Below are 55,394 nucleotides of genomic sequence, written 5' to 3'. Positions count from 1 at the left end.
ATATGGACGTCGCCCAGCATCGCATAGCTCGCAGTAACGCCGCCCGTGGTCGGATCGGTCAGCACGACGATATATGGGAGGCCCGCTTCTTTCAGGCGGCGCGTCATCACGGTCGCCTTGGGCATCTGCATCAGGCTGAGAATGCCTTCCTGCATGCGCGCACCGCCCGCAGCGGTCACGACGATATAGGGCGCACGCAGCGTCAGCGCGCGCTCGGCACCCTGGCAGAAGGCAGTGCCGACAGCCATGCCCATGCTGCCGCCCATGAAGGTGAAGTCCTGCACGCCGACGACGGCAGGCTTGCCCTCGATCGTGCCTTCACCGACGAGGAAGGCGTCCTTGTGCGGGCTCTTGGCACGCGCCTGCTTCAAGCGGTCGGTGTACTTCTTCGAATCGCGGAACTTGAGCGGGTCTTCCTTCACCTCCGGCACCGGAAGTGTCTGGAAGCCTTCGTCGAGCAACAGCGCAAGACGCTTGTCGGCACCAATGCGGCCGTGATGGTCGCAGCGCGGGCAGACGTCCTTGTTCTCGGCGTATTCTTGCCCGAAGACCATCTGCTGGCAGCCGGGGCACTTGACCCACAGATCCTTGTCGGTGGTGCGCTTGGGCAGCCAGCTGATATTGTTACGGACGCGTGTAAACCAGTTCATGCGGCGCCCTTTGCCGCCGAATGCACCGCCTTGGCAAGACTTGCAGTCAATTCTCGCAGTTTTTCCGGAGCGTCAGATCCGTGTTCGCCGACCAGTTCGATGAGCGCCGAGCCGACGACAACGCCGTCCGCCACCTCGGCAATCGCACCCGCCTGTTCGGGCGTGCGCACGCCGAATCCGACCGCGATGGGCAGATCGGTCGCCGCCTTGAGTCGGGCAACCGCTTCCTCGATCGAGGTCTGCGCGGCCTGCTGCTTGCCGGTAATACCGGCGACCGAAACGTAGTAGAGAAACCCTTCCGAGCCTTCGAGCACCTGCGGCAGGCGCTTCGCATCGGTGGTCGGCGTTGCAAGGCGGATCGGCGCGATGCCTGCCTCGCGTAACTGCGGGCCAAGCGCATCGTCCTCCTCTGGCGGGATGTCGACACAGATCACACCGTCCGCGCCCGCTTCCTTGGCGGCATTGGCGAACCAGTCGGGGCCACGCCGGATCATCGGGTTGGCATAGCCCATCAGCACCAGAGGCACCTCGGGATGACGCTCGCGGAACTTGCGAGCGATGCGCAGCACATCGGCCGTGGTCGTTCCCGCACCGAGCGAGCGCAGGTTCGCGTTCTGGATCGCGGGACCATCGGCCATGGGATCTGTGAAGGGCATCCCCAGCTCGATCACATCCGCGCCGCCCTCGACCAGCGCGTCGAGATTGGCAGCGGTGTCGCCATCGCCTGCGGTAACGAAGCAGACAAGCGCGGGGTGGGGCTTGGAGAAGGCGTTGGAGAGGCGGGTCATTCGGTGAGGCTGTTCCGGATTACTACGGAGAGAAATATGAGCGTGAGGAATGGGAACGAGTATAATATCAAGTGCAGGATTTCGTGAGGAATGTTGGCGGGGCACCGATAGACGGGCGGATCACTAATTCCGATTTCGCGAAACGCATCGACGCACTGGTTATCCAGCACATAGGCGACGAGCGCAATCAGTCCGCACAGGCCGGCTGCAATTGCTGGCTGCCCCCAATCGCGCCTCACATCTCCACTCCCAACCTTTCAGCGACGGTGAAGATGTCCTTGTCGCCGCGTCCGCAAAGGTTCGCGAGGATCACGCTGTCCTTCGGCATTTCCGTTGCGCGTTTGGCGACTGCCGCGATGGCGTGGCTCGGCTCGAGCGCGGGGATGATGCCCTCGGTGCGGCAGAGGAGCTGGAAGGCCTCCAACGCCTCTTCGTCGGTGATGGCGGTGTATTCGACGCGGCCCGTGTCTTTCAGCCAGGCGTGTTCGGGTCCGATGCCGGGATAGTCGAGGCCGGCGCTGATCGAGTGGCCCTCGGTAATCTGGCCGTCCTCGTCCTGCAGCAAATAGGTCTTGTTGCCGTGGAGCACGCCGGGAAAGCCGCCTAGCAGGCTTGCCGCGTGCTCGTCGCCATCGAGGCCGTGGCCTGCCGCTTCGACGCCGAGCATCTTCACGTCCGGATCGTCGAGGAAGGGGTGGAACAGGCCGAGTGCGTTGGACCCGCCGCCGATGGCTGCAACCAGTAGGTCGGGCAGGCGGCCGATGCGGTCCTGCATCTGCACGCGCGCTTCCTTGCCGATCACGCTCTGGAAGTCGCGGACAAGCTCGGGATAGGGATGCGGGCCTGCGGCAGTGCCGATGATGTAGAAAGTGTCGTGGACATTCGCGACCCAGTCGCGCAGCCCTTCATTCATCGCGTCCTTCAGCGTACCGCGCCCGCTGGTGACCGGCACGACTTCTGCGCCGAGCAATTTCATGCGGAAGACATTGGGCGACTGGCGCCGCACGTCCTCTGCTCCCATGTAGATGACGCAGGGCAGGCCGAAGCGCGCGCAGACGGTGGCGGTGGCCACGCCGTGCTGGCCTGCGCCTGTTTCCGCGATGATGCGCGTCTTGCCCATGCGAATGGCGAGCAGGATCTGCCCGATGCAATTGTTGATCTTGTGCGCGCCCGTGTGGTTGAGCTCGTCGCGCTTGAACCAGACCTGTGCGCCGCCAAGCGCCTCGGTCAGGCGTTCCGCGAAATAGAGTGGGGAGGGGCGGCCCACGTAATGTTCAAGAAGATCGTCGAACTGCGCCTGAAATTCGGGATCGGCCTGCGCCGCGCGGTATTCCCGCTCGAGGTCGAGGACCAGCGGCATCAGCGTTTCGGCGACATAGCGGCCGCCGTAATCGCCGAAATGACCGCGCTCGTCAGGCTGGTTACGGTAAGTATTGGGATTGCTTGCCATGTGGCCCTATTGCCGTGCGCATGCGGACAAGTCGAGTGAGGCTTTCGTTTGTCCTCGACAAGCCAGATTCAAACCGCCATTCGGCCTCGCCATGAGTGACGATTTCAAGCTGCCCGAAGACTGCACCGACATGCGCGAGGTGCGCGTAGGCGTCGACACTACCGATCGCGAGCTGATGGAGCTGCTGGACCGCCGCTTCGGCTACATGCGCGCCGCCGCTCGTATCAAGCAGGACCGCAACGTTGTTCGTGATGAAGCGCGCAAGGCGGAAGTGATCGAAAACGCTGTCGTAGATGCAGAAAAGCGCGACCTTCCGCATGGGAAAATCGCGCAAATCTGGGACCTTCTGGTCGAAACCTCGATCGCTTACGAACTGGTCGAGTGGGACCGCATTCGTAGCTGACCGGGTGTGAGGGCGATCAGTTGCCCTGGTTGAAGTCGGTCCAGCCTTCCTTGGTCAGGCAAACCTTTTCCTTGCGGCGGCTGCTCATGTCCATGCGGATGTAGCGGCAAATTTTTTCGTCCTTCGCTTCGGCAGGCTTCTGCGCTTCGGTCTTCTTCTCGTCCTTCTTTTCTTCCGGCTCGTTTGCGAGTGCGGGCATCGAAAGGGTGGCAAGGGCAAGTGCGGGCAAAGCGAAACGCATCGTAAATCCTCGTTTTGTCTGGGAAAATCGTTCGCCCGCCTGCTAACGGGCGTTCGATGAACGGTCGATGATTAATCGACTAACTGCGTTTGGGACCACGCTGAAGCGAAGAAAGCACCCCGCGCAGGGTGCGCACCTCGAGGTGATTCCAGCCCGGCTTGGTCAAGACGCCTCGCAGCGTGCGGCGTGTCGCATCGGCGCGAGCCTCGGGAAGGAAATAGCCCTTGGGTTCGAGCATCCCTTCCAGATGCGCGATCAGGCCCTCCAGCTCGTCCTGTGGGGCAGGGGGGAGGAGGTCTTCCTGCGTCGGCTGGACCAGTTCCTCGTGCTTGGACCATTCATAGGCGCACAGGATCACGGCCTGGGCGAGATTGAGCGATCCGAACTCGGGATTGATCGGCACGGTCAGGATTGCGCGGGCAAGCGCGACATCCTCGGTCTCCAGACCCGAGCGCTCGGGACCGAACAGGATCGCGCTGCGACCTTCCGCGCCTGCCATCTCGCGGCTTGCTTCTTCGGGTGTGTATACCGGCTTGGTCACGCCGCGCTTACGCACCGTGGTTGCGTAGACATGCGCGCAATCGGCGACTGCCTCTGCCGTGGTTTCGAAAACCTGCGCCTTTTCGAGCACGATATCGGCACCGGCTGCGGCGGGCCCTGCATCGGGATTGGGCCATCCATCACGCGGCGAGACCATGCGCAGCTCGGTCAGGCCGAAATTGAGCATGGCCCGCGCGGCCTTGCCGATGTTCTCGCCCAGCTGCGGGCGAACCAGCACGACGACGGGTTTGCGGCTGTCAGCCTTGCTCATTGGCGGCTTCCTGCACGGTGCTCGCGAATTCCTCGAAGTCGCGGGCTTCGCTGAAGTCGCGATAGACGCTGGCGAAACGGATATAGGCGACGCTGTCGAGCTGGCGCAGGCCGTCCATCACCAGTTCGCCGATGCGCTTGGAGGGGATTTCTGCCTCTCCGGCAGTTTCGACCTGACGCTGGATGCCGCTGACGAGCTGGTCGATCTGTTCCTGTGCAACATCGCGCTTGCGGCAGGCGAGCGAGATCGACTGTTCGAGCTTGGAGCGATCGAACGCCTCGCGCCGCGCCTCCTTGCCGTTCGCACCAGATTTCACGACGGTGACTTCGCGCAACTGCACACGCTCGAAAGTGGTGAAACGTGCGCCGCATTTCGAACACTGGCGGCGGCGGCGGATCGAGGTGGAATCCTCGGTCGGACGAGAGTCTTTTACCTGACTGTCGTCATGGGCACAGAATGGGCAACGCATCGGTTATCCGTAAATCAGGGGCGCAGGCGCTTGTAGAGCATGAAGCCCGCACCGGCGATAAGGCCGATGGGCCAGGTCACGACGGGCAGGACGCCGCCCGCGATCGCGCCAACGGCTGCACCGGTGAGCACCGGCTTGGTCGAGGGATGATTGAGCCCTTCCTTCGCCATCGCCTTGATCTCGGCAGTCGCGTCCGGGACGAGGTCGTGATCGCCATATGCAGGCTTCGACGGTTCATCATCGCGGCTGCGGTTGAAATCGTCGTCGCGACCGGTCGGGCGGTCGTCGTCGGACGGACGATAGCCGGTCGGTTCGCGGTCGTCTGGAATGTTACCCATGATTGCTCTCCTCAGCGTCCGGGATAGACCGGGAAAGCCTTGCACAGTTCGGCGACGCGGTCACGCACGCTCTGCTCGACCTGTCCATCGCCCTCGGGGCCGTTGCGCGACATGCCGTCGACCACTTCGCAGATAAGCTTGCCGATGGTTTCGAACTCGGCCTCGCCGAAGCCGCGAGTCGTGCCTGCAGGCGAACCAAGGCGGATGCCGCTGGTCACGAAGGGGCTGCGCGTATCGTAGGGAATGCCGTTCTTGTTGCAGGTCAGCCATGCACGGTCGAGACCGGCTTCGGCTGCCTTGCCAGTCACGTCCTTGGGCGTGAGGTCGACCAGCATGGAGTGGTTGTCCGTCCCGCCCGAAACGACGCGCAGGCCGTTCGCCTCGATACCGCGGGCAAGCGCGCGCGCATTGGCGACGACATTTGCCGCATAGTCCTTGAAATCGGGGCGCAGCGCTTCGCGGAAGGCAACTGCCTTGGCGGCGATGACGTGCATCAGGGGGCCGCCCTGCATGCCCGGGAAGACCGCCATGTTGATCGGCTTGGTGAATTCCTCGTCGTTCCACAGGATGATGCCCGATCGCGGACCGCGCAGGCTCTTGTGGGTGGTCGAGGTGACGACATGGGCGTGCGGGAAGGGCGAGGGGTGCGCACCGCCGGCGACAAGGCCGGAGATGTGACTCATGTCGACCATGAGGTAGGCACCGACTTCATCGGCGATCTTGCGGAAGGCTTCCCAGTCCCAGACGCGCGAATAGGCCGTGCCGCCGGCGATGATCAGCTTGGGCTTGTGTTCGAGCGCGGTGGCGCGAACTTCGTCCATGTCGATAAGTTCGTCATCCTTGCGAACGCCGTAGCTGACAGGGTTGAACCACTTGCCGCTCATGTTGACCGGCGAGCCATGGGTGAGGTGACCGCCCGAATTGAGGTCGAGGCCCATGAAAGTGTCGCCCGGCTGCAGCAGCGCGAGGAAGACAGCCTGGTTCATCTGCGAACCTGAGTTAGGCTGGACGTTGGCGAAATTGCAGCCGAACAGTTCCTTGGCGCGCTCGATGGCGAGGGTTTCCACCACGTCGGCATAGTCGCACCCGCCGTAGTAGCGCTTGCCCGGATAGCCTTCGGCGTACTTGTTGGTGAACACGCTGCCGGTGGCTTCGAGCACTGCGGTCGATGCGATGTTCTCGCTCGCGATCAGCTCGATCTTGTCCTGCTGACGACCCAGTTCCTTGCGGACGGCTTCGTAGATCTCGGGATCGGCTTCGGCGAGGCTATCGTGCCAGAAGCGGTCCATCGGGGTGCGAGCGGTGTCTTTTGCCTGGGTAGCCATGATCAGAATTCCGGGTTGGAGAGCTTGTCGACGCGGCGCTGGTGGCGACCGCCGGCGAATTCGGTTTCGAGGAAGGCGGTGACGCAGGCCTTGGCCATGTCCACGCCGATCAGGCGCGCGCCCATCGCGATGCAGTTCGCATCATTGTGTTCGCGGCACAGGCTTGCCGAAAGCGGTTCGGAAACCAGGGCGCAGCGCACCGCGGGATTGCGGTTCACGCTCATCGAAATGCCGATGCCGCTGCCACACAGCGCGATACCGCGTTCGGCCGTGCCATCTGCGACGACGCCGGCCAGCTTGTAGCCGAAGTCGGGATAATCGACGCTGTCGGTGGTCTCCGGCCCGAGGTCGGCGACCTCGTGACCCTGTTCGATAAGCCAGTCGCGCAGAACTGCTTTCAGCTCGATGGCGGCATGGTCGGAAGCAAGGGCAATACGCATGCCGCGCACATAGGGCGTCGGGGCGATTCTCTCCACCCCGTTTGCCCCCTCGTGCACACGAATTCCGGCCAGTGCTGCCTATGGTGTCCAATTTTTAAACGTTTCGAGGTTAACGCGGGGCTATGGATATGTCTGCGCAACCATCGCTTGCCCCTGCGATTGCCCCGGGAGTCGCCCGTGAACCCATGCGTGGAGGCTCGATCGACCGCATCCTGCATGCGGTGCGTACCCATCTGGGTACCGAAATCGCCTTTGCTTCACGCTATGTCGAGGACGGCGAGAAGGAACTCACCCATATCGATGCAGATATCGAACTGCCGATGGGGCCAGGTTTCCGCGACCCGCGCGAAAACAGCTATTGCTGGCATATTGCCGAGGGGCGCCTGCCAGAACTGATTCAGGATCCGGCCGATTTTCCCTTCACGCAGGACATTGCAATTACCCATTTCCTGCCAGTCGGCTGTCATCTGAACACGCCGCTCCGCCTGTCGGACGGCACGCTGTACGGCAGTTTCTGCTGCCTCAGCCGCACGGCCGATCGCACAATGACGGAGCGTGATCTCGGCGTGCTCAAGGCCTTTGCCGCGCTGGCGGTCGAGCAGATCGAATCAAATCTCGACAGCGATTATCGCCATTCCCGGATCGATGCCCGCATCACGAAGCTGGTTGAAGACAAGGCCATGCAAATCGTCCAGCAGCCGATTCACGAGATCAAGACGGGCAAGCCGGTTGGTGCGGAGTGCCTCGCTCGCTTCCCCGATGCGATGATGCGCGGGCCGGACAAGTGGTTTGACGAAGCCGCCGAGATCGGCCGCGGAGTGGAGCTGGAATTGCTGGCCGTCGAATGCGCGCTCGAGAGCATGCGGAAGGTGCCCCAGGATTCCTATCTGTCGGTCAACGTGTCGCCGGAGGCCGTGATGTCGGGCGCTTTGGGAGCGATCCTCGACAAGGCGGGCGAGACTAATCTCGTCATCGAACTCACCGAGCATCAACAGGTCGAGGACTTTGCGGCCCTCAAGGCCGCTCTCGAACCGATCCGCAAACGAGCAAAGATTGCCATCGACGACGTCGGCTCGGGCTATGCGGGCATGCGCCATCTTGTGGATCTCGCACCCGACCTTCTGAAGCTCGACATGACGCTGACGCGCGACATCCACAAGGACGTGGCGCGCTGCGCTCTCGTGGGTGCGATGGTGAAGTTCGCCGAGGCAATCGGCTCGAAACTGATCGCCGAGGGCATCGAATACGAGGAAGAGGCCGAGGTCCTGCGCCGGTTGGGTGTCGAATACGGTCAGGGCTTCTTCTACGCGAAGCCCATGCCGGTCGAGGAAGCAGCCAAATATCTGAAAAAGGGCTGAGAAGTCGCCTTGTTATCGGAGATGTGAAGGTGAAACGGTTCCAATCCGCCGCCGCCCTTCTTGGAGCGATTGCCATGCTTTCTGCCTGCGGGAGTGATCCGCATTCCTTCCAGCCGGGAGATTGGGAACTCCAGGCGTGGCTCGAAGGAGATACTCCGGGTGTTCGGGCAGGGGAAATGACCGATACCGTCACGATCCCGCAGGATCTCGCATCGGCATCTCCAAAAGCCGTCTTTTTCTCCGAGTTCTATCACGGAGCAAAGGCAGCGAACGTCACTTTCGAGGACGGCGAAATTTCGGGCCATCTCGATCAGGGGGCAGTGGCACCGTTTCCGGCACACTCGCAGACCGTTTCAGGTTGGTACCGCAGCGATAGTTTCGAAATGAAGATCGCCATGCCGCCCATTGGCGGAGTGCAAGGCTATCAGGTCGTGACAGGAAAGCTGGCGGACCCAGCGATCTGAGTCGAGGAAAGGAGGCCGGCCAGGAAGTGTCCCAACCGGCCCCAATTCATCGTTACTGGTCGAGGAACGAGCGCATCTTGCGGCTGCGGCTCGGGTGCTTGAGCTTGCGCAGCGCCTTGGCCTCGATCTGACGGATACGTTCGCGAGTCACCGAGAACTGCTGGCCGACTTCCTCCAGCGTGTGATCAGTGTTCATGCCGATGCCGAAGCGCATGCGCAGTACGCGTTCTTCGCGCGGGGTGAGCGAGGCAAGGACGCGGGTGACCGTTTCCTTGAGGTTCGCCTGGATCGCTGCGTCGACCGGAATGATCGCGTTCTTGTCCTCGATGAAATCGCCAAGGTGCGAATCTTCCTCGTCGCCGATGGGCGTTTCGAGGCTGATCGGTTCCTTGGCGATCTTCATCACCTTGCGCACCTTCTCGAGCGGCATGGAGAGCTTCTCCGCCATCTCTTCGGGTGTCGGTTCGCGGCCCTGGTCGTGCAGGAACTGGCGCGAACAGCGGACCAGCTTGTTGATCGTCTCGATCATGTGGACCGGGATTCGGATCGTGCGCGCCTGATCGGCGATCGAGCGAGTGATCGCCTGGCGAATCCACCAGGTCGCGTAGGTCGAGAACTTGTAGCCGCGGCGGTATTCGAACTTGTCGACCGCCTTCATCAGGCCGATGTTGCCTTCCTGGATCAGGTCGAGGAACTGCAGGCCGCGGTTGGTGTATTTCTTCGCGATCGAGATCACGAGGCGAAGGTTCGCCTCGACCATTTCCTTCTTGGCGATACGCGCTTCACGCTCGCCCTTCTGGACCATGTTCACGATGCGGCGGAACTCTTCGAGCGCCATGCCGGTGGCGCTGGCGATGTCGCTGATTTCCGTACGGATACGGTCGATCGCGTCGGCTTCCTTCTCCGCGAAGGCGGCCCATTTCTTGTCCTTCTTGACGCGGTCATCCATCCACGCATCGTCGAGCTCGTTGCCGATATAGGCTTCGAGGAAGTCGACGCGCTTGACCTTGTGCCGCTCCGCGAGGCGCAGCATCTGGCCGCCGAGCGCGGTCAGGCGGCGATTGAAGGCGTAGAGGTTGTCGACCAGGAATTCGATCTTGGTCGCGTGGAACTGGACGCTTTCGACTTCGGCAGTGAGCTGGTCGGAAAGAGCCTCGTACTTCTTTTCCTTGGCTGCCGGGAAGGCTTCGCCGCGGCCGAGGACCTCGACGCGCTCCTTCTGGAGCTTCTCGAACTTGCCGAACAGGTCCTTGATGCGGGCGAAGCGTTCGATGGCGTCAGGCTTTAGCGCAGCTTCCATCTGCGCCAGCGACATGGTGTTGTCTTCTTCTTCCTCGTCGTCCTTGGAAGAACCTTCTTCGCCTTCTTCGCCGTCCGAATCCTCGTCGTCATCGTCGTCGTCATCGTCGCGGATCGACGGGCCGGCGGTTTCTTCGGAGATCTCGCCGTCGTCATCGTCGTCTTCGGCGTCGTCGGCCATCTTGTCCGCCGGCGGCTCTTTGGAGAGCATGGCATCGAGATCGAGGATCTCGCGCAGCTGCATCTCTTCGTTGTTGAGCGCTTCGGACCACTGGATGATCGCGTGGAAGGTGATCGGGCTCTGGCACAGGCCCATGATCATCATGTCGCGGCCGGCCTCGATACGCTTGGCGATGGCAATTTCGCCTTCGCGGCTGAGCAGTTCCACCGCGCCCATTTCGCGCAGGTACATGCGAACCGGGTCGTCGGTGCGTTCGCCGGTGCCGGTCTTCTTGGCGGCAGGCTTCTTGACCGCGTCTTTTTCCTTGGCGGAAGGAGCGGGCGCGATTTCCTCGACTTCGTCCTCTGCTTCGGCTTCCTCGTCGTTCTCGACGATCTGGACGCCCATTTCCGAAAGAGCCGACTGGATATCCTCGATCTGGTCGCTGCTCATCTCGCCTTGAGGCAAAGCGTCGTTGAGCTCGTCATAGGTGACGTAGCCCTTTTTCTTCGCCTTGGTGATGAGCTTCTTGATCGAAGCTTCGTTGAGATCGATCAGGGGAGCGTCGTCTTTGTCGCCCGACTTGGATTTGGTGGCCATAAACTGGGGTCAGTCCATATTCTCTGCGCTGTCGGAGACTTCGCTCCGCGCGGTATCTGATTCTCTATTGGCCGGCGAAGCGGCCTTTCGGCTTGCCATCTGGCCGAGTCGCGCCTCGAATTCCAGCTTCCGCTTCAACAAACGCTGTTGATCGGCGAAAGCTCCTTCGGGGTCGGTTTCGAAACGCGCGGTCGCTTCTGCAAGCGCGGCTTCAAGCGCCGGCCTTTCGACCAGCAACGACACGGCTTCAGCCAGATCCTCGCGCGCATCAACCGGGTCTGTGCCTTTATCGAGAAAGGCGAAATAGGTGGTTGCCGGTGGGGCGGGTAGGCCTTCTGGGAGGGATATGGGCGATTCGGCGCGCGAATCAAGCGTTTCCGCAGCGGCAATCAACGAATCTATCGCAGGGCCGACTTTCGGGTCACGCGCCGCGAAGCGGGACAGGGCTTCCTCGTGGCGCACGATCTCGTGCGGAAACCGTAGCAATCCATGGATGACGGCCACGGCAAGAGCATCGCGAGAACCGCCGGACATGGCGTGCTTCAAGCGGGCAGCGGTTTCGGGCGAGAGGCGAGGGGGCGCGGCGTTGAAGCCGCCCTTCTTCCATTCGCCCCGCGGTTTGAACTCGCGAGGCGGAAATGCGTAGGCGGAGAACCGTTCGAGCAGTTCCTTCTTGTAGAGCGCCCGAATGTCGGGGTGCTGGATCGTATCGACATGGGCCAGCAAGCGCTCCTTGAGGCCCGCTTTCTCTTCGGGCGAATTGAGGGGAAGGGCGTCGCGCTCGAATGCCCAGAGCGTGTCGAGCAGGCTGGCAGGGTTTGAAAGCAATTCCTCCATCGCCCCGACACCCTTGTCGCGGATCAGGTCATCGGGATCCATTCCGGCGGGCATCCGAACAATCGACAGGGAGTGCCCGGGGCGCAGCATCGGCAGGACACGGCCGATCGCGCGCATGGCTGCACGCTGGCCGGCATTGTCCCCGTCGAAGCACAGGATGGGACGCTCGACCTGTCGCCAGAGCAGCTCGATCTGGTTTTCGGTAAGGGCGGTTCCAAGGGGAGCGACCGCTTCCGCGATGCCTGCATTGGCAAGTGCGATGGCATCCATATAGCCTTCGACGACGATGATCCGCCCGCTCTGGCGCGCAGCTGGTGCGGCGCGGTGCAGGTTGTAGAGCGTGCGGCCCTTGTCGAAGAGCGGCGTATCGGGGCTGTTGAGATATTTCGGCCCGTAGGCGTCATCATCAAGGATACGACCGCCAAAGGCGATGACCCGCCCGCGCGTATCCTGGATGGGCAGCATCAGGCGCCCGCGGAACCTGTCGTAAGGATCCTTGTCCTCGACATCGATCCGCATCCCGGCCTCGATGAGCATGGATTCGTCGAATTTCGACAGGGCCCGCTTGAGCGCCTGGCGATCGGACGGAGCGAACCCGAAACCGAACTCCCTGACGACGCCTGCCGAAAACCCGCGCCGCTTCAGGTATGCTCGCGCTTCCGCACCTTCAGCGGAGCCGAGTTCGTCCACGTACCATTGCTGCGCCGCTGCCGTGACGTCGTGGAGGCTGGCGCGTTTTTCCGCACGTTCGGCAGCGCGCGGATCGGGGGCAGGGACTTCCATCCCGGCCTCCGCCGCCAGTTCCTTCACCGCATCCATGAACGGCATCCCGCGCTGGTCGGTCAGCCAGCGGATCGCGTCACCATGGGCCTCGCAACCGAAACAATGGTAGAAGCCCTTCTCGTCATTGACGTAGAAACTGGGCGTCTTTTCGTTGTGGAAGGGGCAACAAGCCTTGAACTCACGCCCCGCCTTGGTGAGGCGCACGGTACGGCCGATCACTGCGGACAGCGTGGTCCGCATGCGCAATTCGTCCAGCCATTGGGGTGAAAGGGCCATGTCGCGTCCCTACCGCGAGCCGCGCCAAACCGCTAGCTTGCGGGCGTCTCCGCTACCGGATTTTCCTCGGCGGGAAAGGGGCCTCGCGCGACAGCCTGATTGCCTTCGATTTCCAGCAGGTAGGCGTCCGCCGGACCTGCCGGGGGAAGGGTGGACTGCCACCAGAAGCTGATCGTCGTGCCCGGCTTCCAGCCATCGCCTTCGACGACGCGCCAGATGATCCTGCCGTCGTCGCTGGTGATCGAGATCGCATCTTCACCGCCGAGAGCTTCCACCGCCTGCTCGGTCGAATAGCCGACCGCACGGGTGAAGCCGTGCGCCTGCTCCGTCATGCGGAAAAGGGTCGGCGGGCTTTCGACAACCTCGGGACCATCGGTGGGCTGCTCGGCCTGTACGAAATCATCCGCGAGCGTGACCTGGTGCACATAGGTGTAGATGGTGCCTTCCGGCATCTCGCCAGGTTTGCACTCGGTCACGTCGGCAGGGCAGGCGACAAAGCTCACCATCTTGCCGATTTCCCGGTTGCCGGCGCTCAGCACGGTCTCGACTTCGGGGCCTTGAGGGCCGACGATTTTCGCCCCGAGCGCTTCCATGTCGAGATCGGCTGCAGCCAGCGTACGCGGCTGGGCCACCGTGGGTGTCGGCGTAGGCTTCGGTTCCGGCTCGCCCTGCGAACACGCGGCGAGCGCAAGCGGCGCGATCAGCAGCAGCTTCCTCACGAAAGAGCTTCCTTCACGAGGCCGCTGGCCTTGGTCATGTCGAGCGTGGCGCCATGGCGGGCTTTCAGTTCGCCCATGACCTTGCCCATGTCCTTCATGCCCTCGGCACCCGTGTCGGCCTTGATCTGCGCGATGGCGGCGCGGGTTTCTTCCTCGCTCATCTGCTGGGGCAGGAATTCCTCGATGACGGCGAGTTCGGCCTTTTCCTTGTCGGCGAGCTCCTGACGTCCGCCATCTTCATACATGGCGATCGATTCCTTGCGCTGCTTGGCCATCTTCATCAGCACGTCGGTGACGAGCTCGTCGTCCTCGGGCTTCTTGTCGGCGGTGCGCAGTTCGATGTCGCGATCCTTGATCTTGGCGCCGATCAGGCGAAGCGCGGCCGTGCGCTCCTTGTCTTTCGCTTTCATGGCGGTGACGGTTTCGGACTGGATCTTATCGCGGAGCATCGGTTCTCTTTTTCGTTAAACTGTGGATGGTTCGCGTCTCATTTAGAACAAGCTGGCATAAAGCCAAGTGTTCCGCCCAAACGCGGCTTGACGGGAATCGCTGCGCGCCCTAGCGGCTGGGACTTAGCACACATCGCTGGAAACCCCCTGACCCGGAGCGCCCATGGCCCTGTCCGCATTCTCGCACGCGCAACCCAAAGACGCGACGGGAGTCATCGTCCTCGCAGATGGCACCTGCATCTGGGGCAAAGGCTTCGGCGCCACCGGTTCCGCGGTGGGCGAGGTCTGCTTCAATACCGCCATGACCGGCTACCAGGAGGTGATGACCGATCCCTCATATGACAGCCAGATCGTCACCTTCACCTTCCCGCATATCGGCAATGTCGGCGCGAACGAGGAAGACGTGGAGAGCCGCGGCCTGGGCGCTGTCGGCCTGATCGTGCGGCAGGACGTGACCCGTCATTCGAATTTCCGCGCCCGCGACGAGTTCGTCGAATGGTGTGCGAAGCATGGCAAGATCGGCCTTTCGGGGGTCGATACCCGTGCGCTTACCCGCCGTATCAGGGCGCAGGGCGCTCCCAATGCCGTGATCGCGCACAATCCGCGCGGCCAGTTCGACCTGAAGGCGCTGAAGAAGCAGGCGGCGGAGTGGAGCGGGCTCGAAGGCCTCGACCTCGTGCCCGGCGTCACCCGCGACGACCGCGAGGACTGGAAGGGCGGCTACTGGCAGCTGGGTACCGGCTATGCAGAGGCCGACAATGCCAAGCCCCATGTCGTGGCAATCGACTATGGCGCCAAGGACAACATCTTCCGCAACCTCGTGAGGGCCGGCGCGAAGGTCACGGTCGTGCCAGCGCGTACCAGTCTCGAGGATATCCTCGCGCTGCAGCCCGACGGGGTTTTCCTGTCGAACGGTCCCGGCGATCCGGCTGCCACTGGCGAATACGCCGTCCCGGTCATCCAGGGCCTGCTCGAACGCGATATCCCGCTGTTCGGCATCTGCCTCGGCCACCAGATGCTCGGCCTCGCGGCTGGCGCGAAGACCGCCAAGATGTTCCAAGGTCATCGCGGCGCCAACCACCCCGTCCAGCGCGTCGGGGAAGGGTGGGGCGAGAGCACCGGCCTCGTCGAGATCACCAGCATGAACCACGGATTCGCCATCGATGTCGAAACGCTGCCCGAAACGGTCGAACAGACCCACGTTTCACTCTTCGACGGCACCAATTGCGGGATCACGATCAGGGGCAAGAAGGCGTTCGGAGTTCAATACCACCCCGAGGCAAGCCCCGGGCCGCAGGACAGTTTCTACCTGTTCGAAAAATTCGTGGGGATGCTCTGATGACCACTTTCAAGCACACGCATTCAGCGGTCGTGGCGGCGGTACTGGCTTTGTCGCTCGTAGCCTGCGGTAGTTCCGATACTGCATCGCAGGCAGCAAATGGCGAGGCAGGTCCTGCAGCAGTCCCTCAGGTCGATACCGGCTGGACTGTCGGCACCGACGATAACGGCGCCTTCCAGCTGAAGCGCCAGCTGAACCAGCTGACACTCGCTTACTCGCTTGCACCGGGCTCGAATGGCCCGCGCGCTACGGTGCGCGCCTCGGTGTTTCCCTGCATGAACGGCGAGGGGAACGAGATGGCCGAGGAAAGCTTCACGCCTATCGATGACGAGAGCGGCCAGATCATGACCGTGCGCGACCGGATCGATAGCGTCGTCGGAAAAGTGGCGGCCAAGTGCCGCATCCCGGACGAGGTCCGGACCAACATCACCGCCGGATTCGACGGCAAGTATTTCTCCACCGACAGCCAGCGCGCAGCGATCAGCGGATCATAGACGAAAGCTCCCATGCCCAAACGCACAGACATTTCCTCGATCCTCGTAATCGGCGCCGGCCCGATCATTATCGGCCAGGCGTGCGAATTCGACTATTCCGGCACGCAGGCGATCAAGGCGCTGAAGGAAGAGGGGTATCGGGTCATCCTGGTGAACTCGAACCCCGCCACGATCATGACCGATCCGGAAATGGCCGACGCGACCTATGTCGAGCCGATCACACCCGAGATCGTCGCCAAGATTATCGAAAAGGAACGGCCCGACGCGGTCCTGCCGACGATGGGCGGGCAGACGGCGCTGAACTGCGCCCTGTCGCTGTTCAATGACGGCACGCTCGAGAAGTTCGGCGTGCAGATGATCGGCGCAGATGCCGATGCCATCGACAAGGCCGAAAACCGCCAGCGTTTCCGCGAGGCTATGGATGCTATCGGCCTGGAAAGCGCGCGCAGTGGTGTCGCGAACACGGTCGAGGAAGCCTATGCCGTGCTCGAGCGCACGGGCCTGCCTGCCATCATCCGCCCCAGCTTCACGCTTGGTGGAACCGGCGGCGGCATCGCCTACAACAAGGCCGAGTTCGAGCGTATCGTTCGCGAAGGCCTCGACGCATCGCCCACCACCGAGGTCCTGATCGAGGAATCGCTCCTCGGCTGGAAGGAATACGAGATGGAGGTGGTGCGCGACCGCAAAGACAATTGCATCATCATTTGTTCGATCGAGAACGTCGATCCGATGGGCGTGCATACCGGCGACTCCATCACGGTTGCACCGGCGCTGACGCTGACCGACAAGGAATATCAGATCATGCGCACCGCCTCGATCGAGGTGCTGCGTGAAATCGGCGTGGAAACAGGCGGTTCGAACGTACAGTTCGCAGTCAATCCTAAGGATGGCCGCCTCATCGTCATCGAGATGAACCCGCGTGTCTCGCGGTCTTCGGCGCTCGCATCGAAGGCGACCGGCTTCCCCATCGCGCGCGTCGCGGCGAAGCTCGCTGTCGGCTACACGCTCGACGAAATCCAGAACGAGATCACCGGCGCGACGCCGGCAAGCTTCGAACCGACCATCGACTATGTCGTAACCAAGATCCCGCGCTTCGCTTTCGAGAAGTTCAAGGGTTCGAAGAACGAGCTCTCGACCGCGATGAAGTCGGTCGGCGAGGTCATGGCTATCGGTCGCTGTTTCGCGGAATCGATGCAGAAGGCGCTTCGCGGTTTGGAAACCGGCCTCGACGGCTTCAACCGCGTCCCCGAACTCGAGGGCGTCTCGAAGGAAAAGATCACCGCATCGCTCAGCCAGCGTACCCCCGATCGCATCCTCAAGATCGCGCAGGCATTCCGCGAAGAATTCACCGTTGAGGAAATCGCGCAGATCACCGGTTTCGACCCGTGGTTCCTGCGCCAGATCGAAGCGATCATCTACGAAGAGAACATGCTGGGCCACAACGGCCTGCCGCGCGATGCGACGGAAATGCGCCGCCTGAAGGCGATGGGCTTTTCGGACAAGCGCCTCGCCACGCTGGCGGTCCGCTCGGTCGGTGTCGCTGGCGGCATGGCCGAGACACAGGCCCGCCGCTCGGGCCTGCTCCACGACGCGCTGCGCGCGATGGCTGGCGCGACGAGCGAGCAGGAAGTGCGCAAGCTGCGTCACAAGCTGGGCGTCTATCCGGTCTACAAGCGCATCGACAGCTGCGCCGCCGAATTCGAGGCAATCACGCCGTATATGTACTCGACCTACGAAGCCCCGAGCTTCGGTGAGGCCGAGGACGAGGCCGATCCGTCCGATCGTAAGAAGATTGTCATCCTCGGCGGCGGCCCGAACCGCATCGGACAGGGTATCGAATTCGACTATTGCTGCGTCCACGCCTGTTTCGCTTTGGCAGAGGCCGGGTTCGAGACCATCATGGTCAACTGCAATCCGGAAACGGTTTCGACCGATTACGACACTTCGGACCGCCTCTATTTCGAGCCGCTGACCGAAGAGGACGTGCTCGAGATCATGCGCGTAGAGATGTCGAAGGGCGAAGTGGTCGGCACGATCGTCCAGTTCGGCGGCCAGACGCCTTTGAAGCTCGCCGCCGCGCTCGAACGTGAAGGCATTCCGATCCTCGGTACCTCGCCCGACGCGATCGACCTTGCCGAAGACCGCGAGCGGTTCGCCAGGCTGGTCAACAAGCTCAACCTCAAGCAGCCGCTCAACGGCATCGCCAAAAGCCGCGACGAGGCTGCCGCAGCCGCTGCGCGCATCGGTTATCCGGTGCTCCTCCGCCCGAGCTACGTGCTCGGCGGCCGCGCGATGGAAATCGTCGACAGCGAACCGCAGCTCGATGACTACATCAACACTGCCGTAAACGTGTCTGGCGACAGTCCAGTGCTCGTCGACCAGTACCTGCGCGACGCGATCGAATGCGACGTCGACGTAATTGCGGATGGCAGCGAAGTCCGCATCGCTGGCGTCATGCAGCATATCGAGGAAGCAGGCGTCCACTCGGGCGACAGCGCCTGCACCCTGCCGCCCTACAGCCTCTCCGATGATATCGTCGAGGAAATGGAGCGCCAGGCCACGGCACTTGCCGAAGCGCTCGACGTTCGCGGCCTCATGAACGTGCAGTTCGCGGTCAAGGATGGCGAGGTCTACCTGATCGAGGTCAACCCGCGCGCCAGCCGCACGGTGCCTTTCGTCGCCAAGGCCATCGGCCAGCCGGTCGCCAAGGTTGCGGCACGCGTCATGGCGGGCGAACCGCTTTCGGATTTCGAGCCCTTCAACCTGCGGCCCGATCACATGGCGGTGAAGGAAGCCGTCTTCCCCTTCGCCCGCTTCCCCGGTGCGGACCCCGTGCTTTCGCCCGAGATGAAATCCACCGGCGAGGTGATGGGCATCGACCGCGGTTTTCCTGCGGCGTTCTACAAATCGCAGCTGGGGGCGGGTATGCGCCTGCCGACTGAAGGCACGGTGTTCGTCTCGGTCAAGGACAGCGACAAGGAAGTCATCCTTCCGGCGGTCAGGACCATACTCGAACAGGGCTTCAAGGTCATTGCGACCGGCGGAACCCAGCGTTTCCTCTCGGAGCAGGGGCTCGACGTGGAGCGGGTCAACAAGGTCGCCGAAGGACGTCCGCACATCGTCGATGCGATTATCGACGGCGAAGTGGCGCTGATCTTCAACTCCACCGAGGGCTGGCAGTCGCTTCTGGACAGCAAATCCATCCGTGAAGCGGCGCTGGAAAAGAAGCTTCCCTATTACACCACTGCGGCCGGAAGCCTGGCCGCGGCACGGGCGATTGCAGAGGTTTCGACCGAGCAGCTTGAAGTGCGTTCCTTGCAAGACTATTATAGCTGACAAGAACACACGCGTACCCCTTCCTCACATTCGACCGCCCAAGGCTCCGCAAATTCGCGGACCGGGTTCGAATTGTCCGGGGAGGGGCCGCAAAGCAGGAAGGATTGAAGCCCCATGGAAAAAGTGCCCATGCTGGCAGAGGGCTATGAGAAGCTGACCGCAGACCTCAAGGTGCTGCGTGCAGAACGGCCCCGTATCGTCGATGCGATCGAGGAAGCGCGTGCACACGGCGACCTCTCGGAAAACGCCGAATACCATGCCGCCAAGGAACGCCAGGGCCAGGTAGAGGCGATGATCGGCGATCTCGAGGACAAGATCAGCCGTGCGCAGATTATCGATCCGACCACGCTGTCCGGCGACAAGGTCATCTTCGGCGCGACCGTGACCCTGCTCGATGAAGACGACAAGCCGGTGAAGTACCAGATCGTGGGCCAGACCGAAGCCGATGCGAGCAAGGGTCGCATCAGCTACACCTCGCCGATCGCACGAGCGCTGATCGGCAAGCAGCTGGAAGACGAAGTGGAAGTCACCGTGCCGAGCGGCGACAAGTTCTACCTGATCGAAAAGATCGAATTCATCTGATCTTCGTCGCGCGACTGAATATGAAAAACCCCGCCACGTGCTGGGTTTTTTGTTCAGGCGGTGCGGATGCCTCGTGCCGGTTCGATGGTTTTCACCATCGCCCAGTTCGTGATCTCCACGCCATCGATTTCGAATGTGCGCTTCTTCATTGCCGTGTAGCCGGCGCTTTCGAACGCAGGCTTCGCGATGTGGCTGGCCTCGGTGAAGAGATGGGTGATCCCGTGATATTTGGCGTATAACGCTGCCGTCTCGAGAAGACTGGTGGCCAGTCCTTCCTTCGTGTGATCGGGATGGCAGTAGAGATGGTCGAGATGACCGGTCTGCTCCAGCATCGCATAGGCGACCGGTTCGTCGTCCTCATCGGTGGCGATGAAGATCTGCGTCCCTGCGTCGGCCTGCGCCTGGTAAACCTCCGGGCCGGCGAAATTCGCCAGCCACGCTTCTACCTGTTCTTCGCTGTAGGCATCCGGTCCGATGGCTCCGATCGCTGCACGGCCAAGTTCGGCGAGCGCTTCCGCATCGCCTTCCTCGAATGAGCGGATCGAATAACCCATCGTGTTTGTCCTCAGGCCTCGGGATCGAGCAGCTTGTGGAGGTGGACGATGACGTATTTCATTTCGGCATCGTCGACCGTGCGCTGCGCGTTGCCGCGCCATGCGCTCTCTGCATTTTCATAGGTGGAATATACGCCGGCGACGTGGATGCTCTCGGGATCCGAGAAGGTGACGCTGCGCGGATCGGTCACGCGTCCGCCCATCACCAGGTAAAGCGTCTGCTTGCTCTCTTTTTCTTCCATGATCGGTTCTTTCGCTTGGGGAGGAAATTCGGCCACGCCAATAACGAAAGCGGCGCGACAGGCAAGCCCGTCACGCCGCTACGTGGTTTTGGTTTAGATTCGGTTTAGTTGGTCAGGCGCGCGCGAAGGTCGCGATAGGCACGCGAAGATTTGCGGCTTGCGCGGCGGCTGCTCGAGCGGACGGTGTCGCCCATCGAATCGAGGCGATAACCGGCGTCGCGCTTGATGCGGCGGGCCTGCGTGCCGGCTGCGTCGCTGAAATCTTCGAACTTGTCACCGGCACCTTCGATCATCGAAAGGCCGTATGCGATGGCGGCATCGGTCGCATAGGATGCGAGCGAACCACCGCGACGACCGAGCTCGCGACCGCGGCGGGTCATGGCACCGATCGCGAGACCGACGACGACTGCGCCCGCGACGGTGGCAACCGGATGCTTCTTGGCAAATTCGATCGCGCTGTCGGCTACGTCCTTCGCCTGGTCGGCAAACGAGCGTTCTTCGTTGCGGCGTTCACCTGCTTCGATGCGGGCGCGCAGCTGCTGGCGCTTCTCCTCATCGGTCAGCTTGCTGTCTGCGCTGATCGGGGTGACGTTGCTTTCTGCTGTGTCGGACATGGGTAAACCTCTTGAATTCGTGTTCGTAGGTATAACGGTTCGCGAGGGGTCAGCGTTCCGGCCCAGTTGCGGTTTCGTCCCAATCCTCGTCCTCTTCGTCGTTCGAGAAGCCCAGCATTTCGAAAAGCGGGTTTCTCGCAAACCAGACGACGATAGCAGCCAGCAACGCGGCAAGGGCGCCCTTGTTGTCTTCCGCCACGTCGATGGCTTCTTCGTAGAGATCCATCGCGCCTTCGGTCACCCGGTCCATCGCACGTTCGCCGAGGCCCTTGTGGGCGAAATCGGCCTTGATGTGCTCGATATCGGCTTCGACCAGTGCCCGTGCGGAATCGCGCAGGTATTTGTCTTCGATCATGCGTGCCTTGCGATCACTCATTGTCGCCGTCCGAAAAAGCGTCGCGGATGTCTTCGATGCGTCCCTTGAGCAGCCTGAGCAGGATCACTCCGGCCACGATCAGGGCAATCGTCACGACTGCCGTAGCGCCCCAGGGGCCGAGCATCGGCATGAGTGCAATGACGGCACCGACGGTGAAGGCGATCAGGGCGAGGTGGAAAACGCCAAAAGCGCCAAGCCCGAAAGCAATGGCGCCCTTGAGGCGATTGGCCGTGAAACCGGCGCGGCTCTTCTGGTAGGCGACTTCCGCTTCGGCGTAAGTCTTCCCGTCTTCGAGGAGGGCGAACAGGTCGTCGGCAAGCGAGGGACCGTGATGTCCCTCGTCTTCCTCTTCCGGTTCGTAATCGTCGGGCAGGTCGAGCGGACCTTCATAGTCCGGCCGTTCCTGAGTTTCGCTATCTATCATCGAGCCCCCGGCTGCTGATTGCTATCAGCGACGGAATAGGCGCGAGATCAGGAAACCTGCAACAGCGGCGATGCCGATTGCGGTGCCCGGGCTCTTGCGGACGAATTCGCGGCCATCTTCGACGAGATCATCGACGCTCTTCTGGTCGAGCTTGCTCGCGTAATCGTCGAGCGCGGTCGAGGCGCTGCGGGCATAGTCGCCGTACTTCGCGCCCAGCTTCTCGTCGACCTGATGAGCGTTTTCGGTGATGGTCTTGCTCAGCGAACGCAGGCCTTCGCTGGTCTTCACCTTGCCCTCAGTCGCGAGTTCCTTGCCCTTGACCTTGGCATCGGCGCCATAAGCCTTGGCATCGGCGACCCAGTCTTCGCTCTTGCCCTTGGCCTGGCCGCGATAGGCTGCAGCGCGTTCCTGGCCTTCGGCCTTGAGAGCGGCTGCACCTGCCTTGGCTTCTTCGAGCGCAGCGTTGAAGCGGCTCTTGGCTTCTGCGCGATGCGGGTTGGCGGGGGTGGTGTCGGTGGTTGCGGTGTTGGTCACTGGGGTCATCTCCTTGGCAGTGCTGGTCTTGGCCACGGTCTTGCGCGGCTTTTTCGCAGTGCCTGTTTTCTTTGCGGTGGAAGTCTTGCGCTTCTTCGGAGCGCCTGATGCGGTGGTTTCTGCCATTGCTCTCGTCCTTGCCCTCAATTCGTATTCATTTCCCGGCGTTTGTAACAAACCGGGTCTTCTATGGTGCAACGCAACTTGCGCGCCGTTGTTCCGGCGAATAGAGCGCTTTCCAACCCTCGATCTGGGGGTGTTCTAGTGAATTACAACACCTGTCTCCGGAGTCTCGCTTCCAATGACCGCAATCATCGACATCCACGCCCGTGAAATCCTCGACAGCCGGGGCAATCCCACGGTCGAAGTCGACGTATTGCTCGAAGACGGAAGCTTCGGCCGTGCGGCAGTGCCATCCGGCGCCTCGACCGGCGCGCATGAGGCGGTCGAGCTGCGCGACGGCGACAAGGCGCGTTACCTTGGCAAGGGCGTCACCAAGGCGGTCGACGCCGTCAACACCGAGATCCGTGACCTGCTGATCGGTAACTTCGATGCCGAGGACCAGCGCGATATCGACCACTCGATGATCGCTCTCGACGACACGCCCAACAAGGGCCGCCTCGGTGCGAACGGCATTCTCGGCGTCAGCATGGCCACGGCGAAGGCCGCGGCAAACGCGCGCGGCCTGCCGCTCTACAGCTACATCGGCGGCGTTTCGGCGCATGTCCTGCCGGTCCCGATGATGAACATCATCAACGGCGGTGAACACGCCGACAACCCGATCGACATCCAGGAATTCATGGTCATGCCGGTGGGCGCCGATAGCCTGTCGGAAGCCGTGCGCTGGGGTGCCGAAGTGTTCCACACGCTCAAGAAGAAGCTGCACGAGAAGGGTCTCGCCACCTCGGTCGGCGACGAAGGCGGGTTCGCCCCTAACCTTGCCGGTACGCGCGATGCGCTCGACTTCATCATGGCTTCGATCGAACAGGCCGGGTTCAAGCCGGGCGATGACATCCTCCTCGCACTGGATTGCGCATCGACTGAGTTCTTCAAGGACGGCAAGTACGAAATCTCGGGCGAGAACCTGTCGCTGACCGGCGTGGAAATGGCCGAATATCTCGACAAGCTGTGCGCCGACTATCCGATCCGGTCGATCGAGGACGGCATGGCCGAAGACGATTTCGAGGGCTGGAAGGCCCTGACCGATCGCATCGGCGCGGATGTCCAGCTTGTCGGCGACGATCTCTTCGTCACCAACCCGCAGCGCCTTCGCGAAGGTATCGACCAGGGTCTCGCCAACTCGCTGTTGGTGAAGGTCAACCAGATCGGCACGCTGACCGAGACGCTAGACGCGGTGAACATCGCGAACCGCGCGGGCTACACGGCAGTCATGTCGCACCGCTCCGGCGAGACCGAGGACGCCACCATCGCCGATCTCGCGGTCGCCACGAACTGCGGCCAGATCAAGACCGGCAGCCTCGCGCGCAGCGACCGGCTCGCCAAGTACAACCAGCTCATCCGCATCGAGGAAGAACTGGGCGACAGCGCGCTCTACGCAGGTCGTGACTGCCTCGGAAAGATCGTCTGCTGAAAGCCTAGCTGTCGGCCCGGTTCTTCGGGTGCAGCCAGTACTGATAGACACCCCAGCCGTTGATGAGCAGTAGCAGGCCGTTCATCGCGGCAAGGGGCAATGCGTCCTCGGTCAGCCCGATGTATATCCACAAGGTCGACACGAGGCAGAACAGGACAAATCCCCAAGCTGTCGCCCGGCGGCCGAGATCGAATGCGATCATCGATGCGGCGAGGACGGTGCCGATCGAGGCAATCCACTCCAGTGGTCCGTTCATGATTTCCTCTTTCCCATGTTTGCCACGACGCTTGCCGCAAGCTAGCGTTCCGGAAATGCTCTTTGTGGGAGAGGGGCTTGGCACAATTTCCGGTTCATCCTGACGAGGTGACGCCCGACTGGCTCGGAGCCAGTCTGGACGCGCATGTTTCATCGGTTCGCTGGGAGCCGATCGGTACGGGTCAGGTCGGCGACAGTGTCCGATTCCACCTGGAAGGCAAGGGCGTGCCCGCAACATTGGCCGGCAAGTTTCCGGCTGCCGATGCGGCCAGTCGCGGAACCGCAGTCCAGTTCGGTCTCTACCGCAAGGAAGTGGAATTCTACCGACAGGCGGCACCCCTGATCGACGTCCGCGCGCCGGCTGTTCATTTCGCCGGGGTTACGCAGGACGGCGCGGAATTCTGCCTACTTTTCGAAGATCTCGCGCCGGCACGGCAGGGCGACCAGATCGCGGGTTGCGAGATCGAGGATGCACGACAGGCGATGCGGCAAGCCGCCGCCATCCACGCGCCTAGCTGGGGCAGGGCCGACATCCTGCAGGCCGAGTGGGTCCAGCCACCCGAAAATCTCGGCGCTACGGTCAGCGCGATGTATCCCCAAGCCCAAGCCATCTTTCGCGAGCGTTACGGAACCTCGTTGGAGCCTGACCTGATGGAGTTGTGCGACGGGCTAGCAGACCGCGCCGAGAAGTATTTCCAGCGCGATGCCGAGCCAAAGTGCCTCGTTCATGGCGATTTCCGGCTCGACAACATGCTCTTCGACGTGCGGGGCGGTACGGAGCCCATCGCCGTCCTCGACTGGCAGACGACGACGGTCGGCAGCCCCATGAACGATGTCGGCTATTTCCTAGGCTGCGGGATCGGCCAGCTCGGCCTCGATCATGAAGCCGAACTGCTCGATCTCTACTACGCCGAAATGGCGAAGCGCGGGGTCGAAATGGACCCGGGCCGGATGAAGCGCGAATATTGTCTCGGCATATTGCACGGGGTTTCGACCGCCGTGTTCAGCGCTGCCTTCGTCGAACGGACGCCTCGCGGTGATGAAAACTTCCTGTCCATGGCGCGCGGAGCCTGTTCTCTGGCGCTTCGCCACGATAGCCTGTCGGTGCTTGAGGAGACCTGATCATGGCGCTTTCCAAAGGGGATGAATTCCCGATCCACCAGACGGCCGAGCCGGTCGCCTACGCGGGGACGGATCGGAATTTCTACGATCGCTATTTCTTCAACGGCTATGCGCCAGACGGTAGCGGTTTTTTCGCGCTGGCATTCGGCGTCTATCCGCATCTCGACGTCGCCGATGCCCATTTCAGCTTCATTCGTGGTGACACGCAATATTGCCTCCACGCCAGCGCGGAAATGGGGATGGAGCGAATGTCGATGCGGGTCGGCCCGATTTCGATCGAGGTGATCGAGCCGCTCCACGCCCTCAAGGTCACGATCGACGAGACTGACGGTATTGCCGGGGAGTTCACCTTCACCGGCCGCGCTTTCCCGATCGAGGAGCCACGCTTCACCCACCGCATCGGTCCGCGCGCCTTTATGGACTACACGCGCATGACGCAGAACGGCCACTACGAGGGCTGGATCTCGCTGGATGGTGAGCGTCACGAAATGGCGGAAGGAACAGCGGGAACGAGAGACCGCAGCTGGGGCGTAAGGCCCGTTGGTGCGCGCGACACGCAGCCCATGCCGGGAGCACCGCTGCCGAGCTTCTTCTGGCAATGGACCCCGATCAGTTTCCCGAAGGGGAGCCTGTTCTTCCACGTCAATAACGACACTCAAGGCGAGGCGTGGAACACGCGCGCGGCCTGGGCGCCCGACGGGGCAGATGCCCGGGACATCGCGGAAGGCCACGGCAGCATGCGCACTCGGCTTCAGGCTGATACGCGCTGGCCGTCAGGCGGGACGCTTTCGCTTGCCGTCATGGGCGCACCCGAACAGGTCACCTTTGAACCGCTCGGACGCTTCCAGATGCGCGGGCTTGGATACACCCATCCCGAGTGGAGCCATGGCTTGCATCATGGCCGCTTGGAGGTCCAGCGCGAGGACATCGCCCTCGAGACCCTGGACCCGCTCGCGCCAGAGAACCTGCATGTGCAGACGCTCGTCAGGGTGTCCGGCAATGACGGCAGCGGGGGAATCGGTGTTTTCGAACAGTTGATCATCGGCCCGTTCGCCCCGCTTGGGCTCACGGGCATGGTCGACGGGGCGTCCTAGGCCGCGAAGCGGCCCTGAAGATCGAGCAATGCGAGCGCAGCCTTGGCCGCTTCACCGCCCTTGTCCTTCTTGGACGGATCTGCGCGTACGATAGCCTGCTCTTCGTTTTCGACCGTGATGATGCCGTTGCCTATGGCAATGCCGTCCATGGTCAGCGCCATGATGCCGCGTGCGCTCTCGCCTGCCACGATCTCGAAATGATAGGTCTCGCCGCGGATGACCACGCCGATGGCGACGAAGCCGTCATAGCGACCGGTTTCGGCTGCCATCGCGATCGCACCGGGAATCTCGAGTGCGCCGGGAACGGTGAGGACCTCCACGCTGTGTCCGGCTGCCTCGAGCTCGGCCTTCGCGCCGGAAACCAGCATGTCGTTCAGATGGTCGTAAAACCGTGCTTCGACGATCAGGAAATTGGCCATGGGGTTCACTCCGGAATGGGCATGTGGTCGACGATATTGAGGCCATAGCCTTCGATCGCGACGACGTTGGGTTGCGAATTGCTGAGGAGGATCATGTCCTCGACACCGAGGTCGGCAAGGATCTGCGAACCGATACCGACGTTACGCTCGGCCTCGCTTTCGCCATAGCCTGCCGCGGGACGTCCGGTGATGATCACGATCACGCCCGAGCCATGTTCGCCGACGGCCTGCATCGCGCGCTGCAGGGTGCGCTTGCGGGGTCCGGGCTTGCCGAGGACGTCGTCGAAGATCGAGATCGGATGCACGCGGGTGAGGGTGGGGGCGCCTTCCTTCACTTCGCCTTTCTGCAGAACGTAGCTTTCGCTGCCGTCGACCGTGTTGCGATACGTCAGCATGCGCCATGCGCCGCCGTAATCGGAATCGAAAGTGTCTTCGGCAATGCGCTCGACGAGGTGGTCGTAGCGCATGCGGTATTCGATGAGGTCGCGGATCGTACCGATCTTCATGTCGTGCTTGCGCGCGAAGGCGACGAGATCGTCGAGACGCGCCATGGTCCCGTCGTCCTTCATGATCTCGCAGATCACGCCCGAAGGATTGAGGCCGGCAAGGCGGGAGATGTCGACTGCTGCCTCGGTATGACCGGCGCGGACCAGGACACCGCCGTCACGAGCGGTGAGGGGGAAGACATGGCCCGGCGTGACAATGTCGTCAGGGCCCTTGGTGGGGTCGATGGCAACCGAAACGGTGCGCGAGCGATCGGCAGCGCTGATACCGGTGGTCACACCCGTCTTGGCTTCGATCGAAGTCGTGAAAGCGGTCTGCATGCTTTCGCGATTGTCGCGGCTCATCGGCTCGAGGCCGAGCGCTTTCACTCGCTTCGAGTCGAGCGACAGGCAGATCAGCCCGCGGCCATGCGTCGCCATGAAGTTGATGGCATTGGGCGTCGCCATCTGCGCGGGGATCACGAGGTCACCCTCGTTCTCGCGGTCCTCGTCATCGACCAAGATGAACATGCGGCCATTGCGGGCTTCGTCGATAATCTCTTCCGCGCCGACGATGACCGGTGTCTCGTCATTGGCTTCGAGGAATGCCTCGAGCTTTCCAAGCGTTTCTGCGGTCGGGTTCCAGCCCTCCTCGGCGCAATCGCGCAGCGTATTGGCGTGGAGCCCGGCGGCGCGGGCGAGGCCGGCACGGGTCATGAGACCGTTGCCGACAATGGTGCGGACCTTTTCGATCGTGTTCATGGCTGCCGCGCCTATCACACTAAAATGTGATGCGCAACGTGACTACACATCGAATGTGACCAAAGGTGCGTGGGCGCGCGAAAGAGCGCCGTATCGAAACATCTGAAAGGGAGGAAAATGGTGGACGCACTAGGGCTCGAACCTAGGACCCGCTGATTAAGAGTCTCGAGTCCTTGTCTGAGCTATGTATCTCTTGGGTGCGCTAGAGATCGCAACTATCTGAATCATTGTGAATTATCTCACCGATTTGCGTTGATAATGGTTGATGGGATTCGCTCGATTCTGCTACCTAGTTGCTACTTGAAATGAGGTAGCGATGAAGGCCAAACTTACTGTTCGTTCGATCCAAGCCCTGAAGGCACGGCCAGCCGATTATGTTGTCTGGGATACCGAAGTGCCAGGGTTCGGATGCAAGGTTACACCGACAGGACGAAAGAGCTTTCTGCTCTACTATCGCAACAAAGATGGGCAACAGCGCAAGCCCGCAATCGGTCGATTTGGGGCAATTAAACCCGAAGCCGCGCGCGAGATCGCCAAGCGCTGGCTTGCCGATGTGGCAGGTGGGGGAGACCCTTCGAAGTCGCGCCAGCAGGACCGTCTAGCTGTGAGTGTCTCTGATCTTTGCGATCGGTATATGGCCGAGCATGCGGAGACGCGGAAGAAGGCCAGCTCAATTCGGAACGACCGGAGACTCATAGAATCTCATATCAAGCCAATGTTCGGCAGCAAGAAGGCTGCATCTATCGCGCGATGTGATGTCGCGGCACTACATCACTCGTTGAGAGCGACGCCATACGAAGCCAATCGTGCGCTAGCCCTTCTGGGAAAAATGTTTGGATTGGCAGAAAGATGGGGGGTCCGGCCTGATAATTCTAATCCGGCCAAGAATATCGACCGCTATAAAGAAGTGAAGCGCGAGAGGTATCTCTCGAACGTTGAGCTGCAAAGACTTTGGGGGGTCCTCCAATCTGAAGACGCCGAAGCTGTGGTTTCAGCAAGCGCGATCGCTGCAATTAAGCTGCTCATTCTGACTGGCCGTCGACTTTCAGAAATCCTTTCGCTCAGATGGGAGTGGATCGATTTGGACACGGGTACGATGCGTTTGCCAGATACAAAGAACGGTGCGTTGCTCGTATCATTGTCGGATGGAGCTATCGAAATTTTGAGTGAACTGAGGGCAAGTGCAAGTGGTCGAAGCGTGAGTGATGGTCAAAATGTAGAGATCAATCCTTTTGTAATCTCCGGCCAACGGAAAGGCGCTGCTTTGGTAAATCTACAGAAGCCTTGGCGAAAAATACGCGGATTGGCGCAACTCGATGACGTTAGATTGCATGACCTGCGCCACACTTATGCAAGCGTGGGAGCTGGTATCGGTCTCAGCCTTCCGCTGCTTGGGAGGCTCCTAGGCCATACGCAAGTTGCGACTACCAGCCGCTACGCCCACCTTGCGCAAGATCCGGTACGCGTAGCTGCGAACGAGATCGGCAATGAGATTATGCGAGTTGTGGGCTAAAAAATGTCTTCATACTTCAGGCGCGTCGACAGTACGGCGACACTAGAAATGCGATCTCAACTATCGCTGTTCGGGGTTAAACTGGGACCAGCGGTGACAATGCTGGACTAAGATGAGTGCACCACTGTGGTGGACCCGAAATGCCTGGCGGCGCACTAGAACTCCCGGATACGTCTCCCATCGAACCCTAACGATGGAGACCAGAATGCAAACGACCTCTCTCTTGAATCCCGTGGAAGCTGCTCGCTTTCTTGCCCTCTCTCCGAAAACCTTGGCCCGCTGGCGTTGGGCAGGGAAGGGACCAAAATACATTAAGCTGGGTAGTGCGGTCCGCTATTCGATGGACGAGCTTGCCGCGTTTGTTGGCGCTGGGGAGGTTCAGTCATGAGTGCTCCCCAAGACGATTTCATGGAATTGCCAAACTCTTTTTTGGATATCGACAAAACCGATCTCTGGACCGTCGATTCCCAGATGAGATCCCTGAAGCCTGGAGAGACAATCTGGACCCACTTCCCCATTCGGGATGGCACCGGTGAGTTGTGGTCCTCTGATGGCAACAGCTGGGCCAGCTCACTACTTTTCAAGAGGGGAGGTCCTCACTCGAGGATTTCTGGACTTCCTCTGCACATCAAAGTGGTGGGCTATTTCGTGCGCGCTTTGTGCCTCTGGCAAGGCCCAAGATTCAAGCTGGCCGATTGGAAAGAGCTACCAGCCGGAAAGAAAATGATGCTCTCTCCGGTCCAATGCGAAAAAGAACAAGAATTGGCGGACTTTCGCGTTGGCTATTTTCGCCGAAATGGCACCGGCCAGTTTCAACTGATCAATGAAGAAGATGGCTCTTTGTGGGTGGGACGGGCTTAGAGAGTAGCCCAACCGCCCCCACCCCTTCGACGTAAAGCATATTCGATTTCTGACTTTTTTCTCTTTTTCATTCATTTGGCTTGGAATTCAAAAAAAGAGAAAAAAGTAAGAAATCATATCGCCTAGAACCCAACCTGCAGCAGGAAAAGACTGACGATGGCATCGCGCGAACCCTTTAATTCAATTTTGCAACTTGAAATAGGCGAGAGCATGCTTGTGGATGCAAGGTCTGGTGAGGATATATACCAGGCGTTCAAGCGTTACAAAAAACGTTTCTCGACGTGGCGACAGAAGCAACTGTCATTTGTGGCCGAAATAATTGACGGGCGCATCGAGGTTACGCGGACAGAATTTGGCAAGAACAAGAAGCTGTGGCGGTGGGAGGCGATGAAAGCTGGTGAGTACATCGTTCTTGCAGAAGACCCCAGCGAAAGCGAAATTCGCGCCGCTCGCAACAGTGCGAACTACCTCATGAGTGTGAAAAAGGCGGGAGGAGTTTGGACTGTACAGCAGGATAGGTGCGGTCGCCTGATTGTACGTTGCATGGCGGACAAAGAAGGTGGCGCAGTTGATCGTATAAAGCCGATCAAGGAAACTCCATCAGAGAAAGCGGAGCGATTGGCCAACGTTTATCGCTACCTTTCGGATTGCATTCGTTTCGAAGCGAGACACGCAGCAATCCCATTGCGAGACCGAATGATGAGCCGAGCAGCTTTTCTCGATGAGGAGGTGAGGGCTTTGGAAGCCGGATTTGTTGGATAGTAGCGAGCCCAACAAAAAGAACGCGAGAGGTTCAGGGTAAATCGGCCGCTGAATCGGGGCGGATAAATGCCTGTGACCCTCGTCTTTGTACTGGGGATGAAACGTGCAAACCCCTTTACATGTTGAGGTTTCACTAGACTAACTGCCTTATGCGTTTTTTTTCCGATGGCCCCGACATCCCTTCACATTTGCTGGGGCAACAAGCACAAGGAAACGTAGTTTTCTTCTGCGGTGCCGGTGTCTCGATCCCAGCCGGTCTCGATAGTTTTTGGCAGCTCACAGACCGGATCGTAACTGCTCTGGATTCTGAGGAAGGTCGCGAGGCACTTAATGAAGATGCTGACTTTGATCGCATCTTCAATCTGCTGGTTAAGCGCTACGGTAGGGAGGAAGTCGACCGTCAAATTTTCCTAGCTTTGGGTACAAAGCGAGCCAAGACGCTCGCCCATCACCGGGCTATATTGCATCTCGCCAAAAACGCCGCCGGTGCCACTCAGCTTGTTACGACGAACTTTGATCTCCTGTTTGAGCGGGCCGGTTGCAAGTCCGCTAAAATTATACCTCCGAACCTTCCGAACTTAGAGCTTAACAGAACGCTTGAGGGCATCGTCTATTTGCATGGACGTCTGGTAGACACAGATAAGGCAGACCCTCGGTACGTCATAAGCAGCGCAGATTTCGGTCGCGCATATCTAGCAGAAGGCTGGGCCGCGAAATTCGTCCGTGAACTAAGGGAAACCTTCACCTTGGTCTTCCTAGGCTATAGCGCCGACGATCCTCCCATGCGTTATCTGCTGGAGGGCATGCACGACCGTGAGGGGGTGAACTATGCGAACCCAATTTACGCGTTTGCTGCGGACGATCCTAGAGCAGACAACGAAGTCTGGATCGACAGGGGCGTCACGCCGATTATTTACGATCCTACCGACCGACATGCAAAACTTTGGGAAACAATTCACGCTTGGTCCGAAGCTGCGACCAATCCTGATGCCTGGACGGCGAAGGTGCTTTCACTCGCACAAGCCGGTCCACGGGCAATAGAACCACATGAGCGCGGCCAAGTCGTCGAACTGGTTAGCAACAAGAGAGGTGCGGCAGCCTTTGCCAAGGCCGAGCCAACCCCTACGTCTGAATGGCTCTGTGTATTCGACCCAAATGCAAGATATGCCGCGCCGCGCAAGGTTAGCTGGGAAGACGATGCGCCTGAGCTAGACCCTCAATCGGTTTATGGATTGGACTCGGACCCTCCGAGGCCACCAAAATCAGAGAATCGATTATATCGCTCTTATGCGAAAAATCCTCTTCAGTGGAATGAGCAGGATGGAGAAGGCTTTGACCAGCCGACCCTTCAAGGAACGTTCCAGATCTTTCATCGCCGTCTTCCCGCGCGGCTGCATCATCTCGCTAGCTGGTTCGGTAAAGTATGTGGCGAACCAGCGGCAATCTGGTGGTCGGCGGGTTGGAGCAGAATTAGCCAGCACCTGATCTGGTTTGTTGCGAGGCGACTGCGTGATCGACATGGAGGAAAACTGCCCGAAGCTGCAGCTGACTTTTGGAGCTACTATCTCGAGCATCTGGACAGCTTTGCATTCGACGAGCACGAGTACCGCTGGTTCGAATTTGAAGGACTTTTGAAGACGCTTGGCTGGACCGGACATTCGCTCCGGTATTTGGAGCGGTGTTTAAGCCCTACGGTGATTTTTTCGCGGCCTTCCATGGGATCGCCGATCCCTCCGGATGGTGATTGGGACAAATTGTCATTCTCGGAAGTGGCGTCCCTTAGCGTCAAGGTGTTGGATCGGCACAATACCAAGCTTCCCATCCCTGACGAGCAACTCTCGTCCGTCTTAAAATTGCTGCGCAACGCCCTGCTCAAGATGAGTGCGTTGCTTGACGAGGTTGAAGATAGATTTTGGAGACCGCCTAACCTTCATCCGTCACAAAAACCGGGCGAGAGGTATCATGGCCGCAAAGAGCAGTTGGTAATTTGGTTCAGCCAACTCTTCGAAAGTCTGGCGTCAACAGACTTGGCATCTGCGCAGGCTGAGTGGAATGAGTGGCCGAAATTTGGACATCGAGTTTTTACGAAGGTCGGATTGTGGGCCGCGTCGATCGATGGTGTCGCTGATAACGCGTCCGTATTCAGACTACTTCAAAACCTCTCTGCCGAGGACTTCTGGACTTCCGATAACCAACGGGACGTATTGCTGCTTTTGAAGCAAAGGTGGCCGTCCTTCACAATCAAGCAGAGACGTGCATTGGAGCGTCGTCTCGAGGATGGGCCACCACACTGGCCTTATCTGGAAGATGAGGACTATCCCCGACGCAAAGCTAGCCACGCCGCAACGCGGCTACGTTGGCTCGAACTGAACGGGTGTGTTTTGTCAAAACCTGGAGCGAATGCGCTACGTCGGCTCAAGAATGTGGACAAGAGATTCACCGATCAATGGGCTGAGACTGCTGACGAAAGTCTCGGTCCACGAGGAGGTTTGATCGCCGAGGACACCGACACGCAAGGACTCGAAGTTTTCCCGGTATCGAAGATCATTGAAGAAGCTGAAAAGCGGACTGGGGAGAACTTTGGTGAATTGAAGCACTACCGACCCTTCAAAGGGCTGGTCGAAACCGAACCCTTCCTTGCTCTCAGCGCTCTGAGGCGACGCCTAAAAGACGGAGACTTTAATCCGAGGTATTGGGATGATCTTCTGAACAGCTGGCCGAAACGGACGCCGCTTCGCCTGCGTTTGTTGCTTGGACTTACTCTGGCGAATCTGTCCAACGAGCAAATTTTGCATTTGAGGTACTCCTCAACTGCATGGCTCCAGAAAAATCTACCGGTCCTCTATCGCGTCCGCCCTAAGCACGGCTTGTCGATCTGCGATGGCGTCATACAGGCATTTGAAAGCGCCTCGCCTGAGTTTACGAAAAGTAGTGTGAGCAGTGCAAGCGTCGATGGGGAGAAGCAGCAGGAGTCGGCGGCCTCCCGAATGAAAGTAATTAATAGTCCGGTCGGTCACTTGACGGAGGCGATATGGTCTTTGACTCCGAAAAATTCCGAAGCGCCAACAGAGCTGTCCTCCGATATTCGGGAGAGACTTGAAGCGCTCTGTCGGGTCCCCGGCGACGGTGGGCATCACGCTGTAGCTTCGTTATTGATCCGGCTGGATTGGATCATATTCAAATATCCCCAGTGGGCGAACCAATTTATTCTGCCGATGTTAGACCTCCGGTCTCCGAAGAGCGAAGCCGCGTGGCACGGTTTCGTATTGGGACGGAATCAGCTACCGAATAGCGTGTGGGAGCAAATAAGGGATGATCTTCTTGCAATCCTTCGATCGGAATCCCCCTGGAATATGGGAAAAGAGGGTCGCAAGAGTCTGATCAGCATGGCTGTTGCGCTATCCAATCCGAATTGGTCCACCACCGGTGCGATCCTCTCTTTCAGTGACGTGCGACGCGTCCTCAAGACAGTGGGGGAGGAAGAACGCGGACATGCTCTGTGGGAGCTAGGAAACCTTTGGCGAGAACCTGCGCAGTGGCAAACGTTCATCAAGCCATTCCTCGAAAAGGCTTGGCCCCTGGAGAAACGTTTTCGCAGTGAGCAAAGCACACGCGGGTTTATTCATTTGGCTGACAAGGCGGGAGAACACTTTCCCGACCTTGTCAAAACCGTGAAGCGGTTTCTGAAGCCTGTCGCTCATGCGGATACTTTTACGTACCGTCTTTCGAAAGACACGAGGGGGGAAGATAGCCATATTAAGAAACATCCGCATGAAGCCATACTCTTGCTTGATGCGATAACAGGAGATGACAGGGTAAGCGTCCCTTATGGCCTGGCCGAGTCACTCGAAATTTTGGGTGAGATTGATCCTGCGGTCAGACAGACTGGTGAGTTCCGACGGCTGCGCAACCTTGTCGATTAGTCTTGAGCGCGCAAATTTAGGAAAAAATCCGGCGGTGCATTTGAGGGATGGTTGGTTAGGGAGCCGACCTAATGACGCGCAGAAAGGTGTTACCCTTCACCAAGCTACCTATTCGCTACCTAGGGTAACGATGAGTTGCTCGCTTGAGCGCTAAGTCATTGAAAAAATGGTGGACGCACTAGGGCTCGAACCTAGGACCCGCTGATTAAGAGTCAGCTGCTCTACCAACTGAGCTATGCGTCCACACTCACGGTCATTTCCGCGTTTCGCCCGGTGTTACGGGCGGCCCCCGACTCGGGGGAGGCGCTCATATAGCGGCTGTCTCGACGAATAAAAGGGGCAAAATGCGATCAGGCCACATTGCGGCGTTTCATGGCCTCGAAACCCTCGAGCAGAAGGCGGATTTTCGCGCCGAAGGGATCGCTGGGATTGTCGACGATGTCGATGACTTTGCCGTACTCGAGCGTGCGCAGGGCGGCAAACGCTTCGTGAAGCGGCAGGCCCGTTACCTGGTGGATTTCCCAGACGGTGCTTTCCTGACCGGTCCGGGTGCGTTCGCACACGCTTTCGAGCACTGCCCGGCATGCGCCATCGCCTGCAAGATCGGCGATTGCAGCACAGTCCAGGTCATCAATGTTGATCGGGCGCTCCGTCAGAGCGCGATTTCGATCGGGCACGGTAATTCCCTTTGCGAATCACAACGCGCTCCCCCTTCGCTTGATTGGATAGTTCGAGGCAGATATATCGCTTGCCGGGCGAATAAAGTCCCCTTGGTGGGTGACGTCGCCCAAGGTCGTAGGTTAAATGCAGGAATTTGCAGCAGATTTCGAGAAAATCGACGACTGCGAGAAGATTCTCGCATACGTATACGCATTCGCTGCGGAACGCGGCGCGACGGCCCTAAGCTACCATTATTTCCCGCGATTTGAGTCGCCGAATTCCGAGCGAACGTTCGTTCACGGGGTGGGGTTCTCGGAAGGTGTGCTCGAGGCATTCGTCGAGGAGGGGTTGATGAAGATCGACCCGGTTCCTGCGCTGGTGTTCGCAAATCCGCCCGTCCTGAGCTGGAACAGGGCTGCCGCGATGACTGCAGATGATCCGGTTGCGGTTCGCTATTTCGAGCGAATGCGGGAGTTCGGGGAGCTGAACGGGGTCAGCTTTTCGCTCTATGGACCGCAGTCGCGCGATGGATACGCGGCGATAGTTTTCGAGCGACCGCCCAAGGAGATGCCAGAGGGACTGATAACACTTCTTCACGGCGTCCTGCAGGCAGCCCACGTCAAGATTAGCCAGATCACGGCGCAAAGCGAGGAAGCCGTCGATCTGTCCGAGCGCGAACTCGAGGTCCTGCACTGGATGTCGATGGGCAAGAGTGCCGCCAATATCGCGGCGATCCTTTCCATATCGCCCGACACGGTGAAGACATATGTGAAGCGGCTTTACGAGAAGCTCGACGTCGGAGACAAGGTCGCCGCAACGGTGAAGGGACTAAGGCTCGGCCTCATCCACTTCTAGCCGCTCAGGTGATCAGTCCTGTCCGCGGTGCATTGCGGTTCCAGCGGTGCACCATCATCAATACGCCGATGCAGATCATGTTGGTCATCATCGAACTGCCGCCGTGGCTGATAAAGGGCAGCGGAATGCCGACCACGGGGGCAAAACCCATCACCATCAACAGGTTGATCGCGACGTAGAAAAAGATCGTCGCGGTCATCCCGGCCGCGAGCAGTTTCGAGAACCGGTCGCTGGCCGCACGGGCGACCGACAGGCCCCAACCCAGGATGACTGCGAAGGCGCCCAGGACGAAGAGGCCGCCCACGAACCCCCATTCCTCCGCCATGGTGGCGAATACGAAGTCGGTATGCGGCTCGGGCAAGTAATTGAGATGGCTCTGCGAACCCTCGTTGAAACCTTTGCCGAAGATACCTCCGGACCCGATCGCGATCTTGGATTGGGTAATCTGGTAGCCTTCGCCGAGCGGATCGCTTTCGGGATCGAGGAAAGTCGTCACACGGTCCTGCTGATAAGGCTGCAGGGCGAAGAAGAAGGCCAGAGGGATGGCCGCAATTCCGGCGATCCCGGCAAAAATGAACCACCTGATTGGCAGTCCTGCAAGGAACATCACGACCCCGCCGCCGAAGGCGATTGCCAGGGACGTGCCGAGGTCGGGCTGCAAGAGAACGAATGCCATCGGGGCAAGGATAATGCCGCCCGCCGGTAGTATGGCGCGCCAGTTGGGGATCATGCCGACAGGCAGCGAACCGTAGTAATGGGCAAGCGCCACCACGACAGCCGGTTTCATCAATTCGGATGGCTGGATACGGATCGGGCCGACCTCGAGCCAGCGCTGGCTTCCGCCGCCGACCTGACCAACGATCTCGACGGCCATCAGCAGCAGCAGGATCACGAGATAGGCGGGATAGGTGAAAAAGCTGACCAACGGCTTCGACAGGCGCGAGATGACCACTGCCATTGCGAAGAGCACAACGAATCGGATCAGGTGGGACTTCGCATAAATATCGAAATCACCGGCCGCTGCAGAAGTCAGCACGAGCGCGCCAAAGCCGATCAGGCCGAACAGCGGGAACAGCATCTGCCATGGCTGCCGCGCAATCGGCTCGGGTACGATCCCGCTCATTGGCTGCCATCCTGAGGTGTCTCTGCGGCAGCAGCGGCTTCCGCCTGGCGATCCGGCGTTTGGGCAGAGGGCGGGGCGCGGCTGATCTGGCTGCTCGCCTCGTCATCCTCGCGGCGCCGGTTGGCGCCTTCGGCCAGTTCCTTGTCGGGGCGCGCTGCAAGGCGGGCTTCCGCCTCGACCTGGTCGAAGATGTCCTCGTCGCGTGTCGGGACCGGTGGGACCGAAGCCCCGGCCGCAGCCGCATAAGCGCGATATTTGGAATCGAGGCGTTGCTGAGCGGTGCCGCCCCATTGTTCTTCGAGAGCGCGCAGGGCTTCCATCCCCTTCGCCGGATCGAAGAGATAGGTCATCACGTCGCGCGCAATCGGATAGGCGGAGCCCGACCCGCCGCCGTGTTCGATAACGACCGCGCCTGCGTATTTCGGCTTGTCGAATGGAGCGAAGAACACGAACAGCCCGTGATCGCGATACTTCCATGGACCGGACTTGCCGTCCGAGATACTGAGCGAGACCACCTGTGCGGTACCGGTCTTGCCAGCCATTTTGATGTCATCGAAAGGCAGGCGCGCACGGCCTGCGGTGCCCGGGCCGTTGACCACATCGCTCATGGCCTGGCGAACGTATCCGATCTCCTCGTCGCTGAACGCGAAATGTTCGAATTTAGGCTTGTCCTCGGTCAGCCTCAGTCGGGGCACGACCCTGTCGCCGGTCGCGAGCCTTGCACTCATGACAGCCAGCTGGAGCGGATTGACGAGGTAGTAGCCCTGACCGATCGAGGAGTTGACCGTGTCATAAGGCTGCCACTCGCTTTCGCGCCTCCGCAGCTTCCATTCGGGCGAGGGGACCGTGCCATAGAACTGGCTGGTGACGGGCAGGTCGAATTCCTCACCCAGTCCCATCTTGTGGGCCCACTCGGCGACCTTTTCGAAGCCGACCTGCTGGGCGAAATGGTAGAAATAGCTGTCGCAGCTCTGGTAAATGGCCTTGGCCATGTCCACGCGGCCGTGGTTGCTCCAGCAATTGAAGAAGCGGTTGCCAATGCGGCGGCCGCCATTGCACATGATCGCTTCTTCAGGCTTCACGCCCGCATCGAGGAACGCCATGCAGTGCATCGGCTTCACCGTCGAACCGGGCGGATAGAGCCCCTTCAGAACCTTGTTGCGAAGCGGCACACGTTCATCGTCGCGAAGCATCGCATATTCGACGCGGCCGATGCCCTGAGAAAAGCTGTTCGGGTCGAAGCTGGGCATGGAAGACATGCACAGCACGTCGCCCGTTTCGCAATCGAGCACCACGCATGATCCGCTTTCGAGACCGATGCGGCGCGCTGCATAGTCCTGCAGGGGGCCGTCGATCGTCAGGCGGACAGGGTCGCCCTGGACGTCCTCGCGGGTTTCGAGATCGCGGACGATGCGGCCCGAGGCGGTCACCTCGACACGCCGTGCTCCGGGCTTGCCCTGTAGATCCTGCTCGAACTGCTGTTCGAGCGCGTCCTTGCCAATCTTGTAGCCGGGCGTGATCAAGATCGGGTCGGGGCGTTCCTCATACTCTTCCGCCGACGCCGGACCGACATAACCGAGCAGGTGCCCGACGCTCGGCCCGGTCGGATAGAAGCGCGAGAAGCCTCTTTGCGGTACCACGCCGGGCAGGTCGGGCAGGCGCACGCTGATCGCGGCGAACTGGTCGTAGTTCAGGCCGACCGCGACTTCGACAGGCTGGAAGCCACGCGCGTCATCGACGCGCTTGGTGATGTCGGCCACGGTCGTGTCGGGCAGGTCGAGAATGTCTGCGAGAGCAGAGAGTGTCTGCTCCGGATCATTCATCCGGTCGGGGATGACGTCGACGCGGAAGTCCGCTCGGTTGGAGGCGAGTGGGGCGCCATTGCGGTCGAGTATCCAGCCGCGGCGAGGGGGGATGAGCGAGAGGTTGACCCGGTTGCTCTCGGACTCGAGCACCCAGCGCTCGTTCTCGGCAATGGCGATATAGGCCATGCGGGCGGCGAGGATTGTGCCGATCCCGCCCATCGCCCCGCCGATCACGAAGGTGCGACGGTTGAAGGCGTTTTCGAGCGTGGTCTGGCTGACCAGTTCGCGCGGCTTTGCGCCGATCTTGCGACGACCGAAGATACCCATCAGACGCGCTTCCAGCGCTTCAGGCGCAACTCGTCGAGCCGCGCCACGATGCGAGCGAGGATGGGAAACAGCAGGATCGAAAGGATAAGCTGGGGCACGAGAGCGACGAGAGATGGAATAGAGGGCGACGCGCCGGACAATATCCAGCCCAGCAGCAGATAGCTCACGGTCAATATACCGGCCGTGAACCAGTCTTGCCAGAATGCGCGCCACGGAAGGCGCAGTTCGATTGCCTCGATCACCAGCATCGTCACCGACCATAGCAGGATCGCGAAACCGAAGGGCTGGCCGCTGTAGAGATCGTCGAACAGGCCGAGGGGGAAGCCGGCCCAGATCGGCAGTAGTCCCGGGCGCACGAGCCGCCATCCGACCAGCATGAGGAAGCCGAGGGGAGGGACCATGGGCAGGGCCGCAGCGATCGCGAAGATCGGCAGGAGCGATGCCAGCATGATGCTGGCCCAGGGAATGACGTTGGCGAGGAACGGCGAGTGCGAGCGATTGATCCTGCTGCCGTATGCGTCGCTGCGCGCGCGCGGATCGTTGCGCTCCATCAGTCGCCCAGCTCTTCTTCGATCGGCGTGGTCGCCCCTTGGGCTGCGTCAGGTTCGAAGATCGGCTCGATGGCGACGAAATCGGTCGCGGCCGGATCGCTGACGATCCGGGCGAGACCGCCGTCATCGGTGATCTCCGTCACGATCGCCACGGCGATGCCGGGCGGATAGTAACCGCCGGCGCCGCTGGTCACGAACATGTCGCCGGGCTGGAGCGGGTTTATACCGAGATTGATGAGCTTGATCCTGAGCAGGCTATCGCCGCGCCCTTCGGCAAAGGCCACGACTTCGTCGCCGGCCCTGCGGACAGGGAGCACGCTTTCGCGGTCTGTGAGCAAGAGAACTCGCGAGGAGCTGCCGCCGGTTTCCAGGATACGGCCCACAACGCCGCGGGGACTGCGTACGGGCATGCCGACCGCAACGCCGTCATCCGAGCCGGCTCCGAGGTATGCAAACCGGCGCGTGCTCGATGAAGAGGAACCGATAAGGCGGGCAACCGTCACCGGCGTGCGATCTTTGTCCTGCAGGTCGAGCAAGCCTTTCAGTCGGACATTTTCCTGTCGAACAGCCTCGGCTTCTTTCAGGCGAATGCGCGCCAGCTCCATCTCGCGGCGGAGATCCGCGTTCTTGGAGCCGGCGCGATAGTAGCCGCTGATCGCATCCCACAGGCCCTTCGAACCGGTGCGCGCAGCCGCCACGGTTTCGGTCGCCGGAGAGGCCGCGTCCTGCGCCATACCTCGCGGACCTCCGAACAGCGTTGGCTGGAAAAAGGACAATCCAAGCAGGATGGCGCCCAGCAGGGCGCCGATCCCGGCAAAAATATAGCCGGTGAACAGATTGTACTGCGCCCGCTTGGAATAGCTGGAGCGCCGCTGGCCACTCGGCGCCATTGCCTGCCCCCTTGCCTTATGCGGTCATCAACACGCCGCGATAGATCGGATCTTCCATGGCCCGACCGGTGCCGATTGCGACACAGGACAGCGGATCTTCCGCGATGGTGACCGGAAGTCCGGTTTCGTCGCGAAGATACTCGTCGAGACCGCCGATAAGCGCGCCGCCGCCGGTCAGGACGATGCCCTGGTCGACGATGTCGGCTGCCAGTTCGGGGGCCGTGTTTTCGAGCGCGATACGCACGCCTTCGACGATCGCCCCGATCGGTTCGCTCAGTGCTTCGGCGATGTGACCCTGGTTGATGGTGATTTCCTTGGGCACGCCGTTCACGAGATCGCGGCCCTTGAGCGTGATGCTTTCGCCGACGCCGTCTTCGGGCGGGCGGGCAACGCCGTAATCCTTCTTGATGCGCTCGGCAGTACTGTCGCCGATCAGCAGGTTGTGGTGTCGTCGGACATAGCTGACGATTGCCTCGTCCATCTTGTCACCGCCGGTGCGGACCGAGGTGGTATAGGCAAGGCCGCGAAGCGAGAGAACCGCAACTTCGGTTGTGCCGCCGCCGATGTCGACGACCATCGAGCCGACCGGCTCGGTGACGGGCATGTCTGCGCCGATGGCGGCTGCCATGGGTTCGAGGATCAGGTACACTTGCGAAGCGCCGGCGTTCGATGCGGCGTCACGGATTGCGCGGCGCTCGACCGAGGTCGAACCCGAGGGGACACAGATCGTGATCTCGGGATAGCGCATCAGGCTCTTGCGGCCGGTGACCTTCTTGATGAAGCTCTTGATCATCTCTTCGGCAACGTCGAGGTCGGCGATCACGCCGTCACGCAGCGGACGGATGGCTTCGATGGAATCGGGCGTCTTGCCCATCATCATCTTCGCATCGTCACCCACGGCCTTCACGCGCTTCATGCCGTTGATGGTCTCAAGCGCGACCACGCTCGGCTCGTTCAGCACGATGCCCTGATCCTGCACATAGACCAGCGTGTTGGCGGTACCGAGGTCGATCGCCATGTTCTGCACGCCGAATTTGAAGAGGTTGTTCCAGAAGCCCATTTTAGTTCGATTTTCCGTGTACTGCAGGGGTTGCGCAAAGGGTGAATCACGCCGCGTGCGCGCGCCCGGGGGGAAGCGGTGGCGGTGCTTTAGCTATATTACGCTCCGAAAGCCAAAAATTTCCGTAAAAGCTGCGGGGGAAAGCGACACGCATTGTCTCGGATTTCCGGCACTTCGCCGCTATACCGGAAAATCCATGCCACAAATTCGTCGACTGCCCGATAATCTCGTCAATCGCATCGCTGCCGGCGAGGTGGTTGAGCGTCCCTCTTCGGCACTCAAGGAGCTGGTCGAAAACGCGATCGACGCGGGGGCAACGCGGATCGCGATCAAGCTGGTCGAAGGCGGACTCACGAGTCTCGAAGTGACCGATGACGGCTGCGGGATGACACCCGAAGAAATGGCACTCGCGCTCGAACGCCACGCCACTTCGAAACTGCCCGACGAAGCTATCGAACAGGTCGCCACTCTCGGCTTTCGTGGCGAGGCGCTGCCCAGCATTGCCAGCGTCGCGCGGTTCACCCTTGAGAGCCGTCCATGCGGTGCGGACGATGGCTGGAAGCGCGTCGTCGATCATGGCGAGCTGGTTTCCGAAGGACCGGCTGCCCTGCCGCCCGGAACACGGGTGAGGGTGGAGAATCTTTTCGGCAAGATACCCGCGCGCCGAAAGTTCCTGCGTACACCGCGCAGCGAGTATGCGGCCTGCGTCGATGTAGTGAAGCGCCTCGCAATGGCGCGGCCCGATGTTGCGATCACGCTGGATCACGGAGACAGGCGTATTCTCGGCCTGCAAGGCGGGGAGGGACTGGCGAACCGCGTTGCGCAGGTCGTTGCGCGCGAGCTCAAGGAAAATGGGGTCGCGATCGACCTTGATCGTGGGGCTATGCGCCTGACAGGCATTGCCGGCCTGCCGACCTACAATCGCGGCATCGCCGATCACCAGTACCTCTTCGTCAACGGGCGCCCTGTGAAGGATCGCCTGCTGACCGGCGCGGTGCGCGGTGCTTATGCCGATATGCTGGCGCGCGACCGCCACGCCGTCCTCGCACTCTTCCTCGAGATTCCGCCAGAGGACGTGGATGTGAACGTCCATCCGGCGAAGACCGAGGTGCGGTTTCGCGATGCGCAGGGCGTGCGCGGTTTCATCGTGTCCGGCCTCAGGCAGGCCTTGGCGACAGGAGACCGCAGGAGCGCACAATCTCCCGACGCGAGCGCCATGTCGCGCTGGCAGCAGGAGCCCGTGCGCGACGAACCTGCGCCAGCGCTTCGATCGATCTTTGAGGGCCGCGACTGGTCCGCCCCGCAAACGCGCGTGTCCGAGCCGGTTCAGCAGTGGCGCGGTGCGGAAGGCGGGGTCATGGCCGCTCCCCAGGGACGCGCAGAGGAAGCTGCGCCGGTCGCCGAAGAAACGCAGGACTTCCCCCTCGGCGTGGCCCGCGGCCAGGTTGCCAACACCTATATCGTGGCCGAAGCGAAGGACGGTCTGGTCCTTGTCGACCAGCATGCAGCGCATGAGCGACTTGTCCTTGAACGACTGAAGGCCGCCGGTGCCGAAGAAGCCGTGGCGCGCAGCCAGGCCTTGCTGATTCCGGAGGTCGTCGAACTGGACGAGACCAGCTGCGATAGGCTCGAGGAAGCTGCCGACACACTGGCGAAGCACGGTCTCGCCATCGAGCGCTTTGGCCCCTCGGCCATGCTGGTTCGCAGCCTGCCGCATGCCATCGCGCGGACCGATCCGGAAAAGCTCCTGCGCGATATCGACGACGATCTCGCGCTCAACGGCGAAGCGCTACACCTAGGCGAGAAGCTCGACCTGGTCCTCGCCACCATGGCCTGCCACGGCTCGGTCAGGGCAGGGCGCGTGCTGCGCGTCGACGAAATGAATGCGCTGCTTCGCGAGATGGAACGCACTCCGCGCTCGGGCCAGTGCAACCATGGACGGCCCACGTGGGTTAAACTCTCGATGGAAGACGTCGAAAAGCTTTTCGGGAGACACTGATGCGCGCGATTGCAGTTGCCCTCTCTCTGCTTGTTGTGGGCTGCACCGATCCCCTTTCCGAGGCGGAGCGCGAGGATGCCGTGGCTGAAGTCGAGGCTAACCAGCAACCGCCGGTAGAACAGTTCGAGCCGGAACCCATTCGCTACCGGGAAATCGAGAAGTACGGCTTGTTCGGCGCCGGTTGCAGTTTTGCCCCTGATGGCGGCGGACTCGGCGCGGTGGCGATCGCCATGGCGGACGAGGGCTACATCATTCGCGACGGCGACCTTCTGCGCTTTGCCGCCGATGCTGGAAGCCGCGAACTGCCCTATCTGGCGCGCAGCAAATATACCGGGCTGGAGTACAGCTTCATCCTCGACCTCGACGAGGCAGGCGGCGAGCAGAGCGGCATGGAGACCACCGATTACCGCGGTTCGCTTGTCGTGAGGGATGCAGGCGACCGCATGGTCTACGAGGCTGATGGCCTCGTCCAGTGCGGCGCCTGACCTAGTCCGAGCCGCCCGGTTCGCGCGTGCGGATCAGCCCGTTCGAGACCATTTCAAGGACCATGTCGCCATTCTGGTTGAATGTGCGGATCAGGCTCTTGAAGATGCCCATTTCAGGTCGCGAGGCGCTGCGGCGCTTTTCGATGATCTCGGTCTCGCAGCGCAGCGTATCGCCCGGATAGACGGGCTTCTTCCAGCGCAGGTTGTCCACTCCGGGCGATCCGAGACCGGCCGATTTCTCGTCCTTCATGTTCTCGACCATCATCGCCATGGTCATCGAACACGTATGCCAGCCGCTGGCCGAGAGCCTTCCAAAATGCGTCTGTGCGGCAGCCTCGTCATCGAGATGGAAAGGTTGGGGGTCATACTTGGAGGCGAAATCGATCACCTCTTCGCGAGTGACCTCGTACCGGCCGAAAGCGTTTTTGGTTCCGACTTCGATGTCTTCGTAGAACTTCATAGCCCGTCTGATGGCTCACAGGGCAGGGCGAAGCAACATCCAAATGCCCATGCCGACCATGGCGAGGTTTTCTGTCAGCGAGACGAAGCCGAGCGGGACATTCCCGCTGCCTCCCACGCAAGCACACTTGATGTCGCGCTTCTGGATGTAGACCGCGTAGAATACGCTGATAGCGCCAACCGTCCCGATGAAGAGGGCAATCGGTATCGATAGCCATGGCAGGATGCGTCCCGCCATGAGCACCGCTGCCGTCGCCTCCAGGAATGGATAGGCATAAGCGTATGGAACCCAGCGCCTGCCGAGTAGGTCGTATCCCACGAACATGCTCGAGAATTGTTCGACATCCTGCAGCTTCAGCATGGCGAGCATCGCCATCGAAAACGCCACGAACCATTCGCCCGTGCGGATGGTGAAGGGCACGTCGTAGACGAAAAAGCTGAGAGCTATGGCAAGTGCAGCACCGACCGCGAAGACGGCAAGCACGGGCGTGTAGCTCTTGCCGCCCTGCTTGCTCTTGTCATAACCGAAGTGCTTGCGCAGATCGGTGTACCCGCCGATCCGTTCGCCGTCGATGAAGGTCTGCGGCGTGGTTTGCACACCGTGACCTTCCTTGAAGGCATCGGTCATCTCGCGCGTGGTGAGGTGGTTGTCTTCCACCTTGAAGCCTTCGCGCTTGAGCAACCACTTCGATTTGATGCCGTAAGGACAGACGTGCTTGTCCATCACCATGCGGTAAAGCTGTGCTGTCTTTGTCATCGCGCCGAAATATACCCCCCTAGGGTATAATTCAAGATCAAGCCCGGAAAGAGGGCACGCCCGCGCTTTCGTCGAGATCGGGGATGATCCTGTAGCGCGCGAGAACGAGGCTGAAGAGCCCGAACAGCATGAGGCCGATCGCGGTCAGCGTGAAGATGAAGCCTTCGCCAGCGAGGCTCGCTACGGCATCGCCGAGCGTCTTCACTTCGCTAGCACCACTCGACATGAAGCCTGCCTTGAACAGCGACCAGCCGATCACCGTGTAGACCACTGCGCGGGCCAGATAGCCTGCGACGCCGAGCCAGCGCGTCGAGGACGGGGCCTGGGCGCTGATACGGTTCATGAACTCGCCGGTGATACCCTTCTTCGCCTGGAAGACGGCCGCGAGGAAGAAGGCGATGCCGAGGATGCCCAGCACGATGCCGCCAAAGTCCATCGAAAGGACGCCGGAAGCAGCCTCCTGCGCTCCGCCACCGCCCGAGCCGCCCGAAGAACCCGAGCCGCTCGTGGCGAACTTGTACGCGGAGTAAGCGAGAACGATATGAGCAATCCCGCTACCGGCATGGCCGATACGCTTGCCCCAGCCCTTGGTATCCGAACCATTGTTTTCGATATCGAACAGGGGGGAACAGAAGCGGAAGAGGGCATAGGCGACCAGACCGATCACCATGATCCAGAGGATCGCCGTGCCGGCAGGATAGTCCTTGATGGCCCGGAAAATCCCGTTCGTTCCTTCCGCGATCTTGTCGGCGCTGGTCAGCGCGATCAGACCGAGGACGAAATACAGGATCGCGCGGCTGAAATAGCCTACGCGCACCAGCCAATTGAACTTTTCGGACTTGTCTACCACCGGAATACTCCCCTTGTTTGCAAGCCTAACGGCAGGGGAGGGGTAAGCGTTCCGCCTTACCTATCAATCGCTTGAAGAAAGGGCCGGAACGAGCGCATCGATGGAGCCGTCGGCCCTCTCGGCCTGGGGCAGGCCCACGAGGTGGCGCAGGAGCGGTGCGACGTCGGTGTTATCGAAAATCGGAACACTCGTTCCCTGCCGGAAAGCCGGGCCGTTCGCGATGAAGATGGCTTCCATCTCCGGCGCGAATTTGTCGTAGCCGTGGTTGCCGCCGGTCCAGCTCGCATTCGATGCAGATCGCGTGATCGTCCAGCCGGTTTCCGGGAGGCAGAAGTAGGGCGGAATGCGCTCGTGCGTTCCGTAGTTGTAGCGCGCCGGGATGTTTTCCTTCGCCCAGCAAGTCATGTTGTCATGATCTGCAAGGATAGCATCGCGGAATACGTCTTCCATACCTTCGGCCGGTTCGAAGGTCGCGTAGGCACCAGCTTCGACCAGCCGGTAAAGCGAGCTGTCGAACAGTTCGTCGAGAGCGATGACGCGCTCCGAACTGGTCGGGGCCATGCCGTGATCCGACACGATGACGAGATTGGCGGGCTGGCCCAGCGCCTCAAGCCCATCGACCAGCATGGCGATATGGCTGTCGACATCGCGCAGCGCTGCGTCGATTTCTTCACCCGCAGGGCCGCCATCGTGACCGGCGCTGTCGACCGTATCGAAATAGAGCGTCAGGAATTCGGGGCGGATTTCCGCCGGACGGCGCAGCCAGTCGAGCACCGAGTTCACGCGCTGCGTATTGGACACCTGCATCGAGAATTGCTGCCAGTCGCTCGGCAGGATTCCGTCCGTCACCGGCCCATAACGCACAGCGGTGCCACCCCAGGGAACGGCAGAGCCGGGCCAGAACATGGCGGCGCTGCGAATGCCGGCTTCTTCGGCTTCGACCCAGACGGGCTTGGCCTCGTTCCACCAGTAGGGATCGACCGTCGCCATGGTGAACGGCTCTGCGGGCTTGCCCTTGTCTTCCATCCGGTTGGCAGTGATGCCGTGGTGGTCGGGGACGAGGCCCGTCACCAGCGTCCAGTGGTTGGGGAAAGTCTTGGTCGGGAAGGACGGCCGCATCGCTGCGCGCACGCCGTCATCCGCGATTTCCGAAAGCGCCGGCGTGATACCGCGATCGAGATATGTGGGATGGAACCCGTCGATCGACACGAGGATCGTCACCGGTTCGCGTTCTTCCGCCTGCATGGTGGCCGAGGCACTTTCGACCTGCGGTGCACATGCCGGAAGCGTAACTGCCGCTGCTAGGGCGAGCGCGGTGACGAGTTTTTTCATTGCTGGCCTTCCTGCCGGGATCAGACGTTGAACTTGAACAGCATCACGTCGCCGTCCTGCACAAGGTATTCCTTGCCTTCCTGGCGCAGCTTGCCCGCTTCGCGCGCGCCGCTTTCGCCGCCCAAGGCAACGAAGTCGTCGTATGCGATGGTCTCGGCACGGATGAAGCCGCGTTCGAAATCGGTGTGAATCTCGCCTGCCGCCTGCGGAGCTTTCGCACCTTCGGGGAAGGTCCATGCGCGGGCTTCCTTGGGGCCGGCGGTGAAGAAGGTGTTGAGGCCGAGCAGCTTGTAGCCCGCCTTGATCACACGGCTGAGGCCGCTTTCTTCCAGACCCAGTTCGGCGAGATATTCCGCGCGATCTTCGGCATCCATCGCGACCAGCTCGCTTTCGATGGCCGCCGAAACGACGACTGCCTGTGCGCCTTCGGCTTCGGCCTTCTTGAAGACGAGCTCCGAGAATGCATTGCCCTTGGCAGCGTCTTCTTCGCCGACGTTGCAGACGTAGAGGACCGGCTTGGCGGTGAGCAGCTGTGCCTGTCGCAGGACGCGAGCTTCTTCCTCGTCATTCGGTTCGGTGAGGCGGGCGGGCTTGCCGTCACGCAGCAGCTGAAGTGCCTGTCCGAGGACACTGGCGATGATCTTGGATTCCTTGTCACCCGCCGTCGCGCGTTTCTCCGCTGCGGGAACGCGCTTTTCGAGGCTTTCGAGGTCCGACAGCATCAGCTCGGTTTCGACCACTTCGGCATCGGTGATCGGATCGACCTTGTTGGCGACGTGCTGGATGTCGTCGTCCTCGAAGCAGCGCAGCACGTGGACGATTGCATCCACCTCGCGGATGTTGCCGAGGAACTGGTTGCCGAGGCCTTCGCCCTGGCTTGCGCCCTTAACGAGGCCCGCGATGTCGACGAAGGCGAGCTGCGTCGGGATGATCTTGGCCGACCCCGCGATCGCGGCAATCTTGTCGAGACGTTCGTCAGGTACGGAAACCTGGCCCACGTTCGGTTCGATCGTGCAGAACGGATAGTTCGCGGCCTGTGCAGCCTGCGTTTCGGTCAATGCATTGAAAAGGGTGGACTTGCCGACATTCGGCAGGCCGACGATCCCGCAACGGAAACCCATCGATTACTCCGGAAATAATGTGCTTGGCCGCGCCCTTAGCGATGCGCGCGCAAGATTGCCAGAGGATCAGACGTTGTGGACCGCCTTGATCAGGGGGCCATAGGGAGATTCGCCAAGCCAGCCGACCTGCACCTTGGCGCTGACCTCGTTGATCGGGACCTGTGGCTTGGGGCCGGGGTGGACTGGCTTGCGCAACGGCCGTGTGCCCGGAGGCATCGCGATGATCGCCGCGATGGCATTGGGCACATCCATCGGATCGGTATCTCCGCCGCCTGCGCCGCGCTGGCGCAGTTGGTCTATCATCGCGGGATAGCCTGCAAGATGCCTTTCATCGGCGCGTTCGAGGAGTCCCATGGTAAGCCGGTTGGCATTGTCCCAGATCTTGGTCGGGTAACCGCCCGGCTCGATGATCGTGACGTCGATATTGTGAGGTACCAGCTCGTAAGCCATTTGCTCGCTCATGGCCTCGAGTGCGAACTTCGTGGGCGAGTATTGGCCGAAACCCGGCACCATGACGCGCCCGAGCTGGGATGTAACATTAACAATCTGGCCCGACTTTGCCGCACGCATGCCGGGCAATACGGCGCGCGCGAGTCGGTGCGGGCCGTAGACATTGGTATCGAACAGGAGCTTGGTCGCTTCCATGTCCTGAACCTCGATCGGACCTGCGGTCGAGATGCCCGCATTGTTGACCAGCACATCGATCGCGCCGCCCGCAATCCGTTCAGCCCCGGCGACACCTGCGGCGACCTGTTCGTCGCTGGTGACGTCGATCTCGATGACGTGAAGATCGAGCGATTCAGCTTCTGCTAGCTTGCGCAGTTCGTCGGCCTGGGGGCGGGGGAGGTTCCGCATCGTGGCGAAAACCTTTGCACCCTTGCGCGCGAAGTCCTCTGCCATCAACCTGCCGAAGCCGGAAGAACACCCCGTGATCAGCACGCTCTTGCCGGACATATCGGCAGGCGGCGTCATCATGTCGTCCTGCGCGGCGCGGGCTGCGACCGCGACAACTCCGGTGGCAGCGGCTCCGGCGAGCAGGCTGCGGCGATTGATCTGGGGCATGTGGGTCTCCTCTTTGCAGGAGGCCCTAGCACATCATTCCTGCATGCGCAGCGCGACATCGTTCATGAAGCGCGCGTCGTCTCCCTTGGCTAGCCATTCAGCCTCTGCGCCGATTGCTCCGAGCATACCGGCAAGATCATCCATCTCGCTCTTGGCGTAGTTGCCGAGGACATGGCCGGTGACACGGTCCTTGCTACCGGGATGGCCGATGCCGATCCGCACGCGGCGAAAGTCGGGGCCGAGGTGCTGATTGATGGAGCGCAGGCCATTATGTCCCGCAAGTCCGCCACCACGCCGGACCTTCACCTTGAACGGTGCGAGATCGAGCTCGTCATGGAAGACGGTAAGATCCTCGATGTCGAGCTTGTAGAAGCGCATCGCTTCACCGACGGCGCGGCCGCTTTCGTTCATGAAAGTCGCCGGCTTCAGCAGGACGATCTTCTCGTTACCGATCCGGCCTTCCTGCACCCAGCCGGAGAACTTCTTCTGCACCGGGCCGAAGCCGTGCATCTCGGCAATCGTATCGCACACGATGAAGCCGATATTGTGCCGGTGCATCGCATATTGCGGTCCGGGATTTCCAAGGCCTGTCCAGATCTGCATTTTTGTCCCTTAGCACGCTGCGCGTGCCCCTCAAGCGCCGGGCGCGACGCGCCTGCGTCGCTTGGCTTCGCCGCATAAGCGGCGGCGCGCGGTCGCGCTTTGACTGCCGTGACCAAGAACCGGGCCGGCGGAGGCCCGGCAAGGGCGACCGCCCGCAGCGGGTGCAGCTTGCTGCACGCCTAGCGAGGATGTCCCGACGGAGGTCGGGGCACAAACAAGAACGCCGGCCTCTTGCGAGACCGGCGCCTTGGTGATTTCCGAGCGGAAAGTGCGAATTAGTCTTCGCTCTTTTCTTCCTGCTCTTCAGCAGCGTCAGCGTCCGGACCCTGTTCGGTCGCAGCGACACCGTCTGCCGGTACTTCTTCTTCGCCTTCGCCTTCAGCGCCTTCGCTCTTCTTGAGCGCCGACGGAGCAACGAGGGTCGCGATGGTGAAGTCGCGGTCGGTGATGGCGCTTTCGGCACCTTCCGGCAGCGTGACTTCGCTGATGTGGATCGAATCGCCGACTTCCTTGCCGGTCACGTCGATTTCGATTTCGCCCGGGATCTTGTCGTTTTCGCAAACGAGGTCGAGTTCGTGACGGACAACGTTCAGCACGCCGCCCTTCTTGAGGCCCGGCGAGGCTTCTTCGTTGATGAAGACGACCGGAACATGGACTTCGATCTTGCCGCCCTTTGCGAGGCGGAAGAAGTCGACATGCTCGGGGCGGTCGGAGACGGGGTGAAGCGACACGTCCTTGGGGAGAGTCTTGATCTTCTTGCCACCCAGTTCGATCGTGACGATCGAGTTCATGAAGTGGCCGGTGCCGAGCTGGCGAACCAGTTCCTTGGCTTCCACGTGGATCGTGATGGGTTCTTCCTTGCCGCCATAGATCACGGCGGGGACACGGCCTTCGCGACGCAGTGCACGGGAGGCTCCCTTGCCAGCCCGTTCGCGCGTCTCGGCCGGAAGTGTCAGAGCGTCGCTCATGTCGCTTACCTTTCGAATGCGTTTGATATACTCGGTCCGCCACGCCTCCAGGGATGACCATGACGCCGAAGCGCGCGCCTATAGCGTGACCGTGGTGAAAAGCAAGCGCCCCGTTGCGCGGACGCCTACTGGATGCGGCGTACCGTGTAGCCGCGAGCTTCGAGGAATGCCGGAAGGCCGTCCGGCCCGACGAGATGCGCGGCGCCCACCGCGATCAGTGGGCGCTTCTCTTGCGCCAGCAGCAGGTCGAGCTGCGCGGCCCAGTAGCGGTTGCGCGCGACGAGCAGCGCCTCGCGCAGTTTGGGATCGCCCAGCATCCCTTGGCGGCTGCGCGCTTCGAGCGTGTCGAGATCGCCGCTCTTCCATGCAATCGCCAACGCCTGATTGCCCTCGTCGCCAAGCGTTGCCTCTTCCACCACGGCGTTGAGCAGGTCACGCTGTTCGGATTCCGGCAGATCATCGAAGATGCCGAGCTGCTTTTCGGCTCCTTCCAGCTCACCGATGGGCTCGTCGGCGAACTCGTCGATCAGGAGCCGATCGACACCGTTTTGCGTGTCTCCGGTACTTGCTGCCTGCGCAATCGCCAGCGCAGCGGCCCAGCTTTCCAGCCGGTCGAGTGCCGCGATGGAAAGGTCCTTCTCGTCGGCGAATTCCACAAAGGGTTCGCGCAGGGCGGGGTCGAGGCGGGCGACCAGTCCTTGCTGCGGCGGCTCGTCGGCCGAGATACTTTCGAAGAGGGCTGCCAGTCCGGCGGTGTCGTTGAGGTCGGCCGCCTCGACCACGAGGAAGTCTGCCTGTCCGGCGACCTTCTCGAACTCTGCAGAGCGCCAGGAAACATCGGCGGGAAGGGCGTGGATGGTCCCGTAGAGCCAGCCTTCGGTCTCTCCATCCTCGTTCTCGACCTGCCAGAGAGCAGGATAGCCCTGTGCGAGCGATACTGCTGAGGGCTCCTCGGGACTGTCGCACGAGGCGATCAGGAAAGGGGCCAGAAACAGGAAGAGGAAGCGTGCGGTCACGCTTCCTCTCTGCCAAGCCACCGCGGCAATGCAAGTGCTACTGGACGCGGCTCACGCTTATGCCGCGTTCGCCGAGATAATCCTGCACGCTGTTCTCGCCGGCGAGGTGTCCTGCCCCCACTGCCATGAAAGCGGTACCCGGCGTGTCGAGACGCTCGTCGATCCAACCTGCCCAATTGGCATTGCGCTGGTGGAACAATCGGGCGGTGACGAGCGGATCGGACGCATTGGCTTCCTGCAGCATCTTGCCCAGTTCCTCGGTATCACCCTCGGCCCACTCGGCGATGATACGGTCAAGCATTGCGATGCCGGCCTGCGGGTCCTCGACCGTCTGCAAGAGGAAGGCGATCTGGTTTTCCATCGGCAGTTCGTCGAAGATCGACAGCTGGAACTCGACTGTTTCCAGAGCCACGCGCTCGGTGCCTTCGGGTATGGTTGCCTCCAATACCTTTTCGACGCCGTTCTGGCCGTCATAGCCCGCCGATTGCAGCAGGATCTGGGCGATGTTGATGGCTGCGAACCACGGTTCGAGCGGATCGAGGGCTTCGGCGGGAATGCCCAGCTTGGCGATGCCGGCCTCGAACTTTGCCTTCTGCTCGTCGGTCATTACTCCGCGCAGCGTCTGGCCATCGCTGAACATCCCCTTGGCGGCGATCGTCTGGCCCATTGCCGCAATGACCTCGGGGGTCATGTCGACCTCGGTGACGAGCGAGCCGCTGCTGTCGAGCGCAGTTTTGACCGGGCCGCTGTACCAGTCCACGTCTGCAGGCAGGGCGTGGACGGTGCCGAAGATATAGATCGTCGTATCTTCGTCCGCGACCTTCCAGAGCGCAGGGCCTTTCTCTGCCGCAAGTTCGGCAGCCGCTTCTTCGGCGACAGAGGCCACCGCACCTTCGTCGGGCAGCGAGGAACATGCCTGCAGTGCGAAGAGGGTGAGACCGGCGGCAGTCGCGCGGAGAAAATGCTTGGCTTTCATCTTGAGTCCTTTCGAAAGGTAGACCTGTAACGCGCGTACCGGAAGGTTTTACGAGATTTGGATCCGGGCAGTGTCAGGGTGTTCGAATTACTGGATTCGTTTCACCTCGAAACCGCGCTCGCTGAGCATCGACTGGACGGAAACATCGCCTGCAAGATGCGCGGCGCCCACGGCCAGAAGGATGGAGCCTGGGCGGTCGAGCCGGTCTTCAAGCCACACGGTCCATTTCGCATTGCGGTTTTCCAGCAACACCCGTTCGAGTTCGAGCCCGAATTCTGTGTCGCCAAAGCCGAGCTCGGCGAGCTCCGAAGTTTCGCCCTGCGCCCAGTCGTGCTCGCCCTGGAAAGGATCGATGGTTTCGGCAGGCTCGTCGCTTTCCTCTTCTTCCACGCCGAGCGTGTCGATCGTTTCGCCATCCCATGCGGCGAGGTCTTCTTCGAGTTCCTTCAGGAGCAGGTCTTCGTCGATTGCGAGGAGCGAACGCAGGACTTCGAGCGAATCCTCGATCGACCCGATCGGCTTTCCGGCCTCGGCAAATTCCGCCTCCAGCACGGTCTCGACGCCGTATTCATGTTCCGACCCCTGCGCCTCCATCATCTCGAGGCCAGCACCGAACATGGCGAGGAGGGGAGGTGTCAGGTCGAACTGGTCATGCGGGATGCCGGCGAGCCGGCCCAGCTTGAGCCATTTCTCGCCGGATTCCGGCGTGAGCCGCTGTGACGTGGGCGTCCTCGTGTCGGCATCGGCCATCAACTCGGCGAAGAATGTCTGCATGCCCGCATCGGAATCGGCGTCGCTGGTTTCCACCACCAGTTCGTCGACTTCGCCAACAATCCGGTCGAACACCCCGTTGCGCCATTCAAAGCCTTCGGGAAGCACGTGGATCGTGCCGAACATATAGATCTTGGTGTCTGCGTCTTCCAGCAGCCAGATTGCCGGCGCAGGTTCGTAATCCTGAACGACGGGGTCGGGTCTGCGGGCTGTGTAGGGAGTTTCGATCCCGGCATTGCGGATCGACTTCTTTTTCTGCGGCGCTTCGACAAAGTTATTGTCCTGCGCCCAGGCATGGCTTGGCATCGGCGCAAGCAACATTGCCGACAGCGCTACCACGAACGGTGAATTCTTCATTGGACCCCTTCAAATACTTACGCCGACCATAAGCACGCTGACCGGTAAGCGCAATTGTCGCTGCATTGCGGCATTGACCCGTTTTCGCCCTTGCGCCATTGCGCCGCTCCATGGACCGTAATCCGCAAAAATCCTTTCAGGACATGATCCTTGCGCTCCACGATTTCTGGAGCGCGAACGGGTGCCTCATCCTGCAGCCCTACGACATGCGTATGGGCGCGGGCACCT

Annotated in this window: 58 protein-coding genes and 1 tRNA gene (2 of these 59 only partly in view); 19 read left to right on the top strand and 40 right to left on the bottom strand. The window is 61.0% G+C overall.

Translation table 11 applies throughout. The features are described 5' to 3' along the window. The 3 genes from accD to trpB form a co-directional block, all read right to left on the bottom strand. Positions 1-650, bottom strand: partial view of an acetyl-CoA carboxylase, carboxyltransferase subunit beta gene (accD, locus tag K3165_RS02235; RefSeq protein ID WP_221547236.1) — the 5' portion only. Its footprint begins 199 nt before the window's first position; the window shows 650 of its 849 coding nt (coding positions 1-650); its start codon is at positions 648-650; its stop codon lies off the left edge, out of view. Further along, on the bottom strand, positions 647-1,438 hold the full coding sequence (gene trpA, locus K3165_RS02230; protein WP_221547235.1) for a tryptophan synthase subunit alpha: 792 nt from the start codon (positions 1,436-1,438) through the stop codon (positions 647-649). Before trpA ends, accD begins: the two co-directional genes overlap by 4 nt. Positions 1,439-1,673: 235 nt before the next feature. Then, the gene (gene trpB / locus K3165_RS02225) at positions 1,674-2,888 is read right to left on the bottom strand and encodes a tryptophan synthase subunit beta (RefSeq protein WP_221547234.1); all 1,215 of its coding nucleotides are present in this window, start codon (positions 2,886-2,888) and stop codon (positions 1,674-1,676) included. A 91-nt stretch (positions 2,889-2,979) separates the two neighbouring features. Between trpB and K3165_RS02220 the strand changes: the two genes are divergently transcribed. Continuing rightward, positions 2,980-3,291, top strand: coding sequence for a chorismate mutase (locus K3165_RS02220; protein WP_221547233.1), 312 nt, complete (start codon positions 2,980-2,982; stop codon positions 3,289-3,291). A 16-nt stretch (positions 3,292-3,307) separates the two neighbouring features. Here the strand turns inward: K3165_RS02220 and K3165_RS02215 are convergent, their stop codons facing one another. The 6 genes from K3165_RS02215 to rpiB form a co-directional block, all read right to left on the bottom strand. Next, on the bottom strand, positions 3,308-3,490 hold the full coding sequence (locus K3165_RS02215) for a hypothetical protein (RefSeq protein ID WP_221547232.1): 183 nt from the start codon (positions 3,488-3,490) through the stop codon (positions 3,308-3,310). Between the two features lie 121 nt (positions 3,491-3,611). After that, the gene (locus tag K3165_RS02210; RefSeq protein WP_221547231.1) at positions 3,612-4,343 is read right to left on the bottom strand and encodes an RNA methyltransferase; all 732 of its coding nucleotides are present in this window, start codon (positions 4,341-4,343) and stop codon (positions 3,612-3,614) included. Further along, a complete protein-coding gene (nrdR, locus tag K3165_RS02205) occupies positions 4,330-4,812 on the bottom strand; it encodes a transcriptional regulator NrdR (RefSeq protein WP_221547230.1) in 483 nt (160 codons plus the stop codon). Before nrdR ends, K3165_RS02210 begins: the two co-directional genes overlap by 14 nt. A 14-nt stretch (positions 4,813-4,826) precedes the next feature. Next, positions 4,827-5,150 carry a hypothetical protein gene (locus tag K3165_RS02200; RefSeq protein WP_221548389.1) on the bottom strand — a complete coding sequence of 108 codons (324 nt, stop codon included), beginning with the start codon at positions 5,148-5,150 and terminating at the stop codon, positions 4,827-4,829. Between the two features lie 11 nt (positions 5,151-5,161). Further along, positions 5,162-6,475 (bottom strand): serine hydroxymethyltransferase, encoded by a 1,314-nt coding sequence (glyA, locus tag K3165_RS02195; RefSeq protein ID WP_282098651.1) that lies wholly within the window; start codon positions 6,473-6,475, stop codon positions 5,162-5,164. Positions 6,476-6,477: 2 nt separating this feature from the next. Further along, a complete protein-coding gene (gene rpiB, locus K3165_RS02190; protein WP_221548294.1) occupies positions 6,478-6,915 on the bottom strand; it encodes a ribose 5-phosphate isomerase B in 438 nt (145 codons plus the stop codon). 185 nt (positions 6,916-7,100) lie between these two features. Here rpiB and K3165_RS02185 point away from each other — a divergent pair, with 185 nt between their 5' ends. Both K3165_RS02185 and K3165_RS02180 read left to right on the top strand, forming a co-directional pair. Further along, entirely contained in the window at positions 7,101-8,273 is a 1,173-nt protein-coding gene (locus K3165_RS02185) for a sensor domain-containing phosphodiesterase (RefSeq protein ID WP_221547229.1), read from the top strand. Positions 8,274-8,449: 176 nt separating this feature from the next. Then, the gene (locus K3165_RS02180) at positions 8,450-8,737 is read left to right on the top strand and encodes a hypothetical protein (RefSeq protein ID WP_221547228.1); all 288 of its coding nucleotides are present in this window, start codon (positions 8,450-8,452) and stop codon (positions 8,735-8,737) included. A 52-nt stretch (positions 8,738-8,789) separates the two neighbouring features. Here the strand turns inward: K3165_RS02180 and rpoD are convergent, their stop codons facing one another. The 4 genes from rpoD to K3165_RS02160 are packed head-to-tail and all read right to left on the bottom strand — an operon-like array spanning position 8,790 to position 13,860. Further along, positions 8,790-10,796, bottom strand: a complete 2,007-nt coding sequence (gene rpoD, locus K3165_RS02175) for an RNA polymerase sigma factor RpoD (RefSeq protein ID WP_221547227.1) — start codon at positions 10,794-10,796, stop codon at positions 8,790-8,792. Positions 10,797-10,805: 9 nt separating this feature from the next. Then, positions 10,806-12,692 carry a DNA primase gene (gene dnaG, locus K3165_RS02170; RefSeq protein WP_221547226.1) on the bottom strand — a complete coding sequence of 629 codons (1,887 nt, stop codon included), beginning with the start codon at positions 12,690-12,692 and terminating at the stop codon, positions 10,806-10,808. 32 nt (positions 12,693-12,724) lie between these two features. Next, positions 12,725-13,411, bottom strand: coding sequence for a hypothetical protein (locus K3165_RS02165; protein ID WP_345720266.1), 687 nt, complete (start codon positions 13,409-13,411; stop codon positions 12,725-12,727). After that, positions 13,408-13,860, bottom strand: a complete 453-nt coding sequence (locus K3165_RS02160) for a GatB/YqeY domain-containing protein (protein WP_221547225.1) — start codon at positions 13,858-13,860, stop codon at positions 13,408-13,410. The genes K3165_RS02165 and K3165_RS02160 overlap by 4 nt, the downstream gene beginning before the upstream one ends. 163 nt (positions 13,861-14,023) lie before the next feature. Here K3165_RS02160 and carA point away from each other — a divergent pair, with 163 nt between their 5' ends. The 4 genes from carA to greA all read left to right on the top strand — a co-directional run bounded on the left by carA (position 14,024) and on the right by greA (position 19,611). Beyond that, positions 14,024-15,199: a glutamine-hydrolyzing carbamoyl-phosphate synthase small subunit gene (gene carA / locus K3165_RS02155; protein WP_221547224.1), complete on the top strand. Its 1,176-nt coding sequence runs from the start codon at positions 14,024-14,026 to the stop codon at positions 15,197-15,199. After that, complete coding sequence (locus tag K3165_RS02150) at positions 15,199-15,693, top strand: hypothetical protein (protein WP_221547223.1); 495 nt, start codon at positions 15,199-15,201, stop codon at positions 15,691-15,693. Before carA ends, K3165_RS02150 begins: the two co-directional genes overlap by 1 nt. Before the next feature lie 12 nt (positions 15,694-15,705). Next, complete coding sequence (carB, locus tag K3165_RS02145) at positions 15,706-19,029, top strand: carbamoyl-phosphate synthase large subunit (RefSeq protein WP_221547222.1); 3,324 nt, start codon at positions 15,706-15,708, stop codon at positions 19,027-19,029. Positions 19,030-19,143: 114 nt separating this feature from the next. Further along, positions 19,144-19,611, top strand: a complete 468-nt coding sequence (gene greA / locus K3165_RS02140) for a transcription elongation factor GreA (protein WP_221547221.1) — start codon at positions 19,144-19,146, stop codon at positions 19,609-19,611. A gap of 53 nt (positions 19,612-19,664) precedes the next feature. Here greA and K3165_RS02135 read toward each other — a convergent pair whose 3' ends face one another. The 6 genes from K3165_RS02135 to K3165_RS02110 all read right to left on the bottom strand — a co-directional run bounded on the left by K3165_RS02135 (position 19,665) and on the right by K3165_RS02110 (position 22,481). Further along, positions 19,665-20,165 (bottom strand): GNAT family N-acetyltransferase, encoded by a 501-nt coding sequence (locus K3165_RS02135; RefSeq protein ID WP_221547220.1) that lies wholly within the window; start codon positions 20,163-20,165, stop codon positions 19,665-19,667. Positions 20,166-20,176: 11 nt separating this feature from the next. After that, positions 20,177-20,407, bottom strand: a complete 231-nt coding sequence (locus tag K3165_RS02130) for a DUF4170 domain-containing protein (protein ID WP_160595036.1) — start codon at positions 20,405-20,407, stop codon at positions 20,177-20,179. 104 nt (positions 20,408-20,511) lie between these two features. Next, entirely contained in the window at positions 20,512-21,021 is a 510-nt protein-coding gene (locus K3165_RS02125) for a hypothetical protein (protein WP_221547219.1), read from the bottom strand. A gap of 49 nt (positions 21,022-21,070) precedes the next feature. Further along, positions 21,071-21,397 carry a hypothetical protein gene (locus K3165_RS02120; RefSeq protein WP_221547218.1) on the bottom strand — a complete coding sequence of 109 codons (327 nt, stop codon included), beginning with the start codon at positions 21,395-21,397 and terminating at the stop codon, positions 21,071-21,073. Then, a complete protein-coding gene (locus K3165_RS02115) occupies positions 21,390-21,821 on the bottom strand; it encodes a phage holin family protein (RefSeq protein ID WP_221547217.1) in 432 nt (143 codons plus the stop codon). The genes K3165_RS02120 and K3165_RS02115 overlap by 8 nt, the downstream gene beginning before the upstream one ends. A 24-nt stretch (positions 21,822-21,845) precedes the next feature. Further along, positions 21,846-22,481 carry a hypothetical protein gene (locus K3165_RS02110; protein WP_221547216.1) on the bottom strand — a complete coding sequence of 212 codons (636 nt, stop codon included), beginning with the start codon at positions 22,479-22,481 and terminating at the stop codon, positions 21,846-21,848. Positions 22,482-22,656: 175 nt separating this feature from the next. On the opposite strand from K3165_RS02110, the gene eno reads away from it, so the two are divergent. Continuing rightward, positions 22,657-23,946 carry a phosphopyruvate hydratase gene (gene eno, locus K3165_RS02105; protein WP_221547215.1) on the top strand — a complete coding sequence of 430 codons (1,290 nt, stop codon included), beginning with the start codon at positions 22,657-22,659 and terminating at the stop codon, positions 23,944-23,946. 4 nt (positions 23,947-23,950) lie between these two features. Here eno and K3165_RS02100 read toward each other — a convergent pair whose 3' ends face one another. Further along, the gene (locus tag K3165_RS02100; RefSeq protein ID WP_221547214.1) at positions 23,951-24,202 is read right to left on the bottom strand and encodes a hypothetical protein; all 252 of its coding nucleotides are present in this window, start codon (positions 24,200-24,202) and stop codon (positions 23,951-23,953) included. A gap of 77 nt (positions 24,203-24,279) precedes the next feature. On the opposite strand from K3165_RS02100, the gene K3165_RS02095 reads away from it, so the two are divergent. Both K3165_RS02095 and K3165_RS02090 read left to right on the top strand, forming a co-directional pair. Continuing rightward, the gene (locus K3165_RS02095; protein ID WP_221547213.1) at positions 24,280-25,323 is read left to right on the top strand and encodes a phosphotransferase family protein; all 1,044 of its coding nucleotides are present in this window, start codon (positions 24,280-24,282) and stop codon (positions 25,321-25,323) included. Between the two features lie 2 nt (positions 25,324-25,325). Continuing rightward, complete coding sequence (locus tag K3165_RS02090) at positions 25,326-26,417, top strand: Rv3169 family protein (protein ID WP_221547212.1); 1,092 nt, start codon at positions 25,326-25,328, stop codon at positions 26,415-26,417. On the opposite strand, the gene ribH is transcribed toward K3165_RS02090, so the two are convergent. Beyond that, positions 26,414-26,836 carry a 6,7-dimethyl-8-ribityllumazine synthase gene (gene ribH / locus K3165_RS02085; protein ID WP_221547211.1) on the bottom strand — a complete coding sequence of 141 codons (423 nt, stop codon included), beginning with the start codon at positions 26,834-26,836 and terminating at the stop codon, positions 26,414-26,416. The genes K3165_RS02090 and ribH overlap by 4 nt on opposite strands. Positions 26,837-26,841: 5 nt before the next feature. Next, the gene (gene ribB / locus K3165_RS02080; protein ID WP_247713853.1) at positions 26,842-28,080 is read right to left on the bottom strand and encodes a 3,4-dihydroxy-2-butanone-4-phosphate synthase; all 1,239 of its coding nucleotides are present in this window, start codon (positions 28,078-28,080) and stop codon (positions 26,842-26,844) included. Between the two features lie 316 nt (positions 28,081-28,396). On the opposite strand from ribB, the gene K3165_RS02075 reads away from it, so the two are divergent. The 5 genes from K3165_RS02075 to K3165_RS02055 all read left to right on the top strand — a co-directional run bounded on the left by K3165_RS02075 (position 28,397) and on the right by K3165_RS02055 (position 35,139). Next, complete coding sequence (locus K3165_RS02075) at positions 28,397-29,593, top strand: tyrosine-type recombinase/integrase (RefSeq protein ID WP_221547210.1); 1,197 nt, start codon at positions 28,397-28,399, stop codon at positions 29,591-29,593. 112 nt (positions 29,594-29,705) lie between these two features. Beyond that, positions 29,706-29,981 (top strand): helix-turn-helix transcriptional regulator, encoded by a 276-nt coding sequence (locus K3165_RS14215; protein WP_425594390.1) that lies wholly within the window; start codon positions 29,706-29,708, stop codon positions 29,979-29,981. Next, entirely contained in the window at positions 29,978-30,454 is a 477-nt protein-coding gene (locus K3165_RS02065) for a hypothetical protein (RefSeq protein WP_221547208.1), read from the top strand. Before K3165_RS14215 ends, K3165_RS02065 begins: the two co-directional genes overlap by 4 nt. A gap of 156 nt (positions 30,455-30,610) precedes the next feature. Further along, positions 30,611-31,216, top strand: coding sequence for a hypothetical protein (locus K3165_RS02060; RefSeq protein ID WP_221547207.1), 606 nt, complete (start codon positions 30,611-30,613; stop codon positions 31,214-31,216). Positions 31,217-31,365: 149 nt separating this feature from the next. Further along, on the top strand, positions 31,366-35,139 hold the full coding sequence (locus tag K3165_RS02055) for an SIR2 family protein (protein WP_221547206.1): 3,774 nt from the start codon (positions 31,366-31,368) through the stop codon (positions 35,137-35,139). A 167-nt stretch (positions 35,140-35,306) separates the two neighbouring features. Here K3165_RS02055 and K3165_RS02050 read toward each other — a convergent pair. Together K3165_RS02050 and K3165_RS02045 are read right to left on the bottom strand one after the other, a co-directional pair. Beyond that, positions 35,307-35,382: transfer RNA gene (locus K3165_RS02050), tRNA-Lys, on the bottom strand. Positions 35,383-35,489: 107 nt separating this feature from the next. Then, positions 35,490-35,816, bottom strand: coding sequence for a hypothetical protein (locus tag K3165_RS02045; protein WP_221547205.1), 327 nt, complete (start codon positions 35,814-35,816; stop codon positions 35,490-35,492). A 127-nt stretch (positions 35,817-35,943) separates the two neighbouring features. On the opposite strand from K3165_RS02045, the gene K3165_RS02040 reads away from it, so the two are divergent. Then, complete coding sequence (locus K3165_RS02040; RefSeq protein WP_221547204.1) at positions 35,944-36,654, top strand: helix-turn-helix transcriptional regulator; 711 nt, start codon at positions 35,944-35,946, stop codon at positions 36,652-36,654. A 4-nt stretch (positions 36,655-36,658) separates the two neighbouring features. Here the strand turns inward: K3165_RS02040 and rodA are convergent, their stop codons facing one another. From rodA to K3165_RS02015, 5 genes are read right to left on the bottom strand one after another with little or no spacing between them, the layout of a single operon-like run. Further along, positions 36,659-37,777 carry a rod shape-determining protein RodA gene (gene rodA / locus K3165_RS02035; RefSeq protein ID WP_221547203.1) on the bottom strand — a complete coding sequence of 373 codons (1,119 nt, stop codon included), beginning with the start codon at positions 37,775-37,777 and terminating at the stop codon, positions 36,659-36,661. After that, complete coding sequence (gene mrdA, locus K3165_RS02030; protein WP_221547202.1) at positions 37,774-39,909, bottom strand: penicillin-binding protein 2; 2,136 nt, start codon at positions 39,907-39,909, stop codon at positions 37,774-37,776. The genes rodA and mrdA overlap by 4 nt, the downstream gene beginning before the upstream one ends. Continuing rightward, on the bottom strand, positions 39,909-40,460 hold the full coding sequence (locus K3165_RS02025) for a rod shape-determining protein MreD (RefSeq protein ID WP_221547201.1): 552 nt from the start codon (positions 40,458-40,460) through the stop codon (positions 39,909-39,911). Before K3165_RS02025 ends, mrdA begins: the two co-directional genes overlap by 1 nt. After that, positions 40,460-41,350, bottom strand: coding sequence for a rod shape-determining protein MreC (gene mreC, locus K3165_RS02020; protein ID WP_221547200.1), 891 nt, complete (start codon positions 41,348-41,350; stop codon positions 40,460-40,462). The genes K3165_RS02025 and mreC overlap by 1 nt, the downstream gene beginning before the upstream one ends. A 16-nt stretch (positions 41,351-41,366) precedes the next feature. Continuing rightward, positions 41,367-42,410: a rod shape-determining protein gene (locus tag K3165_RS02015; protein ID WP_221547199.1), complete on the bottom strand. Its 1,044-nt coding sequence runs from the start codon at positions 42,408-42,410 to the stop codon at positions 41,367-41,369. Between the two features lie 196 nt (positions 42,411-42,606). On the opposite strand from K3165_RS02015, the gene mutL reads away from it, so the two are divergent. Beyond that, entirely contained in the window at positions 42,607-44,409 is a 1,803-nt protein-coding gene (mutL, locus tag K3165_RS02010) for a DNA mismatch repair endonuclease MutL (protein WP_221547198.1), read from the top strand. Next, positions 44,409-44,894, top strand: a complete 486-nt coding sequence (locus tag K3165_RS02005; protein ID WP_221547197.1) for a hypothetical protein — start codon at positions 44,409-44,411, stop codon at positions 44,892-44,894. Before mutL ends, K3165_RS02005 begins: the two co-directional genes overlap by 1 nt. 1 nt (position 44,895) lies before the next feature. Here the strand turns inward: K3165_RS02005 and K3165_RS02000 are convergent, their stop codons facing one another. The 11 genes from K3165_RS02000 to K3165_RS01950 all read right to left on the bottom strand — a co-directional run bounded on the left by K3165_RS02000 (position 44,896) and on the right by K3165_RS01950 (position 55,166). After that, complete coding sequence (locus K3165_RS02000; protein ID WP_221547196.1) at positions 44,896-45,354, bottom strand: MaoC family dehydratase; 459 nt, start codon at positions 45,352-45,354, stop codon at positions 44,896-44,898. Positions 45,355-45,369: 15 nt separating this feature from the next. Continuing rightward, entirely contained in the window at positions 45,370-46,110 is a 741-nt protein-coding gene (locus tag K3165_RS01995) for a MauE/DoxX family redox-associated membrane protein (RefSeq protein WP_221547195.1), read from the bottom strand. A 37-nt stretch (positions 46,111-46,147) separates the two neighbouring features. Beyond that, positions 46,148-46,960 (bottom strand): DUF1206 domain-containing protein, encoded by an 813-nt coding sequence (locus K3165_RS01990; RefSeq protein ID WP_221547194.1) that lies wholly within the window; start codon positions 46,958-46,960, stop codon positions 46,148-46,150. A 63-nt stretch (positions 46,961-47,023) separates the two neighbouring features. After that, positions 47,024-48,292 (bottom strand): alkaline phosphatase family protein, encoded by a 1,269-nt coding sequence (locus K3165_RS01985; RefSeq protein ID WP_221547193.1) that lies wholly within the window; start codon positions 48,290-48,292, stop codon positions 47,024-47,026. 20 nt (positions 48,293-48,312) lie between these two features. After that, on the bottom strand, positions 48,313-49,413 hold the full coding sequence (gene ychF / locus K3165_RS01980; protein WP_221431228.1) for a redox-regulated ATPase YchF: 1,101 nt from the start codon (positions 49,411-49,413) through the stop codon (positions 48,313-48,315). A 66-nt stretch (positions 49,414-49,479) separates the two neighbouring features. Further along, the gene (locus K3165_RS01975) at positions 49,480-50,475 is read right to left on the bottom strand and encodes an SDR family oxidoreductase (RefSeq protein WP_221547192.1); all 996 of its coding nucleotides are present in this window, start codon (positions 50,473-50,475) and stop codon (positions 49,480-49,482) included. A 33-nt stretch (positions 50,476-50,508) separates the two neighbouring features. After that, entirely contained in the window at positions 50,509-51,078 is a 570-nt protein-coding gene (gene pth / locus K3165_RS01970) for an aminoacyl-tRNA hydrolase (protein ID WP_221547191.1), read from the bottom strand. A gap of 275 nt (positions 51,079-51,353) precedes the next feature. Further along, complete coding sequence (locus K3165_RS01965; RefSeq protein ID WP_221547190.1) at positions 51,354-52,046, bottom strand: 50S ribosomal protein L25/general stress protein Ctc; 693 nt, start codon at positions 52,044-52,046, stop codon at positions 51,354-51,356. A gap of 125 nt (positions 52,047-52,171) precedes the next feature. Beyond that, positions 52,172-53,062, bottom strand: a complete 891-nt coding sequence (locus K3165_RS01960; protein WP_221547189.1) for a TraB/GumN family protein — start codon at positions 53,060-53,062, stop codon at positions 52,172-52,174. Positions 53,063-53,099: 37 nt separating this feature from the next. Further along, a complete protein-coding gene (locus K3165_RS01955) occupies positions 53,100-54,038 on the bottom strand; it encodes a TraB/GumN family protein (RefSeq protein ID WP_221547188.1) in 939 nt (312 codons plus the stop codon). A gap of 87 nt (positions 54,039-54,125) precedes the next feature. Next, complete coding sequence (locus tag K3165_RS01950; RefSeq protein ID WP_221547187.1) at positions 54,126-55,166, bottom strand: TraB/GumN family protein; 1,041 nt, start codon at positions 55,164-55,166, stop codon at positions 54,126-54,128. A gap of 110 nt (positions 55,167-55,276) precedes the next feature. Here K3165_RS01950 and K3165_RS01945 point away from each other — a divergent pair, with 110 nt between their 5' ends. Beyond that, positions 55,277-55,394 carry the 5' portion of a glycine--tRNA ligase subunit alpha gene (locus K3165_RS01945; RefSeq protein WP_221547186.1) on the top strand. Its footprint extends 782 nt past the window's final position, so only the first 118 of its 900 coding nucleotides appear in the window; its start codon is at positions 55,277-55,279; the stop codon falls past the right edge of the window.

The sequence above is a fragment of the Qipengyuania xiamenensis genome (assembly GCF_019711495.1).
Taxonomy (GTDB): domain Bacteria; phylum Pseudomonadota; class Alphaproteobacteria; order Sphingomonadales; family Sphingomonadaceae; genus Qipengyuania; species Qipengyuania xiamenensis.
The sequence above is the reverse complement of the archived record's forward strand: the minus strand, read 5'-3'. Positions and strand labels throughout refer to the sequence as shown.

Coding starts and splice junctions, on each gene's coding strand:
- K3165_RS02180 (WP_221547228.1), top strand. CDS start 8,450: ATGACCGATACCGTCACGATCCCGCAGGATCTCGCATCGGCATCTCCA.
- K3165_RS02135 (WP_221547220.1), bottom strand. CDS start 20,165: ATGGGTTATTCGATCCGCTCATTCGAGGAAGGCGATGCGGAAGCGCTC.
- carB (WP_221547222.1), top strand. CDS start 15,706: ATGCCCAAACGCACAGACATTTCCTCGATCCTCGTAATCGGCGCCGGC.
- dnaG (WP_221547226.1), bottom strand. CDS start 12,692: ATGGCCCTTTCACCCCAATGGCTGGACGAATTGCGCATGCGGACCACG.
- ribH (WP_221547211.1), bottom strand. CDS start 26,836: ATGGCCAATTTCCTGATCGTCGAAGCACGGTTTTACGACCATCTGAAC.
- K3165_RS02110 (WP_221547216.1), bottom strand. CDS start 22,481: ATGGCAGAAACCACCGCATCAGGCGCTCCGAAGAAGCGCAAGACTTCC.
- rodA (WP_221547203.1), bottom strand. CDS start 37,777: ATGAGCGGGATCGTACCCGAGCCGATTGCGCGGCAGCCATGGCAGATG.
- K3165_RS14215 (WP_425594390.1), top strand. CDS start 29,706: ATGAGTGCACCACTGTGGTGGACCCGAAATGCCTGGCGGCGCACTAGA.
- K3165_RS02130 (WP_160595036.1), bottom strand. CDS start 20,407: ATGGAAGAAAAAGAGAGCAAGCAGACGCTTTACCTGGTGATGGGCGGA.
- rpiB (WP_221548294.1), bottom strand. CDS start 6,915: ATGCGTATTGCCCTTGCTTCCGACCATGCCGCCATCGAGCTGAAAGCA.
- rpoD (WP_221547227.1), bottom strand. CDS start 10,796: ATGGCCACCAAATCCAAGTCGGGCGACAAAGACGACGCTCCCCTGATC.
- trpB (WP_221547234.1), bottom strand. CDS start 2,888: ATGGCAAGCAATCCCAATACTTACCGTAACCAGCCTGACGAGCGCGGT.
- mrdA (WP_221547202.1), bottom strand. CDS start 39,909: ATGGGTATCTTCGGTCGTCGCAAGATCGGCGCAAAGCCGCGCGAACTG.
- K3165_RS02210 (WP_221547231.1), bottom strand. CDS start 4,343: ATGAGCAAGGCTGACAGCCGCAAACCCGTCGTCGTGCTGGTTCGCCCG.
- K3165_RS02075 (WP_221547210.1), top strand. CDS start 28,397: ATGAAGGCCAAACTTACTGTTCGTTCGATCCAAGCCCTGAAGGCACGG.
- K3165_RS02150 (WP_221547223.1), top strand. CDS start 15,199: ATGACCACTTTCAAGCACACGCATTCAGCGGTCGTGGCGGCGGTACTG.
- K3165_RS01950 (WP_221547187.1), bottom strand. CDS start 55,166: ATGAAGAATTCACCGTTCGTGGTAGCGCTGTCGGCAATGTTGCTTGCG.
- K3165_RS02005 (WP_221547197.1), top strand. CDS start 44,409: ATGCGCGCGATTGCAGTTGCCCTCTCTCTGCTTGTTGTGGGCTGCACC.
- ribB (WP_247713853.1), bottom strand. CDS start 28,080: ATGAACACGATCGAAAAGGTCCGCACCATTGTCGGCAACGGTCTCATG.
- nrdR (WP_221547230.1), bottom strand. CDS start 4,812: ATGCGTTGCCCATTCTGTGCCCATGACGACAGTCAGGTAAAAGACTCT.
- greA (WP_221547221.1), top strand. CDS start 19,144: ATGGAAAAAGTGCCCATGCTGGCAGAGGGCTATGAGAAGCTGACCGCA.
- pth (WP_221547191.1), bottom strand. CDS start 51,078: ATGCAGATCTGGACAGGCCTTGGAAATCCCGGACCGCAATATGCGATG.
- K3165_RS02200 (WP_221548389.1), bottom strand. CDS start 5,150: ATGGGTAACATTCCAGACGACCGCGAACCGACCGGCTATCGTCCGTCC.
- carA (WP_221547224.1), top strand. CDS start 14,024: ATGGCCCTGTCCGCATTCTCGCACGCGCAACCCAAAGACGCGACGGGA.
- K3165_RS01975 (WP_221547192.1), bottom strand. CDS start 50,475: ATGCCCCAGATCAATCGCCGCAGCCTGCTCGCCGGAGCCGCTGCCACC.
- K3165_RS01995 (WP_221547195.1), bottom strand. CDS start 46,110: ATGACAAAGACAGCACAGCTTTACCGCATGGTGATGGACAAGCACGTC.
- K3165_RS02215 (WP_221547232.1), bottom strand. CDS start 3,490: ATGCCCGCACTCGCAAACGAGCCGGAAGAAAAGAAGGACGAGAAGAAG.
- K3165_RS02015 (WP_221547199.1), bottom strand. CDS start 42,410: ATGGGCTTCTGGAACAACCTCTTCAAATTCGGCGTGCAGAACATGGCG.
- K3165_RS02160 (WP_221547225.1), bottom strand. CDS start 13,860: ATGCTCCGCGATAAGATCCAGTCCGAAACCGTCACCGCCATGAAAGCG.
- K3165_RS02055 (WP_221547206.1), top strand. CDS start 31,366: ATGCGTTTTTTTTCCGATGGCCCCGACATCCCTTCACATTTGCTGGGG.
- mreC (WP_221547200.1), bottom strand. CDS start 41,350: ATGGCGCCGAGTGGCCAGCGGCGCTCCAGCTATTCCAAGCGGGCGCAG.
- K3165_RS02125 (WP_221547219.1), bottom strand. CDS start 21,021: ATGTCCGACACAGCAGAAAGCAACGTCACCCCGATCAGCGCAGACAGC.
- K3165_RS02120 (WP_221547218.1), bottom strand. CDS start 21,397: ATGAGTGATCGCAAGGCACGCATGATCGAAGACAAATACCTGCGCGAT.
- K3165_RS02060 (WP_221547207.1), top strand. CDS start 30,611: ATGGCATCGCGCGAACCCTTTAATTCAATTTTGCAACTTGAAATAGGC.
- glyA (WP_282098651.1), bottom strand. CDS start 6,475: ATGGCTACCCAGGCAAAAGACACCGCTCGCACCCCGATGGACCGCTTC.
- K3165_RS01965 (WP_221547190.1), bottom strand. CDS start 52,046: ATGAGCGACGCTCTGACACTTCCGGCCGAGACGCGCGAACGGGCTGGC.
- mutL (WP_221547198.1), top strand. CDS start 42,607: ATGCCACAAATTCGTCGACTGCCCGATAATCTCGTCAATCGCATCGCT.
- K3165_RS02185 (WP_221547229.1), top strand. CDS start 7,101: ATGCGTGGAGGCTCGATCGACCGCATCCTGCATGCGGTGCGTACCCAT.
- ychF (WP_221431228.1), bottom strand. CDS start 49,413: ATGGGTTTCCGTTGCGGGATCGTCGGCCTGCCGAATGTCGGCAAGTCC.
- K3165_RS02025 (WP_221547201.1), bottom strand. CDS start 40,460: ATGGAGCGCAACGATCCGCGCGCGCGCAGCGACGCATACGGCAGCAGG.
- trpA (WP_221547235.1), bottom strand. CDS start 1,438: ATGACCCGCCTCTCCAACGCCTTCTCCAAGCCCCACCCCGCGCTTGTC.
- K3165_RS02220 (WP_221547233.1), top strand. CDS start 2,980: ATGAGTGACGATTTCAAGCTGCCCGAAGACTGCACCGACATGCGCGAG.
- K3165_RS02100 (WP_221547214.1), bottom strand. CDS start 24,202: ATGAACGGACCACTGGAGTGGATTGCCTCGATCGGCACCGTCCTCGCC.
- K3165_RS02000 (WP_221547196.1), bottom strand. CDS start 45,354: ATGAAGTTCTACGAAGACATCGAAGTCGGAACCAAAAACGCTTTCGGC.
- K3165_RS02115 (WP_221547217.1), bottom strand. CDS start 21,821: ATGATAGATAGCGAAACTCAGGAACGGCCGGACTATGAAGGTCCGCTC.
- K3165_RS01985 (WP_221547193.1), bottom strand. CDS start 48,292: ATGAAAAAACTCGTCACCGCGCTCGCCCTAGCAGCGGCAGTTACGCTT.
- K3165_RS02090 (WP_221547212.1), top strand. CDS start 25,326: ATGGCGCTTTCCAAAGGGGATGAATTCCCGATCCACCAGACGGCCGAG.
- K3165_RS02065 (WP_221547208.1), top strand. CDS start 29,978: ATGAGTGCTCCCCAAGACGATTTCATGGAATTGCCAAACTCTTTTTTG.
- K3165_RS01955 (WP_221547188.1), bottom strand. CDS start 54,038: ATGAAAGCCAAGCATTTTCTCCGCGCGACTGCCGCCGGTCTCACCCTC.
- K3165_RS02040 (WP_221547204.1), top strand. CDS start 35,944: ATGCAGGAATTTGCAGCAGATTTCGAGAAAATCGACGACTGCGAGAAG.
- eno (WP_221547215.1), top strand. CDS start 22,657: ATGACCGCAATCATCGACATCCACGCCCGTGAAATCCTCGACAGCCGG.